This is a genomic window from Arthrobacter sp. BB-1 (assembly GCF_006151685.1).
Lineage (GTDB): Bacteria > Actinomycetota > Actinomycetes > Actinomycetales > Micrococcaceae > Arthrobacter.
On record NZ_VDEV01000044.1, the window covers coordinates 57383 to 103214 of the forward strand.

Below are 45832 nucleotides of genomic sequence, written 5' to 3' on the forward strand. Positions count from 1 at the left end.
ATCTGCTCACCGTCCGGTCCCGCTTCGCGAAGAAGCGGACCGGTGAAGGAGGTATTGGTAATGCCTGGAATAAGGGGATTCAACGGGTGGCTTACGTCGAGTTGCTCTGCCGCAGCCTTCTTAATGCGTTGTCCAAGGTCGTACAGCGTCGCCTCCTGAGTCACGTCGAGTGAAAGGCCAATGGATTCGGCGTCCACGAAGGCGAACGTCATGCCCCCGTAGGCAACATCAACGCCGATATTTCCCAGCCCAGGAACATCGATTTTGGCGTCCTGGTGATAAACGAAGGCGGGCTGGTTGACCAGCCTGACTCGTTGCACTTTTCCGTCGGCGCAGGTTGCTTCAATCTGAATCAGGCCCGCTGGGGACTCCAGCACCAGGTTTGTGGCTGGTTCCGTCATCGGCAGCATCCCCGTTTCGAGGAGTACGGTTGCGACACACATGGTGTTGGACCCCGACATTGCGGGGTACTCAGTGGATTCGAGGATGATGTAGCCGTAGTCGGCCTCGGGGTTGTTGGACGGCAACACGACGTTGGCGTTGTGCCACACGGCGCCGCGGGGCTCGCACAGGAGCAGCTTTCGTAGATCGTCTAGATGCTCTTCAAAGTGCACCATCTTGTCGAACATGGTTTGTCCGGGGACAGGGCCGACACCGCCGATAACGACCTTGCCGGATTCGGCTTCGGCGTGAGCATCAACCACGTTTAGCGTCCTGCTGAAACGCATGAGTGTCCTTTCCGTGCGCGTGTCTGCGCAGGTATTGTCAGGGGTGTCACCGGGTTCCGGTGCTGGCTGGGCGCAAAACTCTGCTTGGGAAAGGCTGAAAACCATCTCAGACATGGCAACTTCGTCTGGAACCCTATTTCAACCCAAGGCCGCAGCTGAGGTTATGGCTTGGGACCCGTGTCCTGTGAATTTTTGCCTTCTGAACTTGCTGCTAAGGCGGCGAGGTCCCTGAGCAGCTGCTGCCGTTCGCGTTCGCGACCATGAGAGCGAACGGGCAGCTCTGCGGACAGTCCTTTTGGTGAAGTCGTCACCCGAGACCGGCGCTGCGGCGAAGTGCGCACCGGCAAATTCCCCTCGCTAAACGGGTCAAAAAATTCAATGGGACCCATACAGGCTCCTATACGTTGTGCACCTCGATGGGATTGATATGCGACGTAGCCATCTGGATTAGGCTGGCTGAAGCTCAAGTCGACCGGATGAAGCAGTCGATGCATCCTCGTTCCGGTTCACCTTGTAATGAAAGCCGGTGCCTTCCTCGGTCGCCCAGGCTTGGTGGAACTCGGCCTTCTCGAAGAGACGCCTGCCTTCCACCGGTGAATGGACCCAAATGATCTGTGCGTCTTCGGTGACGGCGTCTACTATCCCGCTACAAATCACGGTCTGGTTCTGGCGGATTTCGACGTTGGCTCCCAGGAGGGTGCTCCAGTCCTTCACATGACGGTGCTGCATATCCGTTATTGCCTTTCCAGTTCTCTATGATGACAACGCTCTGTTGTAAGGGGCAGAAGGTAGTGGCCTGTTGGCGAACTCAGCGCACATAGTCCGCTCCGGTGATGTCGATGGTGGCCCCGGTCGTGTGCCGGGACCGGCCGGACGCCAGGAACGTGATCACCTCGGCGACGTCCCCGGGCGGGGTGACTTCGCCCAGCGGAAGCCCGGCAAGCATGGAATTTTCCGTGGAGATGTGCGCCGAGATGTCGGTCGCCACCCACCCCGGGGCCACGGCATAGGCGAGGACATTGTCCTTGGCGTAGCCGCGGGCAATGCCTTTGGTGAGGGCGAGCAGCCCGCCCTTTGCGGCGCCGTAGGCGAGGTGTTCGGCGTCGTCCCCGCGGTGCGCGGAGCGGCTGGTGACGTTCACGATGATTCCACCGCCCCGCTTCCGGAATCCTAGGATGGCTTCCCGGCACAGGTCGGCAGGGGCGAGGAGGTTCAGCTCGTAGTTGGCCTGCCAGCCCTGCCGCCACGCGTCGTCGTCGTCAATCTCCGAGGCCAGCCAGGCGCCGGCGTTGTTCACCAGGACGTCGACGCCGCCCCGCCAGCCGGCGGCTTCTGTCCAGACCCGCACGCGTTCAGCGAGGTCGCGCAAGTCGCCCTGCACCAGCAGCACTCGATCGCCGAGCCTATCCGCCGTGGCCTGTGCGGAGTCCTTGTCGTTCCCGTAGTGCAGCACTACGTGGGCGCCTTCACGGTGGAGGACCTCAACGGTCGCACGGCCGATGCCACGCGACGCGCCCGTGACCAGCACTGTCTTCCCGGCCAGCATTCCGGTGCTCATGCGACCGCCTGCGAGCCGGTGATTTCGATGACTGATCCGCAGATGTAGGGTGCTTCGTCGGAGGCGAGGAACGCCACCAGGGCGGCGATTTCCTCCGGTTTGCCGATGCGTCCGAACGGCACCAGCGCGTCAAGGTCGGCCACGGTGCGGCCACTTCGCGCGAGCCCGGCCTCGAGCATGGGCGTGTGGACCTCCCCGGGGGCGACGGCGTTGACCCGGATGTTGTGCGGCGCGTAGTCGCGGGCGAGGTTTTTGGTGAAGGCGACGACGGCGGCCTTGGACACGTTGTAGGCGATGTGGGCCGGTGCCGGGTATAGGCCCCACTGGGAGGCGGTGTTTACGATGGCACCGCCTCCCGTTTCGATCATGTGCGGGAGCACAGCCCGGCAGAGGTGGAACAGCGAATCCACGTTCACCGCGAACGACAGGTCCCAGTCATTTTCCGTCAGGGACAGCAGGTCCCCGCGGCGGTTGATGCCGGCGTTGTTGACCAGGACATCCAGCCGGGCCCGGTGGTCAATGACCTGCTGCACCGCTGCGGCCGAGGCCTCAGGATCCAGGAGGTCGAAGACCAGCGGCTGTGCGGTGAAGCCGTCACCAACCAGGGCGTCAGCGATTTCCTTCGCCGCGGGCTCGTTGGCGTCGGCGACGAAGACGTGTCCGCCCTCGCTGGCCAGCCGCCGGGCAATGGCGGAGCCGATGCCTCCGCCCGCCCCGGTGACCAGCGCCGTTTTGCCGCTAAAGCGCCCGGTGAGGCCGGTCGTTGTCATTCTCCTAGTCCTCCAGGGAGAAGATGGTGCGGTGCCAGCCCTTGGCCTGTTCGCCGGTGAGGTCGAACATGACGTGCTTGACCACGGTGTATTCGTCGAAGGAGTAGGTGGACATGTCCTTGCCGAAGCCGGACTGTTTGAAGCCGCCGTGGGGCATCTCGCTGATGATCGGGATGTGGTCGTTGACCCAGACGGCGCCGGCGCGGATTTCACGGGTGGCGCGCAGTGCCCGGTAGACGTCCTTGGTCCAGGCTGACGCGGCGAGTCCGTAGGGGGTGTCATTGGCCAGTTCGATCCCTTCGTCGTCCGTGTCGAAGGGGGTGACGGCGAGGACCGGGCCGAACACTTCGTCGCGGAAGATTTCGCTGTCCGGTGTGGCGTCAGCGACGAGGGTGGGGCGGTAGTAGGAGCCGGCGGCGAGATCGCCCTCGGGGGTGCCGCCGCCGATGACGCGCGCGTAGCCGCGGGCACGCTCCACCATGCCGGCCACGGTTTCCTGGTGCTTGCGGGAAACGAGCGGGCCGAGGTCCGTGGCGGGGTCAGCGGTGGGGCCGAGCTTGACCTTGGCGTAGAGGTCCGCGACGCCGGTGATGAAGTCCTCATAGAGGGAACGGTGGACGATGGCGCGGGTGGCCGCGGTGCAGTCCTGGCCGGTGTTGATCAGGGACCCGGCGACGGCGCCGTGGATCGCGGCCTGCAGGTCCGCGTCGTCGAAGACCACGAAGGGTGCTTTTCCGCCGAGTTCGAGGTGGACACGTTTTGCGGTGGTAGCGGCGGCGTCCAGGACGGTGCGTCCCACTGCGGTGGAGCCGGTGAAGGAGAGCATGTCCACGTCGGGGTGGCGCAGGAGTTCGGCGCCGACGGTGGAGCCGCGGCCGGTGAGGACGTTGATGACCCCGTCCGGGACGCCGGCTTCGGTGGCCACTTCGGCGAAGAGCAGGCTTGTCAGCGGGGTGATTTCGGCGGGTTTGAGGACGATCGTGTTGCCGGCAGCGATGGCGGGCAGGATCTTCCAGGCGGTCATCTGCAGCGGGTAGTTCCACGGCGATATGGACCCGATGACGCCGATCGCCTCGCGGCGGATGGAAGATGTGTGGTCCGCGGAGTATTCGCCCGTGGCCTTTCCTTCGAGGTTGCGGGCGGCGCCGGCGAAGAACGCGATGTTGTCGATGGTGCCGGGAACGTCGAATTCACGGGTGAGGCGGATGGGCTTGCCCGACTGGCGGGATTCCAGCTGGGCAAACTCCTCGGCGCGTTCTGCCATGAGCGCGGCGAATTTGATCAGGACGGCTGACCGCTCGGCCGGGGTGGCGCGGGACCAGCCCGGGAACGCATCCCGGGCGGCCTGTACGGCCGTTTTGACGTCATCGCTGCCGGCGAGGGTGATGGTGGCGACGGTGGTTCCGTTTGATGGATCGATGACATCCGCGGTTTCGCCGGTGGTGCCTTCGACGAGTTTGCCGTTAATGAACTGGCTCACTGACTCCTGCTTTCAAAGTGGTTTCAAAGATTGTGGTTAGGCGCCGGGCGCCCAGATGTCGCCCACCGTGTAGCCGGAGGGGAAGGGGTCGGTGGGGTCCAGGACCCACTGGCTGCGTCCGGTGACCCAGCCCCGGCCCGTGACGGTGGGAAGGACTGCTTCGCGGCCGCCCGCGGTCGCCGTACCTGTCAGGCGGCCGATGAATTCGCTGCCGATGATGCTGTGGTGGGAGAAGTCCTCGCCGATGGCCAGCTGGCCGCGGGCGTGAAGCGCGGCCATGCGGGCACACGTTCCGGTGCCGCAGGGGGAGCGGTCCAGCGCGCCGGTCCAGGTAGACGGGTCGGACGGGACAAGCTTGCCGTTGGACAGGACCACGGTGTTGCGGTCCTGCCGGCCGGCCACACGATCACCGGTGTGCAGCATGACCAGGTTGACTCCGGAAATGAGCGGGTTGTCCGGGTGGGTCACCTGGATTTGCTCCAGTGCGGCCATCTTGATCAAGGCACCGGCGCGGGCGAGCTCCTTGCCGTTGTCCGGGTGCAGGTCCAGCCCCAGGTCAGCGGCTTTGGCCTGGGCGAAGAACTGGCCGCCGAAGACGATGTCCACGGGCACGGTGCCGTAGTCCGGGACCTGCAGCGGGTGGTCGAGTTCGACGACAAACGCCGGGACGTTCACGACAGTCACCGACAGGACCTTGCCCTCGTGCACCTTCGCGACCGCCTGCACGGTGCCGACTGCGGTGTCGATAGTGACGACGGTTTCCGGGCCACGGACCGGCACAATGCCCTCTTCCAGCACCGCGGTGACAGCGCAGATGGTGTTGGACCCGGACATCGGCGTGAATCCGCCCTGCTCCAGGACCACGATGCCGAAATCCGAACCCTCGTTCACTGCAGGCAGAAGGATCACCGAGCACAGTCCCGGGTAGCCACGCGGCTCATGGAGCATGAGCCGGCGCAGCCAGTCCAGATTGTCCTTGCAGTACTGCAGGCGCTCCGCCATCGTCTCGCCCTGCACGAGGGCGGCAGCGGAGGTAAGGATCCGTCCCGGCTCGCCTTCGGCGTGCACCTCGATGGCGTCGAGGGTGATTGTGGTGGCGGAGCGCTGGATCATGCTGCCACTGCCGGGAGGACGCCAGCGTTCTGCAGGATGCCGGCGAAGCGCTCACGCTCTTCGGCAGGCAGGGGGAGGATGGGCAGGCGGGCCGGGCCCACCGGGTGGCCCAGGAGTTCCAGGCCCGCCTTGATACCGGCCACGTAGTTCACGGACTCGAGGAAGTCACTGATGGCCCAGAGGTGCTTCCACAGCTCGCGGGCGCGGACCAGGTCCTTCTGCTCGGCCAGGGCTTCCCAGAATTCGACGGCGAGTTCCGGGACCACGCCTGCGGTTCCCCAGACGGAGGCCTCGGCGCCGGAAGCGATGCCGAAGAACGTCAAGGTGTCCCAGCCGTTGAAGGCCTTGATGCTGCCGGTGTGGTTGGCAAGCAGCTCGGCCAGGCCCACTGCGTCATCAGAGGTGTTCTTGATGTAATCCACCCCGTCGATTTCGCCCAGTTCGGCCAGTTCGGCTGCCGTCAGCTGGATGCCGGTGGCGCCGGGGACGTTGTAATAGACGATCGGAATGGTGATGGATTCCGCCACAGCGGACAGGAACGCTTTCAGGGTGCGCAGGTCCAGCGGATCGTAGAACGGCGGAACCAGCATGATGGCGTCCGCGCCGACAGTCTCGGCGTGCCGGGCGAGGTCGATGGCGCCCTGGGTGGACAGTGCACCGATGCCGGCCACCACCGGGATGCGGCCGTCGGCGCCCTTGACGTAGAGCTCGATGACGCGGCGGTATTCCTCGGGTGAGAGCGTGGTGAACTCGCCGGTGGTGCCGGTGGGGACGATGCCGTGGATGCCGGCGGCGACCAGGCGCTCCACCTGGGCCTGCAGGGTGGCCTCGTCGATGGCGGTGCCGTCCTCGGTGAACGGGGTGGTGACGGCGGCGAGGATGCCGCGGAGTTCCTTCTTGGTGCGTGCAGACATTCTGGTGTTCCTTTCGGGAAGTGTTCAGGCCACGCAGGTGCGGGGCAGGAATTGGGATTGAGTTAGTGGGCGGGAACCGGGTGTTGGCGCTGGACGCCGCGGAACCGGTCGGCCCTGAAGGGCTGAAGGGTCGGTGCCATGCGGCCGCGCACGATCAGGTCGGTCAGGGCTCCAGCGGTGCCGGGGGCGAGGGTGATGCCCATCATGCCGTGGCCGGTGGACACGTAGGTGTTTTGCAGGTGGCCGAGGTAGCCGATCACGGGCAGGCCGTCCGGCGTCATGGGCCGCATGCCGGCCATCGGGGCCGGCTTTGGGGCGGGCGCCTCCCAGTTGTGGAAGTACTTCGCCGGGGCGCGCAGGATCGCATCAACGCGGACCTGGTTGATCTTCTCGTCCAGCCCGCCGAATTCCATGGTGCCCGCGAGGCGGAGGCGTTCGTTGAAGGGGGTCACGGCGACCTTGGCGTCCCAGAGGTTCACCGCGCTGCGCAGGCCAAGCGCGGGAACTTCAACGCTGTAGCCCTTGCCCGGACGCACGGGAAGTGCCACCCCGAACTGCTTGGAGAGGTTGCCGCTCCAGGCGCCGGCGGCAAGGATGAAGTTGTCAGCGGTGTAACGGTTACCGCCGCTGTGCACCGCGGCGACTTTGTCCCCGTTGCGCTCCACCGAATCGATCGGTGAGTTCTCCACAATCTTGACACCCAGTTCCACCAGCCGCTTGTGCAGCGCGGCAGCCATGGCTCCCGGGTCCACGTGCCGCTCCTCCGGGAAGTAAATCCCGCCGAGCACGCCGTCGGTGAGCAGGGGCTCCTGCTCGTGCACGGCGTCCCGATCCAGCACACGTGGCTGGCGTCCGTACTGTGACGCGAGATCCAGGTTGTCGATGTGGTGGTCGAAGTTGTCCTGCTCCATGAACGCCATGAGCAGCCCGTTCGTGTGCATTTCGAAGTCCATGCCGTCAGCACGGTACTCGTCAAAGATCTGCAGGGTGTCCGCGGCAAGGCGGAGATGTCCCTCAAATCCCGCCCGCTGGTCCCGGGCATTGGACTTGCGCCACATGCCAAACATGAACTTCAGGAACTCCGGCTGGAGTGAAGGCTTGATGTAGAGCGGGCTGTCCGGGCGGAGCATCCACTTCATCGATTTGAGTACGACGCCCGGTCCTGGCACGGGCGCCGATTCTGCCGGGCAGATCCACCCTGCGTTGACCTTTGACGCGCCCAGGCCGGTAGCCCGGGCATCGATGACGGTGACGCTCTCACCCTCGCGGGCGAGGTGGTAGGCCTGTGTCAGGCCGATAACGCCGCCGCCAATTACAACGGTATGCACTGTATTTCCTTTCTTGGTCCCTTCCATGCCCGGCCCGCGTAGCGGGCTTGGCCTAGAAACGGACGGCGTCCACGAACTTTTTGAGGTCTTCGTTGTCGCAGTTGTCGAATGCAGCTTCAGGGGTCGCGTTGACGGCGATTTCTCCATCGTGGAAGAAGACCACCCGGTCCGCTGCCTTTGACGCGAAGGCCATGTCGTGGGTGACCAGGGCCACCGCGATGCCGTCTTCTTCTTTGAGGCGGCGCAGGACGTCGAGAACCTCGGCTGCCACGGGCGGGTCAAGTGCTGAGGTGATCTCATCGCAGAGCAGGAGCTTGGGCTTCATCATCAGGGCCCGGGCGATAGCCACGCGCTGCCGCTCACCGCCGGAGAGCTGGGTGGGCCGGCTCAGGATGTGGTGTGCCATGCCGACTTCTGCCAGCGCCGCCTCTGCCCGTTCCCGGGCTTCGCCGGCGCCTACACCCCGCGTCTTCTTTGGAGCAAGGACGAGGTTGTCCAGCACGTTCATGTGTGGCCACAGTGTGTAGGTCTGGAAGACCATGCCCACCTCGGAGCGGACCCCTTCCCACAGCTTGGTGCGCTTTTTCTCAGCGAAGACCGTCTGGCCATCGACAATGATCTGGCCTTCATCGGGGTCGGTGAGTCCGGCAAGTGCCCGAAGGAGGGTGGATTTGCCGGAGCCGCTCTTGCCGATGATGACGGTGATGTCACCCTTGTTCATGGTGAAGTCCACGTTCCGGAGGATCTTCCGGGGTCCAAAGCTCTTTTGGAGGCCGCGGGCTTCCACCAGCACCTGCCCGTTCCCGGACTCGGCCGGTGTGTGCGCTGGAGCTGCCACCTGAATGCCCTTCTGTTCGCTCACTTCATTGTCCTTCTGCGGAAAGTTGGTGGGAACCTCTGGGGTAAGTGCTGAATGACTCATCGTGCCACCGCCACTCGCGCACCAGGCATCATCCGAGCCCAGATCCCGGAACGGGAGGCCCCGCCGAGTGCCGCGTTGTTTTGCATGCGGCGTTCGATGGAGCTGGTGATCAGGGAAATCGGGAAGGCGATTGCGAAGTAGATGAATGCTGCCAGGGTGAAGATCTCCAGCGCCCGGTAGTTCTGGGCAGAGATGGTGTTCGCAAGGAACATCAGGTCGGCGACGGCGATGGTTGAGACCAATGCCGTGTCCTTGAACAGGGAGATGTTCAGGGACAGGATGACCGGCAACTGCTGGCGCATGGCCTGGGGAACGATGATGTATCGCAGCTGCTGGAAGCGGTTGAGCTGCAGCATCCTGCCGGCCTCTACCTGTTCGACCGGAACCGACTGGAAACCGCTTCGGTAGGTCTCTGCCATGAACGCGGTGAGGTTGGCAGTCAGGGCGATGATTGCCGAGGTGTACCCCGGCAGCGTGACACCGGTGAGGGCGGGCAGTGCGTAGAAGATCCAGAAGAGCTGGACCAGGAGCGGTGTGCAGCGGAAGATCTCGATGTATCCTTGGGCTGTCCAGCGGATGACCTCGATCTTTGACATGCGGGCTACCGCTACGGGTATGGCCAGGATCATGCTGATCACAATGGTGATGACCGTGATTTGAAGCGTAATTCCCAAGCCTTCAAGCATGCGGGGCAGGGCACTTGCGACCACGTTCCAGTCGAAGTTATATCCGTTCATGTCGGACTCCTAACGGAGGCTACTTCTTGCGAAGGTCGCCAAGGTTGTCGATTTCGACGTAGCCGACCTTGGCGTAAGCCTGCGCTAGCTGACCGCTCTTTTGTGCACGCTCGATGGCGATGTTGACGATCTGGAGGGAGCGCGGGTCGATGGTGGCGGGAACGCCGTAGGCAGCGGACGCAGAGTAGATTTCAGGTTCCGGGACGATGATTTTCAGGCTGGGGTCGGCCTGTGCCTGGGATTCTGCGGTGGGCAGGTCGGTGAATTCGGCGATGGCGCGGCCGGACTGTACGGAGGAGATGGCGTTGGAGTAGCTGTCCACGGACATGATGTTCGAGGTGTGGCCCTGAAGTGCCTTTTCCGGTGCGGAACCTTGGGCGGCCGTGATCTGGCCACCGTTAGCCAGCAGATCTTCGACAGTCTTGAACGGGGAGTCTGCCTTGACCACGAACACGCCCTGGTACTGGTACACGGGGTCGGTGAAGCCGATTGCCAGGGACCGCTCCACCGTGTAGTCCAGGTTAGCTGCGAAGTCGTAGCGGTTAGCCTGCAAGCCCGCGACGATGTTCTTCCATTCGGCGGCTACCGGTACCAGTTTCACGCCGAGCTGGTTCGCCAGATCCTGCAGCGGGATCAGGTTCGGACCGCCGAGGGTGCCGTCTGCCTGCTCGACGGTCATGGGGGGTGCGATGGCTACGCCGACGCGGAGTTCGCCGCGCTTCTTGATGTCTTCGATGAAATTGCCTTGGGCTGAGCCGGACGTCGCTGATGCGCTGTTTCCACGGAAGCCCGAGCCGATGTAGCCGCCGGCGATGGCCACCACGATCACGGCCAGGACTGCAAGGACGATCTTGCTTGTTTTGGTCATTGTCTAAAACCCTCTTTACGGGAATGGGGTACCGGCTGGCGGAGAAGGAATGCAGTGGACCGGCCAGCTCGAAGGGGAAATTTTGGTTCTGGCTAGGGCAAGGTGCCTTGCAGTGCCAGGAGATCGAGGGGTTCAGCGAGGTAACGCCGCCCCCGGTGGTTTGGTTGTTTTATTGTCTTACAATCAGCGGTGTGGGTCAACAGTAACCCTGTGACCGGGACCACGTCCAGTACCTTTGTGAAAATTCCCTGCATTCACGAAATAGTCCGGTGACGTTCGTCCCGTGTGTACGCGGGGGAGTAGCTGCTGAAGCGGTGAGATTCCCCTGGGATGTAAATTGCGCGTAACGCTGCAACTCGATGCTTTATGCGGGGACAAAAAAGAGGCTGGTACTCCACGTGTGCGTGGAGGACCAGCCTCTTTTTTACGCGACCAGCAGCTGCTGGCCGATGCACGGCTCTAATCCAGGGCGTATACCTGTCCTGTTTGAATGCCCTCAACCGACTTCACGTACGCCCGCCCCACAGTCTCGGCAGGGACCTGGGAGAAGCCGGGGAAGTAATCGTGGTAGCCGGTGGCTTCGGCCAGCACTGAGGGGCTCACGGCGTTGATGCGGATGCGCCGCGGCAGTTCGACCGCTGCGGCCATGACAAAGGACTCCAGGGCGCCATTGGCGAGGGAGGCAGCCGCCCCGGTCAGGATAGGCTCGCGCGCAAGCACACCCGTTGTCAGAGTGAAGGACCCGCCATCGGTGATGTGGCTGGCGCCGATCTGTACCAGGTTGACCTGCCCGAGGACCTTGTCCTCGAAGCCTGCCCGAAAGTCCTTGTCTGTAAGTTCGGCAAGGGGCTTAAAGGGAACGGAGCCGGTGCAGGAGATGACAGCATCGACGGTGCCGACCTCGTGAAACATGCGCTGGATGGAGTCCGGCTCAGACAGGTCCACGGCCACCTTCCCCGAGCGCGATGCTTCGATGACCTCATGGCGTTCTCGAAGTGCGGAAGCCGCCGCGGAACCAAGCAGGCCGTTGGCGCCCACAATCAGGATCTTCATACGCTTTGTTACTCCTTGGGGGATTCGGTGTTCAGAAGGGGGATGAGTTCCTCGGCGCTTCGGATCGTATGTTCACTGAAGGCCTTCCTGATGATCTCCAGATCCTTGGTCCGGATCGCGTCAACCAGCTTCTCGTGGACACGGTGGGCGCGTGCGGGGTCAGCCCGAGCTGCCTGGTCCTGAGCGAGAATAATGGTCAGATGGGCTTCCGTGACGGGCCAGAGGCGCAGCAGCAGTGCGTTCTCGGACGCGGCCCAGAGTTTGCGGTGGAAGGTGACGTGGCTTTCGTGCCGGATGACCGGGTCCGGGTCCATCTCCACCTGGCTGTATTCGGCCCAGCTTTCTTCAACCATGCGCATGCGCCGGCCTGACTCGTCTTCGACGATGGCGGTCACGGCGAGCATGTCCAGGGCCATCCGCGTATTGGCCAGGTCCATGATGGCGGCCGCATCAAGGGTCGCTACGCGCAGTCCGCGGTAGGGTTCTTGGACCAGGAGGCCTTCCTGCGCCATCTGGTTAAGGGCTTCGCGGACCGTGGGGCGGCTGACGTTCAGCCATTCCGAGAGCTGCACCTCGGTAAGCTTTTCTCCCGGTTTGATGGTGCCGAGGACCACGGCGCGGCGGATCTCATTGATCACGCCGTCCCTGCGGGAGACCGAGGCTACGGGGGACATCCTCAAGGGCAGCGACATCGGCTCTGGTGACAGGTGGGTTTCCGCCATGGGCTTCCCCAATACTAGAAGTCTGGTCTACTGAGTGCAGATTGTCAGACAAGCCTATCGGGTTTGCGCGCGCTCGTAAATGGTGAGTCTAGCGTGCAAGCTCGCTGGACCTCACAACTGTCGGCCCGGCACCGGCCCGCGACAACTCCTGCGGACGCCATAGGACCGGCGCGCCACCGGATGCTGGCATGACGCTTCCTTCGCCGATAAATCTGGGTGGCTCAGCCTGACCGGAGGCAGGGGATGGTTGCCACCATCCACTCTCCGGGCAATGTTCACCGGTCCGCACGGCGGGGCGCTCTACCGAGACGGGAGGGGAAAGGAAAACGCGGCGTCGTTTCATAGAGGCTCCTGATGTGGGGGACGCGGGCTTGTATGACCCACGGTATTAGCGGATCCTCCAATCCCAGACCTGTACATATGTCGTGCACGGCGATCCACAAACGCCATATGTATGGTCCCTCAGCAGCTCTCGGGTCACTAACGTTGCAGCCAAGCCACTCATGGCAACTCCCCAAACTGGAAGCGAGAAGAAGCGTGTCAGTGAACCAAGAACTTCCCGTGCTGTCCCACTGGATCGGCGGAGCCGAAGCGCTCTCCTCCGGAGACCGTACGTCCCCCGTTTTCGACCCCGCCCGCGGCATTGAAACCAAGCGCGTCGCCCTGGCCAACGCCTCAGACATTGAAGCTGCCATCTCCTCGGCGCAGAAGGCATTTCCGGCCTGGCGGGATATGTCCATCACCAGGCGCCAGCAGATCATCTTCCGCTTCCGTGAACTGCTGAACGAGCGCAAGGGTGAACTCGCCCAGATCATCACCTCCGAGCACGGCAAAGTGGTTTCCGACGCACTCGGCGAAATCACCCGCGGCCAGGAAGTCGTCGAACTCGCCACCGGGTTCCCGCACCTGATCAAGGGCGAGCACTCCGAAAACGTCTCCACCGGGGTGGACGTGTACTCCACCAAGTCTCCGCTCGGGGTCGTGGGCATCATCAGCCCGTTCAACTTCCCGGCCATGGTGCCGCTGTGGTTCCTGCCGATCGCCATCGCCGCCGGAAACACCGTCGTGCTTAAGCCCAGTGAAAAGGACCCGACGGCCGCCAACTGGCTCGCCGAACTGTTCTCCGAAGCCGGCCTGCCCGACGGCGTCTTCAACGTCCTGCACGGCGATAAGGAAGCCGTTGACGGCCTCCTTGAGCACAAGGACGTCAAGGCCATTTCGTTTGTCGGTTCCACCCCCATCGCCCAGTACATCTACGAGACCGCCGCCCGGAACGGCAAGCGTGTCCAGGCCCTTGGCGGCGCCAAGAACCACATGCTGGTCCTGCCCGACGCCGACCTCGAACTGACCGCTGACGCCGCCATCAACGCCGGCTTCGGATCCGCCGGTGAACGCTGCATGGCCATCAGCGTGCTCGTCGCCGTCGAACCCGTCGCCGACGCCCTGATCGAGAAGATCACCGCGCGGATGTCAACACTGAAAATCGGCGACGGCCGCCGCAACTGCGACATGGGACCCCTGGTCACCAGGCAGCACCGTGACAAAGTCGCCTCCTACATCGATGTTGCCATCGAGGACGGCGCCAAGGTCGTCGTGGACGGCCGCGGCATCAACGTGGACGGCGACGAAAACGGCTTCTGGCTCGGCCCCACCCTGATCGACGAAGTTCCCGTCACCTCCCGCGTCTACATCGAAGAAATTTTCGGCCCGGTCCTGTCCGTCGTCCGCGTCCGCACCTACGAAGAGGGCCTGGACCTCATCAACTCCGGCGCGTTCGGCAACGGCACCGCCATCTTCACCAACGACGGCGGCGCGGCCCGCCGCTTCCAGAACGAGGTCGAGGTGGGCATGGTGGGCATCAACGTGCCCATTCCCGTGCCCGTGGCGTACTACTCCTTCGGCGGGTTCAAGGACTCCATCTTTGGCAGCTCCAAGGCCTACGGCCTGCAGGGCTTCGAGTTCTACACCCGCGAAAAGGCCATTACCTCCCGCTGGCTCGACCCGAGCCACGGCGGCATCAACCTGGGCTTCCCCCAGAACTAGAGCAATAACAGATCTCAGGAACCTGGCACTGGCTCCTGGCATGAAAGCCTCCGGCGTACGCCGGAGGCTTTCATGCTTTATAACCCCACGTGACCACTGCCATCTTCCAGGAACTGGACAGCTGCGAAGAGCTCCAGCCGGTCCCGCATCCCGTCCAAATTCAACCCAAGGATTTTTCCGGCGGCATCGATCCGGTTACGCAGCGTATGCCTGTGAACCCCCATTCGCCGCGCCGTCTTATCCCAGACGCAGTTGTTGGCAAACCACTCCCGCACGGTGTCCAAAAGCTCCGTTCCTTCAGCTGTATCGTGTGCGATCAGCGGCTGCAGCAGCCCGCGCGCCACAGCGCCGGCCTCGTCCTCCCGCAGCAGGCCCAGCATGCCGCCTTCGGACAGCTCGGAAAATGAGACGACAGGTTTTCCCACTTCTACAGCCCGGTTCAGAGCCCGCGTGGCTTCTTTCAGGCCATTGGCGATCCCCTTCATGTCCGTCTCGGACGAAACACCGGCAACTGAGCCGTGGCGCTGGAGAAGTTCCAGGACCTTCTCCTGATGGGGGGTCCCGGCCAAAACCACCAGGAGCTCACCGTACACGGCATAAAACACCGCCCCGCGGTAGTCGTCCGCCAGCAGTTCCAACGCCTCGAGCAGGTTCGGTGCCTGGTTCTCCTGCCGCGCGGCCGTCACGACAAGAGGTTCGCGGGGGAGCTGGCCCCACACCTGCCGGGCCGTCCGCACCGCGACTTCCGTACTGCCGGCCAGCAACTGCTCGAAAACGCCCGCCCGCAGGAGCCGGCGTGCCGTATCGAGGGTGCGGGCCTGCTCGAGCGCCAGGCTGGCGAGTCCGATGACGCTGTTGACAATATCCGCCCTCGCCGGATCCAAAGGCTCCATCGCGCCCAACACCAGAGCGCCCCGAAGATTCCCCTTCCGGCCCAGGGTCTGCAACGTGACAGGCTGACCGCCGACATCCAGGTGCGAAGCGGACCGCGTGCCCAAATCCAGGGCGCTTCGCACCCTCGCGGTCACCTCAGCGGTGATGTCGGAGGGGACCGGCCGGTTCCTGGGCATGCGAACGTAATTACCGGCAGCATCGTAAAGAGCCACCCAGCTGTGCAACTGCCTCTCAAGCTCACCCAGGATCGACGTCAGGCCGTCCGGCCGCAACGCTGCGCGGGAAATAGCCCGCTGCGCCTGCAGCGACCACTCGGCCCGGGCGTGCTCCTCCCGGGCAATGTAATCGGCAACCATCCGGATAATCGCGATGAACGGGGTCCGGTCCGGCACCTCCAGCAGCGGCAGGCCCTGATTCCGGCACGCCGCCTCCAGCCCCGGCGGCAGCGCTCCGTGGATCACCTGCGTCGCGAAACCCAAACCAACAATGCCGTGATCCACCAGCCGGCGGACATACTCCTCGTATTTAGGGCCGGAGGACACTTCCAAAAGCTCGCGGCTCCCACCGGCTTCCGCCGTCGTCACCCCCGCCGCGCCCAGGGGGAACTGCGTGCCGTCTGTCAGCAGCAACTGTCCGGCGTCCAGGAACGGCGTGGGGTCCTCCAGGTCCGAACTGTGGACCCAGCTGATCGGCCGCTCCAGTTGGGGAGCGCCCAGATCAGGCACAACAAGCCGGAGCTTCAGAGAACGGCTGCGGAGGAGAACATTCAGGCTTGGTGGCACGCGCACCCCTTGTAATGTCAAAACGTCGAGCAGGATTGGATTGATTGTACAAACGTATACAGCAATCCATGCTGCCGGAACCGGATGATTGAAGGAACTTCCCCATTCATCCACCGAGAGGAACCGTCATGGTCGTCAGCCCGGTCGCCCTGGACGCAGCAGCAACAAGCACAGACCTCAGCAACGCCGATGTCGTGGCCCTGGACCGGGAGAATGTCTTCCATTCCTGGTCAGCCCAGAAGTCCCTGAACCCCATGGCAATCGCCGGCGGCTCCGGCAGCGCAGTGTGGGACCACGACGGCAACACCTACCTGGACTTCTCCAGCCAACTGGTCAACACCAACATCGGCCATCAGCACCCCAAGGTCATTGCAGCCATCGCCCGCCAGGCGACAAGCCTGGCAACGGTGGCGCCGGCGGCTGCAAACCATGTCCGGGCAACCGCCGCCGCCAAGATCCTCTCGCACGCACCTGCCAACATGGAAAAGGTCTTCTTTACCAACGGCGGTGCCGACGCCAACGAAAACGCCATCCGGATGGCGCGCCTGCACACCGGCCGCGACAAGGTCCTCTCCCGCTACCGCTCGTACCATGGCAATACCGGCGCGGCGATCGCGGCCACAGGGGACTGGCGCCGCATCCCCAACGAATACTCCCGCGGCCACGTACACGTTTTCGGCCCATACTTGTACCGCTCCGAATTCTGGGCGGAAACCCCCGAACAGGAAACCGAGCGCGCACTGCACCACCTGCGCCGTGTCATCCAGGCCGAAGGCCCGCAGTCCATCGCGGCGATCCTGCTGGAAACAGTCCCCGGCACCGCCGGTATCCTCGTCCCGACCCCCGGTTACCTTGAAGGCGTCCGGGCGCTCTGCGACGAGTACGGCATCGTCATGATCCTCGACGAGGTCATGGCAGGCTTCGGCCGTACCGGGGACTGGTTTGCCTTCGATGCCTTCAACGTCACCCCGGACCTCATCACCTTCGCCAAGGGAGTGAACTCCGGCTACGTCCCGGTTGGCGGGGTCATCATCTCCGGCGAGATCTCAGCAACGTTCGACGAGCGCGTCTTTCCCGGCGGGCTGACCTACTCCGGCCACCCCATAGCCGCAGCGTCCATCGTCGCGTCCATCGAGGCCTTCGAAGAAGAGGACATCATCGGCAACGCCGCACGGATCGGCCGGGATCACCTCGAGCCGGGCCTCACAGCCCTGGCCGCCAAGCACAACGTCATCGGGGAAGTCCGCGGACGCGGCGTCTTTTGGGCGCTCGAACTCGTCCAGGACCGCGCAACCCGCACCCCGGTCACTGCCGACTACATGGGCCGGCTCAAAGCCGAACTCCTGCGCCTCGGACTGTTGCCCTTCCTCGCAGACAACCGCATCCACGTAGTTCCGCCCGCTGTCGTCACCCCGGATGAAGTAAGCCGGGCGCTGCACATCTACGACCAGGCCCTCACAACAGTGAAGATCTAGCCGCAAAATTGGAGTGCCCTCAGTCATCGGACATGACTGAGGGTGCAGCGGCCGCGCTTCAGTAGCGACGGCCAGACCCTGTACGCCAATCGGTGGCCCCCTGCCCTTGTGCAGGGTCGGTAGGGAAAGACAGTGCCTCCGCTGACAGCGGGCCATAGGAAAAGGACGCCTTGGAACTGCTCTGGGAAATCACCGGCTGGGCGGGGGCGACAGCAATACTCAGCGCCTACCTGGCTATCTCCATGAACTGGATACAGGCAGGCAGGGCCTTCCAGACCGCAAATCTCCTCGGCGCCTGCGCCTTCATCGTCAACAGCGCATTCCATGGAGCCTGGCCATCTGTTGCCACAAATATTGTATGGTTCCTCATTTCCGGCGTCGCCCTTCTTCGCCTGCATATGCCGAAGTCCCCGGCCACCCCAAGTAGTCAGGTGCTGGACGTTCAGCCCGCCGGCAGCGCAGATACAGCCGGTCAACTCGGAGTTGGTGACGTTCTGAAAGGGGCTCCGGTCAACGGCGACACAGTCCATCGCGATCCCATCACTGTCCGGTAAAACTCGAGCTCGTCCCAACTCCTTCCCGGGACGGCGACCGCGGTTGGCATGACTCAGGTCACATGCTAAGATCACAAACGATTGCCTGACAATCAGACATCTCAGGCAGCTTTAAAAGCGACATCTTGATCCACAGCCCCGCCACTCAATGGGCTCATGGCTCAAACCCCTCGCATGCATGGCAGGCCTGTTCAATGAAGACGGGCTTCGGTTGTGCAGAAGGAGCATCACGTGCAAGCACTCCTCGACACTATTTATGACCTCATATGGAATCCGCTGGTCTACGTCACGCTCATCAGCGGTCTGGCCTTCACTATTGCCACGCGAGCCGTGCAGGTAAGGCACCTGCCGAACATGGTGAAATGCCTTTTTGGACGGGCCAACTCTGATACAGGGACCTCGTCCTTCCAGGCATTTGCGATGGCTTTGGGAGGACGGGTCGGTGTAGGAAACATCGCCGGCGTTGCCACCGCCATCGCCTTCGGTGGGCCGGGAGCACTGTTCTGGATGATTGCCACTGCCATAATCACAGCCTCAAGCGCGTTCATCGAAGCCACACTCGGGCAAATCTACAAGGTCAAGTCCGAAGGTGAGTACCGAGGCGGCATCCCCTGGTACATCGAAAAGGGTCTCGGCCTGAAGTGGCTCGCCGTTACGGCCGCCGCCGTAGCGGTGCTTTGCTATACACTCCTGATCCCCGGGGTTCAGTCCTCAACCATCGTGACCTCGCTCGCCACTGCCTTCAGCATTCCCACCTGGATTTCAGGCCTGATCCTCGTGGCCCTCACCGCTCTCGTTGTCTTCGGCGGCACCCGACGCATCGCAGCCTTCGCAGAGAAGGCCGTCCCAGCCATGGCAGCGGCCTACGTACTGCTGGCCATTGTTGTCCTGATCGTAAACTTCCAGGCCATCCCCGAAGTCATTCGCCTGGTGCTGTCCTCGGCATTCGGGACAGATGCAATCTTCGGCGGCATGATCGGCGCCGCAATATCATGGGGCGTCCGACGCTCGCTGTACTCCAACGTCGCAGGTGTTGGCGAAGGCGCCTTCGCCGGCGCGGCCGCTTCGGTCTCCCACCCGGTCAAGCAGGGACTGGTCCAATCGTTCTCTGTCTACATCGACACCGTGCTGGTCTGCTCCGCAACAGGGGTGATGATCCTGTCCACCGGCGCGTACAACATTCTGCCCGAGGGCCAAGGCGCACTCGTCGAAAACCTTCCGGGTGTAGAGGCGGGCGCAGGATTTACCCAAGTTGCCGTCGACACCATCATCCCCGGGGTGAACCTTGGCGCCGGGGTTGTAGCCATCGCAATCTTCTTTTTCGCCTTCACCTCCATCCTGTCGTACTTCTACTACGCCGTGACGAACATCGTCTACCTGACCGGCGGTTCACGGGGAGTTCTGGCCCGCATCGTCCAGGCCGGAGTGCTGCTCTCGGTCTACCTCGGCACGGTACGCAGCACAGAAATGGCATGGACACTCGGCGACATCGGATACGGCATCATGGCATGGTTCAACATGGTCGCCATCGCCTTTCTCTGTCCGATAGCTGTCCGCGCCCTGCGCGACTACGAACGCCAGAAGAAGCTCGGGCTCGACCCCGTCTTCAACCCCGCCGCCGCAGGCATCAAGGGGGCCACGTTCTGGGACTCCCCGGATGCACCAGCGCACCTACATGCCACCGCAACGACAGACCCGGTGGTTCAGCACCCTCAGCCGGGGCGATAAACACTACCCGCAGGCTGTAGCCGGCACCCTTTTGTCGCATGCGGCTGGAAAGCACGAGGGCAACAGCAGGAGCTGAAAACTTTGTTCGGTTAGCGGACAGCGCCTCCTATCGGCTTGTAATTGTCGGCGGCAGCGGAACCTCTTCACCTCTCCGACGTCAATGAACGGCGGGTGGTAGCTCTCCACTCCGTCAGGAGATCTCTCCGCCGACTTCAGGGGGCTCGATAGGCTCAGGCCTGAGTCGCTGAGCTCGCGATTACTTCCACCAAGTTTCCGTGCGTCCTGCGGCCCGCACCGTAAGGGCAATTCTGCGGCCGTTCGCGGGCCTCCTAAGTACCGCCGAACAGCAAAGACAGCTGATATGTAGTTCCGGCCTGTCAAGAGCATGGGGAAGCAGTCCCAAGGTTTAAGGCCCTCGGGACTGCTTCCTTTTAGTTGCCGGGTGAGCACGGGTGTTGGGTTAGCATGTCGTTGGCGACGGCGCGGTCAGACTGATATGCGCGGGTTGGTTACCGCAGGACGATGTGTTCGGCTGGAGGTTACCGCTGGTCTAGCAATATCGGGCGTGGTCCTTTAAGGGCTGCCCATAGCTGTATCGCGGGTTTACTCCACGCGCTGCAAGAAACCATTTACCCGTTGCATCCCCGGCTGTTTCCGTTCCTCGGAAGGAACGGAGGTCAGATAGGCGAATGTCGTGTTGCTGGGTTTCCGGTTGCCAGGGACCAGCACCAGCCGGAGAGCTCGCGGGCGATGGCAACGTTGGCGATGACGGGGCGCTTGCGGCGTTCGAGGTATTTGATCCAGCGTTCGTGCAGGCGCCGGTTTCCGGCGTGGCCGCGGATTCGTGCTTCGGAGTTGGCTTCTTCCCAGCGGGAGCGCATGAGCCGGGACGGGGTGTTGTATGGTCGGCGGTGGTGCCAGGCCGCTTCAACGAGAAGCCGGCGGGCGTGGCTGTTGCCAGTTTTCGTGATGGAGCCTTGGGACCGGGACGCTCCTGAGGAATGCTCAGTGGGAACCAGACCCAAATAAGCGCCGATCGTGGAGCCGGTGAAGCGGTCCCAGTCGCCGATCTCGACAGCGAGGCCGAACGCGGTCAGCGTAGAGATACCGCGCAAGCACTGTAACGCTCGGACTACCGGCGTGTATCCGCTTCCATATGCCATGACCGTAATCGCCTGATCGAGGCGGTCACGACGGTCAGAGATCTCATGCATGGCCTCCAGTGAGGATTCATAGGTCAGTTGTCGTGCCGGAGCATCAAAATGTTGGCGGGCCAACCACAGTTCGTGAGCTGCGGTCCATGCCTGCCCACCCGAATATACGATGCCCTGGCGCAACAAGAGCTTGGAGATCCGGTGCCGGGAACGCATCAGGTCCCCGCGGAGATCCTCACGGGAGCGGACAAGATCACGGGCTGCCTCCTGCTCTACCGAGGGGACCTGGACCGCGGTGATCTCACCGAGTTTGAGTAAGCGGGCCAGGTGCAGGGCATCTTTCGCATCGGTCTTGACCCGGTCACCGGAGGGGCGCTGAAGCTTCGACGGCGCCGCGACCACGGTATCGATGCCGGCAGATCCCAGGAACCTGGCTAAACCGAAACCTGTCGGGCCCGCCTCGTAAACGACTTTCACCGGTGGCGGCAGCGAGATGATCCAGGCAAGAATCTCATCCCGGTCAGGAGTCAGACGGTGCCGGAAAACTTCCCCGGTCAGACCGTCCAATGCACAGGCTACGACGCTTCGGGCATGGACATCCAGGCCCACGCTTGTACGCTCGAACATAGCTGGAACCTCCAAAATTTCAAATGTGGCTCTACCTGTCCGCCAAGTGTGGCAGGCAACCCACGTCTTGCTTTGAAAAGGAGGTTCCAGCCCCTCAAGACGGTCCTTCCGGGCCCTTCTGATAGAGGCCATCCACGCCGGCAAACGATCCGGAGCGCCCCCAAAGCAACACCCTGGGATGCCCCCTCCTCGGAACGGGGCGCTCCGGGATCGGCGGCGGCGATAATGGCCTTCAGAAGGACCTGGAACCCACAACGGGCCCAGACTCCTCCTAACTCATATCGTCTAGTGGGCAGGTTCGAGGGCCAGTTTTACCCCGAAACCCACGAGGACAGTTCCGGTGATGCTGTCGATGATGCGGATGCTTCGGGCGCCTTTGAGCCAACGGGCGGCGTAGCCTGTGCCGAAAATCAGCAACGTGAACCAAACCATGGCCAGCAGGCAGTGGACGCCGGCGAGCAGCACGCCCATCAGCAGGGGCGAGGCGCCTGCGGGAATGAACTGGGGAATGGTGGCGATGTAAAAGACACCCACCTTGGGATTTAGCAGGTTGGTTCCGGTACCCGTAAGCCAACCTTTGAACAGTTCATTTTTCCCCGAGATTGGTTCAGCCACCCCACCTGCCTGTGTGGCAGGGAGTTTCTCTTTCCGCACGCTCTTCCACAGGAGAGACGCCCCCAGCCACACCATGTAGGCCGCTCCGGCGAGTGTGAGCACGCGGTAGGCGAACTCAGAGGCTGCCAGCAGCGCTGATACGCCGACAGCTGCAGCTACGCCCCAGACCATCGCACCAGTGCTGATGCCCAGCGCCGTGGCAAAGGCGAAGCTTCGCGACCTGGAAATTGATGACCGAAGAACCAAGGCCGTGTCCAGACCGGGAACCAGTGTCAGAAGCCCGGCAACAAGCGCGAATGAAAGAACAGCTGTCATAAGGGTCACCGTCCAAGAATAGACGGAGGAAGTCAGTAACGTTCAAAACGAACCTGCTGCGCCAATCGCTAAAACCCGGCCTCCCCCTTGTTATTCGAAACGCCCATGATGGATATTCGGTCAAGTAGCCGGAGGACATACCCAAGCCGAAAGAGGGTACGGTACCCGCCGCATCTGGCGAGGTTTCTTGGACGTCGTCTCGCCGAAATTCCGACTGTCAGAATAGCGTGCAATTCCGTTTCATTGACAGTGACTAGACGATGCTTTCAGATCCCATCCTGACAGTCCGAGGGGGCAGGAAACTGAGGGGGCGGTCCGTCCCGAGGATGCGAAAGAGCCGAAATGTGGGGCTTGATGGGGAATCGCTTGGAGGCAGGGGATGGCTAAGTCACCTCGCTCGGCTCGGGACGTTTCTCAGAACCAGACCCGAGCTCCGACGACGGCAGAATCCCCCCTGGTCAGGCGGGCGCGGCGTCAGGCTGGGGTGTAGCTCAACCGGACACCGGACTGGACGCCAACCCCACCGGGTCCAACCGCTGCTTCGTGGGAATCAGGTGTCCGAGACGCAAGCGTCAATGGCCTTCTGCCCGGAGTGCTTCGGCGATGACCTGGACGAGGTGACGGCTGTCGAGGCCAGCAAGGTCGCGGACCTGGGTGCGGCAGGAGAAACCGTCGGCCATGATCTTCCGGTCAGGGGCGGCGTCTGCTTTGGTGAGGATCCCGGCGCGGGCGATGTTTTCGGAGACCTCGTAGTGTCCTTTTTCCATGCCGAAGTTGCCAGCGAGGCCGCAGCATCCTGCGGAGGTTTCGACGTCGCAGCCCATGGCCTCGAGGAGTGTTTGGTCGGCGCCGTACCCCATGACCGAGTACTGGTGGCAGTGCGGCTGGACGAGGAGTTTCTCTGCGGCCCGAGGCGGCGTCCAGACGATGCCGGTGAGGAACTCTGCGACCGTCTTCACTGCGCCGGCCAGCTCAGACGAACGGGGATCGTCGGGGAGCAGTTCGAGCAGGTCCGAGCGCAGGGTTGCGGCACAGCTGGGTTCGAGTCCGACGACGGTCCGGCCTTCCCGGACGTGCGGAATGAGCAGGTCGAGGGTTTTCCGGAGCTTCGCTTTGGCCGCTGTGAGCTGGCCGGTGGAGATGAGGGTGAGGCCGCAGCAGGCGCCGGGGCCGGCGATCGCGACGTCTGCACCCGCCGCCGTGAGCACCTCCAGGGCGGCGCGGGGGATGTCAGGCGCTATGGCGTCGGAGAAGGAGTCCACCCAGAGTAGGACCTTGGGCCCGGCCGCTGTCCGGGCCCGCTTGGCGCTTTTGCTCCAACGGAATGGCACCAAAGGAAGCGGCGGCAGGGACCGGCGGGTGTCGGCGCCCATCATGGCCATCGTCAGCTTCCGCAGCGCGGGAACACGGCTGACCACGTTTATCAGCGCCGCAGCGGGCGCAGCGAGTTTCAGCCACTGGGGGAGCCTGCCGAGTGTGTAGTGGCTGAGCGGGCGGAGGCGTCCCTTGTAGGTCTGGTGCAGCGTTTCGGACTTGAACATGGCCATGTCGATGCCGGTGGGGCAGTCGTTTGCGCAGGCCTTGCAGCTCAGGCACAGGTCCAGAGCGTCGTGGACTTCGGGGGAGCTCCAGCCCAGGGTAACGACCCCGCCGTTAAGCATTTCCTGCAGGGTCCGGGCGCGTCCCCGGGTGGAGTCCTTCTCATCTAGGGTGGCGGTGTAGGACGGGCACATGAAGCCGCCCTGCGGTCGCAGATCGGCGCGGCATTTGCCGACGCCGACGCAGCGGTGCACCGCTTTGGTGATGTCGCCGTCGTCGTGCGCGAACGCGAAGCCGTCGGTTGCCTTCATTGAGAGCGCCTGGGGGCGGCGCAGGTCGGCGTCCAGCGGCGCCGCGCGGACCACGATGCCCGGGTTCATCAGGTCATCCGGGTCCAGCAGCGCCTTGAACTGTTCCATGGCGCGGAGGGCTTCGGCGCTGTACATGGTCTTGAGGAGTTCTGACCGGGCGCGGCCGTCGCCGTGTTCACCGGAGAGGGAGCCGCCGTGCTCGGCGGCGAGGGCTGCGGCGCGCTCGAGGAACCGGCGCATGAGCACGGCGTCCCGCTCGAGCGGGAAGTCGATGCGGATGTGCACGCAGCCGTCGCCGAAGTGTCCGTAGGCCAGGCCGGAGAGACCCTCCCCGGCCAGAAGCGCTTCCATGCCGCGCAGGTAGCCGCCGAGTCTTTCGGGCGGGACGGCGGAGTCTTCCCAGCCGGGCCAGGCCTGCTCCCCGGCGGCCGTGCGCCCCGCGAGCCCGGCGCCGTCGGCTCGGATCTGCCACAGCCGGGTGGCTTCGGGTCCGGCGGGCAGCACGATGGCCTCGATGGCGCTGGCGGCGGCGACGAGTTTGCCGGCGGCCTCGATGGCTTCTTCGGACGTGTCCCCGCCTACTTCTGCCATCAGCCAGCCGCCACCGGCGGGCAGGTTGGGCACGCCCGCTGCGCCATGGGCGCGGCGCACGACGTTCACGAGCTGGGCGTCGAGCCCTTCAAGAGCGAGCGGGCGGAAGGGTAGGAGGTTGGGTACGTCGTCGGCGGCGCTGGCCATATCGCTGTACCCGAGTACCGCCAGTGCGGGCGCGGTGGCGCGGGGAACGAGTTTGACGGTGGCTTCCAGGAGGATACCGCAGCTTCCCTCGGTCCCGACCAGTGCCGCGGCCAGGTTGCGGCCGTTCTCCGGCAGCAGGTGCTCCAGGGAGTAACCGGAAATTTGGCGGCCGAAGCGGCCGAACTCGGTGCGCAGCACCGCGAGGTTGTCCTCAACGAAGGCGGCAAGTCCCGGAACGCCGTTGAGGGCAGCCGTCCCCGAACCAACCGTGAGCACGTCGCCGCGGCCGGTCAGCCAGGTCATTGAAATGATGTTGTCTGCCGTGCGCCCGTAGGAGAGCCCGTGCGGGCCGCAGGCATTGTTGCCGATCATCCCGCCGAGGGTGCAGCGGGCCGCGGTCGACGGATCGGGCCCGAACCTGAGCCCGAACGGCTGGGCTGCGGCCTGCAGGGTGTTGAGCACGACGCCGGGTTCCACGACCGCCGTTGAACTCTCCGGGGTGACCGACAGGACCCGGTTCATGAACCGGGAGAAATCGATGACCACGCCGGGGCCCACCGCGTTGCCGGCACACGACGTGCCGGCCCCGCGGACGGTAACAGGAACGCCGTGCCTGCCCGCCGCCTGCACCGTGGTGATCACGTCCTCCTTTGAGCGCGGGAGGACGACCACCTCCGGCACCACCCGGTAATTGGAGGCATCTGTCGAATACATGCCCCGTGTGAGGGACGAGTCGTCGACGGTGCCTTCCAGCCCCAAATGCCGCAGCTCATCAACAAGCGCCTCTGTTGCCGCGTGACCGGGTTGGTTTGTTGACGGGGACATGCTCATACTCCTGTGCGTCTTGATGGCTGATGCTAGTGCGGCAACGGTTTGCCGCGGAGCAGCATGGCGGCCCGGACACGTTCCTGGGCAAGGGTGCGGGCCGCTTCGTGGCTGGTCACCGAGCGGCTCTCGGCCGCTTCGAGCACCTGGGCGGTGTTAGCGCGGAGCTTTTCCGAGACCGTGCTGAAGATGGACTCGGTCGCGGCGCGGAAGGGGGAGTAGCGGGCGTCCATGGCGAAGGCCGCGCTGACCACGCCACCGGCGTTGGCCACAAAGTCGGGAACCACGGTGACGCCCCGGCGCAGCAGCACCTGCTGGGCTTCGGGGCTGGTGGGCAGGTTGGCCCCTTCGACGACGAGTCGGGCACCCATGCGCTCCGCGGCGGACGCGTCGATCACGTCCTGCAGTGCTGCCGGAACCGCGATTTCGGCGTCTACGAAGAGCTCGTCGCCCGGCTCAATTTTCAGCTCCGGGAAGTCCGCCACCAGGGCGTCGCCTGACTCGGTGCGGCGGCGGAGCAGCTCGGGAATGTCCAGCCCGTTGGCGTCCGCGATGGCCCCTTGGGCGGTTGATATCGCCACCACCTGGTAGCCCAGCTCATGCAGCCGTGAGGCGGCAGCGTGCCCCACGGCGCCAAAGCCCTGCACGGCGACTCGTGAACCCTGCAGCCCTTGCCGGCTGGCGGCCTGGTCAACCACTTCGGCGACGCCGTAGCCCGTGATGCCCAGCTGGTCGTAAGGTACGCCGCCCAGTTCGTAGGGCGTGCCGACGGCGGAACCGCGGTCGCCGAGTTCATCCACGATGATTGCCGCGTCGTTCTCGGTCAGGCCCATGTCCAGGCCGAAGACGTACTCGCGGGGCACCTCGTTGGAGAGTCGGCGCACGAATGAGCGAAGGATTTCCTCCTTGTAGGGGGATCTGGGATCGGCCTGGATGCCAGCCTTCGCACCGCCGTAGAACAGGTCGACGCCGGCCCATTTCCAGGTCATGACGCGGGCGAGGCGGGCGATTTCCTCGACGGTGACGCCTGGCTGCATGCGGGTGCCGCCCTTGCCGATGCCGCGGGAGGTGTTGTCGATGACGAGGACGCCTTTCATCCCCGTCTTGGCGTCGCTGACGGCGACTATCTTCTCGGGACCCCATTCGTCCATGAGGTCGAACATGCTTGCCATCGGCGGCGCTCCTAGATCTGACGTGTGGAAAGGTGCTGTGGCCCGGCCGGTGACTGACCGGGCCCCAGGGGAAGGGGTGTTAGAGGAACTTGACGCCCTGGGCGAGGGGAAGCTCGCCGGAGTAGTTGATGGTGTTGGTGGCCTGGCGCATGTAGACACGCCAGGAGTCGGAGCCGGATTCGCGTCCGCCGCCGGTTTCCTTTTCGCCGCCGAAGGCCCCGCCGATTTCGGCGCCGGAGGTGCCGATGTTGACGTTGGCGATGCCGCAGTCCGAGCCGGCCGCGGAGATGAACTTTTCGGCCTCGGCCTGGTCGTTGGTGAAGATCGCCGAGGACAGGCCCTGCGGCACGCCGTTTTGCAGGGCGATGGCCTCGGTGAAGTCGCTGTAGGTCAGCACGTAGAGGATGGGTGCGAAGGTTTCGTCCTGGACCACTTCGCTTTGCCGGGGCATCCGGACGATGGCGGGTTCGACGTAGTATGCCTCCGGTCGCTCCTCGGCGAGGACCCGGCCGCCGCCGGTAAGGACTGTTCCGCCTTGTGCCTTGGCGTCTGCGATGGCGTTCTGCATGTCGTTGAAGCTTTTCTCATTGATCAGCGGACCCACCAGGGTGGCCGGGTCGGTCGGGTCGCCGATGCGCAGGGTGCCGTAGGCGCTGATGAGCTTCGAGGTGAGTTCGTCGACGATGGACTCGTGCACGATGAGGCGGCGCATGGTGGTGCAGCGCTGGCCGGCGGTGCCGGCGGCGGCGAAGACGATGCCGCGCAGGGCGAGGTCCAGGTCGGCGCTGGGGGCCACGATTGCTGCGTTGTTGCCGCCGAGTTCCAGCAGGGCCCGGCCGAAGCGGGCGGCGATGCGCGGGGCGATCTCCTGTCCCAGGCGTACGGAGCCGGTGGCGGAGACCAGCGCAACGCGCGGGTCCTCAACAATCGCCTTGCCGGCGTGGCGGTCCGCTATAACCAGCTGGTGGATGTCTGCCGGTGCGCCGGTGTCCTTAATTGCACGGGCCAGCAGGGCGTGGGCGCCGAGGGCGCTCAGGACCGTTATGCCGGACGGTTTCCAGACAACCGAGTCACCGCAGACCAAGGCCAGGGCGGTGTTCCAGGAGTACACGGCCACGGGGAAGTTGAAGGCGGAGATGACGCCGACGACGCCGAGGGGGTGCCACGTTTCCTGCAGCCGGTGGCCCGGGCGCTCGGACGGCATGGTTTTGCCGTAGAGCATGCGGGACTGGCCGACGGCGAAGTCGCAGATGTCGATCATTTCCTGGACCTCGCCGAGGGCTTCGGAGGTGATTTTTCCTGCCTCGGCCTGGACGAGGACGGCCAGGTCCTCCTTGTGCTCGGTGAGCAGTTCGCCCCAGCGCTTGATGACGTTGCCGCGGACGGGAGCGGGGACTTCGCGCCACTGCAGGAAGGCTTCGTGGGCCTTCGTGATGGCTTCATTGACGTCTTCAGCGGTGGCGGTGGGGACGGTGAGCAGCACTTCGCCCGTGAGGGGGCTGCATGCCTCGTGGCCGCCGCCGAAGGCGTCGGTAGGTACGCCGCAGGCCTCTAGTGCGCGCCTGACGGATGCTGCGAGGGTGGTTTCCTGGATGGTTTCAGTCATTTTCTGTCTCCTCTGGGGGTTCGTATGTTTTTGCGGGCGGGTCAGACTTCGACAGTCGTGCCTAGGTCTTCTGCCAGTGCGGCAACGGAGGCGTCCTGCTGGCGCTGGTAGAGCTCATTCGGGTCGGCCACGGTGCGGCCGACGATGGTGGACATGACGGTGATGTCGTAGTCGGTGCCGGTCTGGGCATCGTCGCGTGAGCCTTCGTCGGTGAGGTTGGACTGGAAGATGCCGGCCGCGGAGCGGGGGAGGAAGTCCTCGTAGACGATGGGCTCGGGTACTGCGACGCCGCGTTTGATCAGCTCGGTCAACGCAACGGTCTTGCCGCGGAGGGAGTCGCCATAGTGGCTCCGCAGGGCGTCGCTGTCCACAGTGAAGGTGAAGTAGGCGAGTTGTTGCAGGGCCAGTTCCTTCTCTGTGCGGGGGAGATTTTCCTCCCAGACTCCGCGGGCGACGTCGACGCGGACGCCATTGCCTTGGCCGGCTGCCAGGCGGCGGTCGGTTTCGGCGACCATCCTGTCGTACAGGTCGCGGCCGGCCGGTGTGAGGGCTATGCCGCGCTGTTCGACTTCTCCGAAGCGGACGCGCAGGGCGCCGGGGCCGACGCTGCCGTCTTCGAACCGGAAGATCCGGTCCTCCGAGAGAGCCCGGAACGAGGTCTGCCGCAGCAGGATGTCAGGCCCGTCCCAGCGGGGCGGGCCCTGGATCTCGTCGATCATGGTAATTCCCTGTGCTTCCATCCGGCCGTAGAGGTCGTCGATGTCTAGCACCCGGGGGGTGAGGTGGTTGATGTGAGTAGTGCTGACCCCGCCGATGTCGGAGGCGACGGCTGAGACGGACTCGAGCTTCTGGTACCAGGCGTGGTCCACGGGGTGGTCCGACAGTTCAAACGCGGCGGTGGCCAGCTCCAGGAGCCGGTGAGCCTCGTCTTCCTCGAGGCCGCCCTGGTCAGTGGCCTTGTCCGCCAGGTCCAGAAGTTCTTGGGGGAAGAGGGTGCGTGAACCGATGAACTCTCGCAACTGCTCCTGCAGCTCGGCACTGAAGAAGCGGGGATCGTCGGCGGCAAGCATGGAGGTAAACACGCGGAAAGGGTTCCTGGCCAGTTCGTCCGGATCCACGGGCCGGAAGGCGGTGGAGACCACCGGAACGGATGACTTGGAGGCATCCCGCAGGTCGTAGAAGCCCACCGGGTGCATGCCGAACGCTGCGAACACGCGGGCCACCTGGGCCATTTCCCGGGCGGCGCCGACACGGATGGCGCCGTGCCTTTCGGCCGTGACCCGGGAGATGCTGCCCAGGCGTTCGGCTTCTGCGCCCTTGCTGCGAAGGTAGTCTTCGTTGACTGCGGTGGAGACGTCCACGAGGGTGTTGTAGGCCGGGACTTCCTCGCCGTACATCGTGGACAATCTGCGGGCGAACTCCGCCCGGAGCTGCCAGGGTTCTCGGAAAGACATGAATAGTTCCTTTCTGGTCGGGTGACTGATTCGGCGCTGAAGGTCAGATGATGTTGACTTCCCGCAAGGCTGTTTCTGTCCCCTGGAAGCGGGTGGCCGAGAAATGGGAAGGGTCAAGGAATGTCGGCTTGCCAAGGTAAAGGTCGGTGACGAGTTCGCCCACGGCCGGACCTTGGAGGAAGCCGTGGCCGGAGAACCCGGTCGCGTAGAAGAACCCGGGAAGCTCATCCGCCTGCCCGATGAGGGCGTTGTGGTCCGGGGTGTTCTCATAGAGTCCGGCCCAGCCCCACTCGAGGTCCGGGTTCTCAAGCGCCGGTGCGCAGACTGAGGCAGCGGCGTTGAACTCCGGCAGCCAGTCGTAGTTGAACTCGCGGGAAAACCCGCTCTCCTGCTCATGGGAGATGCCCACGAGCAGGCCATTGAGGTAGTTGTGGAAGTACATGGTGGTGGAAAGGTCAAGGGTGAACGGGACACGCGGGAACGGCTGGCTCTGCTGCCGGGTCATGCCGATGAGCCGGCGCACCGGGGTAACGGGCAGGTCGACGCCGGCCATACTGCCGATGCCTGCACTCCACGCCCCGGCGCAGCACACCACGGCGCCCGTGCGGATGGTGCCGCGGTTGGTAACTACCGACTCGATTGAGCGGCCGTTGCGGTGGATGTCCACCACCTGGGTGCGGTTGAGGAATTTCACCCCGAGCTCACGGGCCGCGGCCGCGTAGGCTGCAACGGCCAGCCCGGGTTCGGCAAAGCCGTCACCGGGGGAGAACGACGCAGCTGCCAAGGCGGCGGGGTCCAGCAGCGGATTGATTCCTGCGGCCTCTGCCGGCGACACCATGCGGCTGTTCACGCCCATGGAGTTCTGGATATTGGTGGCCCGCTCCAGATCCGCCACCTCGCCCGAAGAGCGGCAGAGGAACAGGTACCCGACAGTTTGCAGGCCGATGTCCGCGCCGAACTTCTCCGGAAACCTGGCGTATTCAGAGAGGGACCGCTGGCCCAAGAGGATGTTCCCCGGGTCGGAAAAATTCGCACGCACGCCACCGAGGGGTTTGGCGGAGGAACCGCTGCCCAGCTCGGCCTGCTCAATGACGACAATATTTTTTACACCGCGGTCCGCCAGATGCCAAGCCGTGCTGACACCCATGATGCCGCCGCCGATGATGACAACCTCCGCTTCCGTGGGCTGGGGATTGCCATAGCTCAAGTCCAGCGGAACAACCTGATTTGCCACGAATTCTCTCCTGACTAGGCTCCGCGCCTCAGAAGAGCATAGTGAGGCGATCGATAATGGGTTATGGATTACCTACATCGTGACCGCTGTCACGCCGGTCGTCAAGGGTTCAGGCGCAAGATTTCTTTCGCGGCTCCCTGGCCAGGGTGCGCAAAGGCCCATCGAAAAGAAAAGCCCGCCCTGCAGAGCAGGGCGGGCGATTCTTGGGAGTGCTCAGTCCTTACCGGCCTTCGGGCGCGCATAGTCGAGGTGGCGCGACATCCGCTCGGCGGCGAGCTTCTCGTCACCTGCAAGGACGGCCTCCAGGATGCCCCGGTGCTCCTCGGCACTGCTCATGAGCAGCCCGCGTTCCTGCAGGTGGTAGGAGCCGGTGATCCGGGACTGGTCCCGGAGGTTTTCCACTATGGCCGTCCATCGGCGGTTTCCCAGCAGGCCTACGAGGTGTGCGTGGAACTGCTGGTCCGTCTCCAGATACTCGAGCATGTCCTCGCTTTCGGCGGCGTTTATGGTCTTGTCCGCAAGGTCCTTCAGCGCCACGGACTCGGACTCGCCAATGCCTTCCGCGGTCACGCGCCGGACGGCTTCCACTTCGATGAGCAGCCGGAGATCGTAGACCTCCTGCTTGTCCCGGTCCGACATCTCAACAACGCGGAATCCGCGGTTACGGACCACTTCCAAAAGCCCCTTACCTGCCAGCGCCAGCATGGCCTCGCGGGTGGGACTGTTGGACACGCCCAGCTGGGTGGAGAGGCTGTTGGCCGAATAAATCTGCCCGGGCTTCATGGATCCGCTCAGGAGTGCCCGGCGGACGATTTCCTCGGCGGAATCCTTCAGGGTCAGATGCTGGAGGGCTAACGGATCGACGTGGCCGCCCCAGGACGAGATGGGCTGCATGGTTTCCTCCCGAGTGTTGTGTAATCCATTGTCCAATACCGGTCCGGCTGACTCCTAGCCGCACCTTTCGGCGCGGCGCACCTATTGACAGGCGCGACGAAGTGATCTGTTATTAGTAATCGACAACCGATTAGGTGTCACGCATCACATCTCCGTTTCCCAGCAGAGGATCCCCCATGAAGAAGTCTGTTCTGACAGCTACCGCCCTCGGCGCCCTCGTCATCTCCTCGATGACCGCGTGCGGCACTGAGGCCGCAAAGACGGTGGCAGCCGACTGCAAGCCTGCGGCTTCATTCCAAACCCTTACCGCAGGCACCCTGACGGTGGCCGTGCCTGAACTCCCGCCATTCTCCACTTACGCGAACAGCCAGTTGGCCGGCGTCGACGGTGAACTGATCAAGGAATTCGCCAAGCGCAACTGCCTCGAGATCAAAGCCGAGCCAACCTCCTACGCCGGGACCATCCCGGCAGTGCAGTCCAGCCGCGCAGATGTGGCCATCGGCGCCTACTACCGGACCTCCGAACGGGACAAGATCGTCGGCCTGACCAGTCCCGTCTACACGGATGAAATGGCCACCGTCAGCACCGAGGACGTCGACCAGGTTCCCGCACTCGAGAGCCGCAAGGTGGGCACAGTGGATGGCTACCTCTGGGTTCCCGATCTGAAGGCCCTGCTCGGTGACAAGCTGACGATCTATCCCTCCGCTGTCGAAATGCAGGCCGACCTGAAAGCCGGCCGCATCGACACAGGCATCGACAGCTACGGATCCGCCGTAGAAATGTACAAGGGCGATTCCAAGTACAAGGTGACGGCCGTGCAGCCCGATGCTCGAGTCAAGGCATCCAAGGAGCCTGCTCAGATCGCCTTCCCGTACATCAAGTCCAACAGCGGACTCGGTGCTGCACTGGACGCAACCATCACCGCCATGAAGTCAGACGGCACGATCGGTTCCGCACTCAAGGGCGCCGGCCTGCCGGAAACCGGTGCCGACACAGGCGCACCGCGCCTCATCGGATAGCCCGTATGCCCACCAGCGCCGCTCCGCCGCACCCGGATGCCCCCGTCGCGGTGCTTGGCCCGGGCGATGTCAGCGCATTAGCGCCCCTGGCAGCTGCGCAGTCCCTCAGCGAGGCGCTGTCCGCCGGCGTGGATCCCGAACACGACGGCGTCCGGAGCCGTTTGGAAACACCGCACGGCCAGCTGCTACAGATGCCGGCCGCCTCACGGGAGTATGCCGGCACAAAAATCCTCACCCTGACGCCCGGCAACAGCTCGCGGGGCATGCCCGACATCCAGGGCGTCTATGTACTGTTCGCCGGCGACACCCAGCAGCCCGTTGCCATCATCGACGGTGCAGCCCTGACCAGGCTCCGCACCCCGGCCGTCACGGCGCTCGGTCTCCGGCTGCTGGGGCACAGGACGATTCCGCGGGCCCTTGTCTTCGGAGCCGGCGTCCAGGCGTGGGAACACGTCAGGTTCCTGCACGCGGTCTTCGGGCTGCAAAAGGTCGCGGTTGCCGCGCGCAATCCCAAGGCCGCCGCGGACCTGGCGGCGAAGGTCGAAAACGAGCTGCCGCTGGAAGTATCACCACATGGACTGGACGAAGCCGAGGCGCTGGTGAGTGCGGCGGACTTCACGCTCTGCTGCACTGCCTCTCCCGACCCCCTGTTCTCCGGACGTTCCGTGCGGCCCGGCGCCACCGTCGTCGCCACCGGTTCCCACCAGCCCGGCAACAGGGAGCTGGACCGGGAGCTGATGTCCAGGGCGCGAGTCTGCATTGAGTCCGTCACCACCGCGTTGGCCGAGGCCGGTGAAGTCATCGACGCCGTCGACAGCGGCGAACTGGACGCAGGGAACCTCACAACACTGGCAAGTCTCCACCAGGCCGGCCCACCGGTGCCGTCCGCCCGGCCCACTGTCTTCAAGACCACGGGAATGCCCTGGGAGGACCTGGCCATCGCGGCAGCCATCCACCGACTCTGGCTCTCCGGTAACGCTTCGCCCGCGCCTGGGCCAGTTGAGCGAAATTGACCCCCGAAAGGACTTCACCCATGCAACGCATCACCCAGGATCCGCTCATTACAGGGCAAAGCGCGGTCAGGGTAACCAACCTGGCCAAGGCATACGGAGACAACGTGGTCCTCAGGGACGTCTCCCTGGAGGTCGCGCCCGGCACAGTGACCGCCATGATCGGCCCGTCCGGCGCCGGCAAGTCCACACTGCTTCGCTGTATCAACCTGCTCGAGAGGCCGGACAAAGGCCAGATCGAGATTTGCAGCCACCGCATCGACGCATCCAAGCCTCTCTCCGCCAAGAGCCTGGCACCTTTGCGGCGCAGTGCCGGCATGGTTTTCCAGCACTTCAACCTGTTCCCGCACATGACCGTGCTGCGAAACATCAGCCTGCCGCAGCAACGCATCCTCGGACGCGGCCGCGAGGAGGCCGATGCCAAGTCCATGGAGCTGCTGGGGCGCATGGGGCTGGCAGACAAAGCCAAACAGTACCCGTCGCGGTGCTCGGGTGGGCAGCAGCAGCGCATCGCCATCGCGCGCGCCCTTGCCCTGGGGCCACAGGTGATGCTTTTTGACGAACCCACCTCTGCGCTGGATCCTGAGGTGGGCGTGGAAGTCCTGGAAGTCATGAAAGAGCTGGCCTCGGACGGCATGACCATGATCGTTGTCACGCACGAGATGGGCTTCGCGGAAAATGTCTCCGACACCCTGGTTGTCATGGCCGACGGCGGCATCATCGAACAGGGGGACCCGCACCAAATCATGCGGGACCCTCAGCATGAACGCACCCGCCGGTTCCTCCGCGCTGTACTGGAGCGTTGAGCACATGGATATCCTCAAAGCCATCGCCCTCGGTCTGCCCATGACCCTGCTGGTCACCGCGGTGTCACTGGGCATCGGCAGCCTGGTGGCCCTGCCCTTGCTCGCGGGCCTCCGTTCGGGCCGTACCGCCGTCCGGTTCCTGACCCGGGCCGTGATCGACATCCTGCGAGGCATCCCGCCGATCGTCTGGCTGTTCATCCTCTTCTACGGAATCAGCGTCGGAACCTTCAAACTGAATGCTTTCTGGGCCGGCGTCATCGGACTGGGCGTCGTTGCCGGGGCTTACCTCACGGAGATTTTCCGCGGAGCACTTGGCGCGGTCAACGCCGGCCAGTGGGAGGCCAGCGAAGCCCTCGGCCTGGACAGGATCACCCTGTGGACCAAAATAATCGGTCCGCAGGGACTTCGGGTGGCGATTCCCGGCTTCACAACTTACGGCATTGGCCTGCTGAAAGACTCCTCGATCGTGTCGACCATCGGCGTCGCGGAGATTGTGTACCTCACCCAGCAAAACGCCCGGATGTCCGGGCAGGGCATCGTGGTGTACTTCATCGCGGCGGCCATCTACATCATGCTCAGCATGCCGCTGGGCATGATCTCCCGAAGCCTGGACATCAAAATGCGAAAGGCCGTGGCCCGATGAACACCATCCTCCAAGATGTCCTTGACTACGGGCCCACCCTTCTCGGCGGCCTCAAAATCAGCCTCGCCCTAACCGGACTGAGCCTGCTCTTCGGCACCGTCCTTGCCCTGGTTTTCGCTCTGGGCATCACGTCCAGAAACGCCGCCTTCCGCTGGACTTCCACGTTTTTCGTTGAGGTCGGGCGCGGTGCTCCGGCGCTGGTATTACTGCAATTGATGTACTACGGGCTTCCCAACGCCAGCATCACGTTGAGCGCCTTCGCATCGGCCACACTCGCCCTCACATGGACCGCGGCGGCCTACATGGCCGAATACATTCGTGGCGGCCTCGCCTCTGTTCCCGGCGGCGAAATCGAGGGCGCCCAGGCGCTTGGCATGAGTCACCCCGACACGCTGCGCTTCGTCATCATCCCGCAGGGCCTGCGCATTGCACTCCCGTCACTGATGGGGTTCGCCGTCCTGCTGTTTCAGGCAACGTCCCTCGCATACTCCGTAGCCGTTCCCGAACTGATGAGCCAGGCCTACTCGGCGGGCTCATCCTCCTTCAAATACCTGAACCTGTTCATCATCGCCGGCGCCATCTACGCAGCCATCTCCATTCCAGCGACCTGGCTGTCCGTAGGAGTCGAAAAGCACTTGGCCAAACACCTTTAAAGAGTGGAAGCCGATGTGAATACACTCCTTCAAAAAGCCCTGAAAATTGGAGAAGCCCGACCCGATAATGAGGCCCGTAGAGAGCTTGCCGACGACTGCGAGCCGGATTGCGCATACTGCGCCGGCCCCGAGACAGATTAAGACCGGACCGGCCGCCGCGGACTACATTCTCTCCAGCGCACCCGGCCTTGTATAAGGTAGACCCTTCGGTTTCCCCGACAGCCGGGATGAGGGGCTCTTTCGGGCCTCTCCCCCAGCCATTTTCAAACGCCGATAATGAAGATTATGTAAAGTTGTTTGCTTTAAGCTTCAAGTGACACTCATTTCCAGATTACATCTACCCGCTCTTGCTGCCCAATCAGAACGGGCCTAAGGCCTGCACGGACGGTCCAGTCACCCTCGAATGCGACGAGTCGCCAGTTTCGCGTGTTTACTGTTGCATTTACGTTGCTTTAACCTTGCAAGCCTGCGACGATTGAGACATGGAAGCAACGACCCGGCATGACATTCATCTGGGAACCACCCGAATGAATATCCACGACCTCGTGCGCGAACTTAACGAGAATCTGGGTACGACGGTCGTCCAGACCATGGCTGGCGTGAAGGACCGCACGTCGCCGTTCCGCTGGGCCAAGCCTGACGGCCCCGAACCCCGCCCGGAAGTCGAGTCCCGGCTGCGCCTGGGTCATCGCGTCTGGAAGACCCTTGAGCTCGCTGAAGGCAAGCACGTTGCGTTGGCCTGGCTGATGGGCGCCAACCCGCGCCTGGACGAGGAACTTCCTGTCCTTTACATCCAGCAGCTGCGTTCCCGTGAGGTTTTGGGCGCAGCCGAAGCATTCGTGAATGACACCTACGCCGCATGATCACGACCGCCAAGGGGCGCCGGTGCGCCTCGACGGGGCTCACCCTTGTCCAGGCCGCCGGCCAGATTTCGTTCAGGGTGGCGAAGGACCGCTACGGTGCGTTGTCGGTCAGGAAGAATTCCATCGTTGGCCCGATGCCCATCGGAACGGCCGCAACCAGCGATTCCCGGGGACGGTACGACAGCATAGGCTCGACGATCTACCTCGCCGACTCCCGCCAGTGCGCCTACGCCGAGGTGTTGCTCGGTTTCCGGCAGCAGCGCGCGTCCGTGGCCAAGGCCGCGGAATCCATCGGGTGGACGGTCGAGGACTACATCACGAGCGTCCAGGCGCAGGCCCGGGAAAACGGGATCGACGTCCCCTGGGCCATCTCCGTGGACTGGCAAATGGACCGTTCCATCTACGAAATCCGGCTCCCGCGTCAGGGATGGTGGGTCCAAATCGACGACGCCGCCACCCTCCGGGCCCTCGAAGCCCATACACCGACAACGGCAGGACTGACCGAACGCCTCCAGCTCCTCACGGCCGGCTCCCTCACCGGAGACGACCGTGACCTGACAACCCTCCTCGCCCACGTCATCCGCGGCACAGTGCTGGACGACGGCTCAGAACCACTTGGTATCAGCTACCCATCAAAAACACTGACCGGCAGATGCTGGGCCTACTGGGACCGCCGGGCTGACGAAGGCCTCTCCCCCAGCCGCAACGGCCTGCTGCAACTGACCTCTGAAAACGTCGGACCGGACCCCGAATTCCACCGCGCGGCAGACCTGTACGGCCTACCGGTCCTCGGAGCCCGCCCATGAAACTCAAGGATTTTTTCCAGTCCCGCCGGCAGGCGACCGCGGTTGGACCCGTGCTCGGTCCCACGGCCGGTGAGGTGGCGCTCCCGGCAGTCGAGCCTGGGGCGCCGCTGTCCGCCGAGGAACTCGTGGACATGGACATCCAGGGAAGGCCTGGGACGAACTCGCCCAAGCTGCCAGGGAAGCCGGGGTAACGAACTTTCATGCTTGCGGTCGCGGCGGTCAGCATTGGTCCGAGAGTGCCACCTCCATCCGGAGCATCGCGAACCTAATGCGGAACCTTCCCCGTGGCGAGGCGGCGGATGATTAACACCCTTCGACTCACTACCCCAGCCGCTTGAGTTCGGATACCAGCGACCCCGCGGATTTTTCAGGGGCAGTAGCCACCTATCGAACGCGTTCTAGTGCTTCTTCCAGTGCCTGCTTCCACTGTAATAAGTGGCCTGCGTTTTCCTTTGCTCGTTTTTCTAGTCCGGTTGTGAGTCGTATGGTGGCAACCCCGTCGGAAAATCGCTTGTAGAGCACTTCGAGTTCGTGGATATGGTCCACGAGGCCAAAACCGGTTGACTCCCGGATTTCTGCTGCCCGAGCCAGCACGGAGTGCTTCATGAGAGCCTGATAATCCAACTCTGCGGGATCCATCAACCCCATAGGCGTTTCAGGGTCGTCAACCAGTTCGGGCCTGCGCCGCCAGATCTCACTGGCAAGATCCACGGGGAGGTAACGGTGTAGTTTTCGGACGTAATAGCGGGCCGGAGCCCCGCCGGAACTTTTCAGCTCAATGTAGTTGCGGTGTTCGCTGAAGCCCACACCATGGGAGATTCCTTTGAGCCCGACTGCGCGGAGCATGACTGCAAAGTAGCCGCCGTACAGTGCAAATGGACTGGCGCCCTGGGCGGCGAGTTGCGAGACCTCCACCGCGTAATCAGCCAGTCGGTACGGGGTCGACTTTGGCTCCTCCAAGTTATTCACCCAGATGACGACATCTGGGTCATGTTGGTCTTCAAATAAGTCGGAGAGGAGCTTGGGTTCCTTTACCGCCAAGACCCGAACGACCGGCTGAGAGGTTCCAGCTGCTACCGCAGCGGATTTTGTTGCTTCCCATAAGGAATCAGACCAGAACCTGGTCTCTGGCGCCCCGTCGTACATCAAATAGGGAGCCATTATTTGAGCTGGCCCGTTTGCTTGTATCTGAGGAAGTGGCTTCTTGAGTCGTCTGGCGTATTTATCAAATGCCTTCGGAGCTAAGTTCTGGAAGCCAGTGTTAAATCGCACCCATCGTGTAGCGATCGCGGCGGCTAGCTCGTCATCGAGCAGGGCGACCGGCAGGCCGCCATTTCGCTGTACCAAGTCCTCGATTCCAAGGACGCGCGCTAGTGCGAGGTGCGACTTCTTCGGTTCTCGCAGGTCATTCTGGAACAGTGGAAAGCGTGGGTCGACCGCGTACGGAACTGATAAGGAGGCGGAAAGTGCGAGCACGAAGCCTTTGGTTCCCTCGCCACGAAAAGCTGCCACGGTTCCAGGTACAACCAGCCCGTTGTACTCACCTGCCAAGGCATTAAGGGTCTGCTGATCGGTAGAACCGAAAGCGAGATAGTGCGAAAAGTTGGAAAACACTAGCCTCTAGTCCCCCTATGAAATATGGCACGAATCTTTGCACGGATGATTGGGCTTACCTGCTGACGAGCGGCCCATAACAATACGAACATCTTGTCATCCAGCACGATAACGCCAATGCCATTTTCGCGTGCCTGAGCCAGATTTTTTGCAGTAGGGCGATGATTCACCACAATCCAGCTCCTGTCGAAGCTGAGCCGGTTATACATCGCCTGTTCCAGCACGCGCTGAAACGACCCAATCTTCATCTCGTAAGCAGACGCGATGCCGCTCTTCGTCAGGGTGGCTAGGTCCGCTCTTCTTCCATTTAGTGGCATCTCCGAGAGCATCAAGCTGTTTTCGTTGATCCAGCCGCGATTTCGCATCATATGTAAGAGAGGAGTCAACAGCTTTTCTTCCTCCCTGTTACGGAGGATCGGAGCCTCGTCCCAAGGCAAAACAACCATTAGTCCTCAACCCCTGTCAGGCTGTTCAGGTTTACAGTGTCGTCGTCTGCACCTGTAAGCTCCGATGCTTGCACATGAGCAAAATCCAGCCGCCGAACTACCAGCAGTAGCGCGATGTAAACACCGCCTCCGCACACAAATATGAGCGCAGAAATGCCTAGGGCCCACCGCGCTGGATCTATTCCGATAAGGGTTTCTGCAGCGGAGGTTAGTAGGGTCGCTGTAATGGCGACGGAGAATCCCACGAGGATCCAAAACGATACCCTAGCCAGTCTTTGAGCTACGCGGAGCTGGCGGGCCATCTTGGTCTGTAAGACCATGAGTCGGACATATTCGCGGGCGGGCTCGAGGACTTCCTTTGGTTCAACCGCAACCAGGAATAGGTCGTTGCCGTCGTCGTAGTCGCGGAACAGTTCGTCCAGTCGTACCCTAAGACCCTTTAAATGTCGTATGGCTCCGTTAACTAGGTTTGACCGTGCATTGCGTTCTTTAGTTTTCAGCTTCTCGCCAAGGCTTGAAGCCAGCGATCCAGCAGGCCAGAGGGCGATGTAGCTGGCAATAGCAAAGGGTATTGCGTAGACAAGAATTGTGGCCTGATTCATATCCGGCGCGGACCCAGAATGTCGTCTCGGATCAACGACTTAGAGGTATAGCTCTCATACTTTTGGTAGACATACCGGACAAGGTCTCTCAACGGCCACCCGGAGAACTGCTTCCTAAGCTTCTGCGTCTGTTGCAGTAGCTTAGCGGGCAACTCCTGTTGAAGTGCATCGAAGTACTCCTCACCCAAGGGGGTAAGCCGGAAGTTGCGGGTCCGGAACGCGTTGGACTCGTCGTCGCCTCCGATGAGTTTTTCGGACTCCCACATGTCATCGTCTGTTCGGCTCAGCTGGGCTGAGTCCTCGACCAGGCCCGCTTCCACCAGCGTGTCCACGGCCTTGTATACCTTTGATGAAAAAGGACCGAAATTGTAGGCCTCAAACTCCGGGTCCTCCGTAAAGTACTCCTCAGCGGACGTTTCTTTGTCCATGAGGAACACCAACTTTTCCAGTCGGGTTATACCGCGAATTTCACCCCGTCGTTCCTGCTGACCAGGCTCGCTTCCCAAAAGAAGAACGATGGCATCATCCACATCGAATTCTGGTGACTCCACGTTGCCGTCACACCTCTCTGATTCCTCGTAGTTGGATCATACAGTCGCCGCGAATCGGTTCACGCACAGGGCCAGGGCGAGCGGCCTCACGGCGATTAGCGCCTTCCACCGATTCCAGACGATCTGCGGGCTTGTGGACCTAGGGGGCTTAGGCGTGTGCATTGTTGTGGGCGTTGCCGGCAGTGTTGACTCGACGGCAGTGACCGCGCGGAGCCACAACCTCTAGCGCTCGAGCCCCCCACGTTCCAGGATCTTTTCCTTGCCGCTCTGTTTCGTCATCTTTGATGTTTTGGACAGCGACGGCTTTAGGGCGACTGCGGCGGTGGCCGGAGTGCCCTGGTGCTTGTCGGCCAGGAGTCGGGAGTTGACCGCTTCGCGGTCGCCTTTGCCTTCGAGGCTTTCCGCCAGCTGCTGGCGCCGCTCCGGGGAGTCGCAACCCGGTCCGTCCTGGGCCTTTTGAGCTGCCTTGTCCTGCCTGTTGGCGCCAGCTACCGCAGCCACGGCCACGACCTCGTCGGTGCGGGCGTCGGAGGCTTTGGTCCGGCCGTTTTCGGCTTCGGTTTGTGCTTGCTGTGCCCGGCTTAGGGCCGCGAAAACGGACGCTTCGTCCGCTCCTGTGTTGTTAACGTCGATGCCGTACCGGGCCTGTACCTGGTCCCTAATGTGTTCTGACGCCTGAGAGGCCTCGGGGTCGTATGCCTTCCATGCTGTGGCTGTCTGGTGAGCTTGTTGGATCATTTCGGGGGTGGCTTTGTCCCACCAGTCGTCCCTGGCGGTTGGTGCGAGCTGGGCGCGGGCGGCTGCGCGTTGGGCGTCGAAGCGTTCCTGCAGTTGGCGTGCGCGGTGTTCTTCGGCGGCGGCGATGTTGCGCTGTTCTTCTTCCCGCATTCGTGCCAGTTGCTCCCCGATGCGTGCGGCGACCATCAGCCCTGTACGCATGGCCCCGTCTACTGCTTCGTCCATTCCGTCTGCTTCGCTCATGCTTCTCCCCTATCGCTCGATGCCTGGTTTCGGATGGTGGTCTTCGCGTGTTTCCTGTGGGCCGGTAGGCCCGGCCTGCTGCAGTGTTTTTTCTGCCCTGGTGAGTGTCGTCGGGACAGGTGCGCGGCCGCGGGATCGTTCGGCGATGAGCCGTGCCCGGAGGGCTTCTTCGCTGGCTCCCGGGTGCTGTTCCCGCAGTGCTTCCATGGTGATGGGTTGCGCCTTGATGGTCTGTGTTGTGGCGCTGGCTTCGACGGCTTTGCTGGCAGCGGTCACGGCTGCGGCGAGACCGCGGACCCGGCGGAGGTCGTCGGTGGCTTTGTGCATGTCGTGGATAGCCCGCGCGGTCTGGGCGAGCTGCCGGAACATCAGGGCGTAGGCTGCCCGTTCGCTCTTGGAGGTGGCTGCCAGCAGGATCATTGTCGCGCCGCGTGCCGACGGCAGCGCGGCCGCGGGCCGCTTCGGGTAGCGGCGGAGCTGGGCTGATTTGGACAGCTCGCGTGCGGCGTCTGCCAGGGGCCCGGGGGTGGGTTCGATGCGCTTGGACCATGCACCAAATGCGGCTGCTGTTTCGCGGGCGGCCTGCGCCCAGGCTGCGTGATCATTGTGTGGCGTGGTGGCCAGTTTCTCGCGGAGAGTACTGATGTCGTTGGCGTACTTGCTCCACAGTTCCGCAGAGGGCTGCATCGTCTCCCTGCCCACTGCTACGGGTCGGCGGTTGCGGGCTGCGGCGTTCCATTCCGCGACGGCCGCGGTTGCTGATTCGGGGGTGCTCTCCCAGTCACTGCGGAGTTTGGGCAGGGCGAGATCGCGTCCCAGGGAGTTACCGCCGAACCAGATGGCCCGCTCCCCCTTGCGTGGCCGTTCGGCAACAGAATATCCGGTCACCACGTCGGTTCGGCCGGCTGCGTAGCGCGGCCGCAGGAGCAGGCCTTCTTGGCGGGCGCGGCGGACGAATTCTGCTTCGTCCGTTGATGCTGTCGCGCAGGTGCGGATCTTGCGGGCGAGGCTGTGGCGTTCGACCTCGGGCAGTCCGTGGCGGGTGGCTTTGGCGTGTTCCGCGGGGGTGTATCCGCGTTCGGCGCGGACGGCTTCGAGTTCGGTGAGTCCGTACTCTTTCTCCAGTGCCCGGGCGACCTGTTGGGACTTGTACTTGCTCTTCCAGCTGTTCCATTTGGTGCCGTCGTCGCGGACCATGCTGGCCACGATGTGGATGTGGTCGTTGCCGTTCTTGCTCAGTCCGTGGCGGACGGCAACCCATCGGGCCGGGGCCTTTCCGCCGTCCTCGGTGAAGTCCATGTCCTTCATGAAGTCGTTGGCGATGGCGCCCCACTGCTCGTCGGTGAGCTGGCCTTCTTCGGCCGCCAGGCTCAGTGAGCAGTGGAAGACGTGGCCGCCATCGACGTCCGTTTTGTAGAACTGCTTGGCACGGTCCAGTGCATTGGCGATATCCAGGGCAGCGCCGCGGTTCAGTTCGTTGTCGTCGTGCCAGGCCATGAGCGCGGAGTCACCGGCAACGAGGTGCGGTTCCTCGTGTTCGTTGGCACGTCCCGGGCCTGCAAGGTAGATCATCAGGCCCGCCATGCGGTCACCCTGAGTGATGTTTGGAATCATGGCAGGATCACCGGCCGGCCATGTCGGCCAGCTGGCGGTCGATGCGGATGATGACGCTCCTGGCGTGCGCGATCGCGGGCGCCGCATCAGGTGGCACTTCACCCGTTGAGTTGGCGTGCCGGGCGATCTGGTTGATGTTGTTCGCCACGGACCCGATCAGCCGCTGAAGGTTCGAAAGCTGCATGAACTGATCACGCCGCTCCGACGGACGTTCGCTGTCCTCGTTCAACGCTGCTTCGATCAGGAGCCGTGGGATCGTGACGCGGTGCTTCTCCGCCAGGGCCAGCAGCTGGGCCTCTTCTTCGGGGCTGACCTTGACCTCGTGACGGTGCATCCTGCCACCGTCAACGTTCGCGCGGCGGCGGCGGGACTTCCAACCGGCGAAGCCGTTGCCTTGGCTCATCCGTTTCCGCCCCTCCCCTACCCTGCCAGCGCAGCGACCCGGAACACCCGGGACCAGACACCAGTCTGCCGCGACCGGAACGCAGTTTCCGGGAGCGACACGAACTTAGCCCGGCTAAGTTACCAGCTTGCTCCGGCGAAGTCGGCTCCCGCTCTTTTCCTGCCTCTGGTGCCTTGCTGGTCGGGAAGTGGCACGCCGCTGCGCGTCGCTGCCCTACGAACGGCTGCTCCTGTGGTTACGGTGGGGGCATGCCAACCATTGATATTGAACAGACCCGCAATCAGGCCCGCGCCCTTCTGGACTCGCGTATCGAGTCCGTCACGAACCTGGTCAAGACCAGGCAGCGCATCACGGACCTGCGCGAGCAGCTCGCCGACGCCGAACGGGAAGACAAGCGCGCCTACGTGCGCGCCACCAAAGACGGGTGGAGCCCCGAAGAGCTGAAGAAGCTCGGACTCGAATCCGGCGCCGCAGCGCGTCGCCGGAAGCCGGCCACCACACGTACCTCGGACGACAATTCCCCGTCCACAGAAGACGGGGACGCCGCGGCCCAGTAGCTTGCCCCTCGCCCACATGTGCACGGCAAAAGCCCAACCGCTCCGCTGCTTTTCCCGCACACAAGTTGGACGACGGGACCCATCTGACCACATGCACACAACCACCATGTCACCGCCGGTGCGCACGTTCGCCTTGGGTGAACGGTGGCTGTGCACAGCCTCTGTTGCGTGCGGGGTTGGGACCGGACAGTTTTCCCCAGGCCAGGCCTCGCCGCTGCCGTCCCAGCTCCTGAAGGCGGCCGGGTCTTTTGCAACCGGGGGCACACAGTTAAGGCTCCGCACCAGTTGGGTGCGGAGCCTTCGCTGTCTCTGCAGTAACGTGTCTAAATCTTTGCCGGAACGCGGCGGGTTCGTTCTACCTGGTTGTGGCGGCGTAGGTGGTTAAACAAAGACAGGCCGGCTGGAGGGTCGGCCTGTCTTCGCTCCTCGGACAAAGGAGATCTTGCAAACTCAGCGTAGCTGAGCATGTTTCCGTGAACCCAGTTGCGCGGGGAAACCTCGCCGTTTGTGACAGCGCGGCACCAGGTGCCGGCATGGGTAGCCGCGTTGAACGGCGGTCCGCCGCTGGTGAGTGGCTGCTGTGGTTCGCCCAGGGCGGCGGACCGCCCGACTTCTGAAAGGTTCCGTGCCCTGGTGTCGTGAGTTTGGTGCTGGCCTTGCCGGGCGGGTGCGACAGATGACGCCCGGCAAGGCTGTACCAGTTTAGGCGGCGTCAACCTCGGCTGGCTTGCCACTGTCGAGAATGATCTGCTCGACCTCACTCGCGGTGTACCCCCAAAGAACCAACTGGTTCAGGTAGTCCCGGTGGGTCTGGCTCGGGGACCGCCACGAGTCCTTGGCGATCGTCTTTTCATATCCTGTGCACACCAGCGCGATCAGGGAAAACTCCGGACGCGTCGTCGTCTTGGCGACATGGTCACGGAGCGGGTTCCACGCCCAGGCGTTGGACTCTTCGACCTTCGCCCCGACCATCTCAGCGGCGACCTTCCCGTCATAGCCGCTGGCCGTTTCCGCGTGGTGGGTGATGGCGTGCACGGTGAAGTACTGCCAGCCCTTAGGGGCCTGCTTCTTCGACAGCAAGTTCTTGACCCATTCGCGGCGGACCGTAGTC

Annotated in this window: 43 protein-coding genes and 1 pseudogene (1 of these 44 only partly in view); 14 read left to right on the top strand and 30 right to left on the bottom strand. The window is 63.4% G+C overall.

Annotated features, from left to right (window positions below; all coding sequences use genetic code 11):
* The 13 genes from FHJ30_RS20905 to FHJ30_RS20965 all read right to left on the bottom strand — a co-directional run.
* Positions 1 to 842 carry the 5' portion of a proline racemase family protein gene (locus FHJ30_RS20905; protein WP_205677063.1) on the bottom strand. 322 nt of this gene lie to the left of the window's left edge, so 842 of the gene's 1164 nt are visible here — the first part of the coding sequence; the start codon lies at positions 840 to 842; the stop codon falls past the left edge of the window.
* A gap of 333 nt (positions 843 to 1175) precedes the next feature.
* The gene (locus tag FHJ30_RS20910) at positions 1176 to 1457 is read right to left on the bottom strand and encodes a hypothetical protein (RefSeq protein ID WP_139031168.1); all 282 of its coding nucleotides are present in this window, start codon (positions 1455 to 1457) and stop codon (positions 1176 to 1178) included.
* A 79-nt stretch (positions 1458 to 1536) separates the two neighbouring features.
* Positions 1537 to 2286: an SDR family NAD(P)-dependent oxidoreductase gene (locus FHJ30_RS20915; RefSeq protein ID WP_205677064.1), complete on the bottom strand. Its 750-nt coding sequence runs from the start codon at positions 2284 to 2286 to the stop codon at positions 1537 to 1539.
* Positions 2283 to 3056 carry an SDR family NAD(P)-dependent oxidoreductase gene (locus FHJ30_RS20920; protein ID WP_139031169.1) on the bottom strand — a complete coding sequence of 258 codons (774 nt, stop codon included), beginning with the start codon at positions 3054 to 3056 and terminating at the stop codon, positions 2283 to 2285. The genes FHJ30_RS20915 and FHJ30_RS20920 overlap by 4 nt, the downstream gene beginning before the upstream one ends.
* Positions 3057 to 3060: 4 nt before the next feature.
* A complete protein-coding gene (locus FHJ30_RS20925; RefSeq protein WP_139031170.1) occupies positions 3061 to 4536 on the bottom strand; it encodes a gamma-aminobutyraldehyde dehydrogenase in 1476 nt (491 codons plus the stop codon).
* Between the two features lie 36 nt (positions 4537 to 4572).
* Positions 4573 to 5649 (bottom strand): proline racemase family protein, encoded by a 1077-nt coding sequence (locus FHJ30_RS20930; RefSeq protein ID WP_139031171.1) that lies wholly within the window; start codon positions 5647 to 5649, stop codon positions 4573 to 4575.
* A complete protein-coding gene (locus tag FHJ30_RS20935) occupies positions 5646 to 6563 on the bottom strand; it encodes a dihydrodipicolinate synthase family protein (protein ID WP_139031172.1) in 918 nt (305 codons plus the stop codon). The genes FHJ30_RS20930 and FHJ30_RS20935 overlap by 4 nt, the downstream gene beginning before the upstream one ends.
* Positions 6564 to 6625: 62 nt before the next feature.
* Entirely contained in the window at positions 6626 to 7891 is a 1266-nt protein-coding gene (locus FHJ30_RS20940) for an FAD-binding oxidoreductase (RefSeq protein ID WP_139031173.1), read from the bottom strand.
* A 52-nt stretch (positions 7892 to 7943) separates the two neighbouring features.
* Complete coding sequence (locus FHJ30_RS20945; protein ID WP_171059162.1) at positions 7944 to 8753, bottom strand: amino acid ABC transporter ATP-binding protein; 810 nt, start codon at positions 8751 to 8753, stop codon at positions 7944 to 7946.
* 56 nt (positions 8754 to 8809) lie between these two features.
* Entirely contained in the window at positions 8810 to 9550 is a 741-nt protein-coding gene (locus FHJ30_RS20950) for an amino acid ABC transporter permease (protein ID WP_139031175.1), read from the bottom strand.
* A gap of 19 nt (positions 9551 to 9569) precedes the next feature.
* Positions 9570 to 10418 carry an ABC transporter substrate-binding protein gene (locus FHJ30_RS20955; protein ID WP_139031176.1) on the bottom strand — a complete coding sequence of 283 codons (849 nt, stop codon included), beginning with the start codon at positions 10416 to 10418 and terminating at the stop codon, positions 9570 to 9572.
* Between the two features lie 459 nt (positions 10419 to 10877).
* Entirely contained in the window at positions 10878 to 11471 is a 594-nt protein-coding gene (locus tag FHJ30_RS20960) for a short chain dehydrogenase (protein WP_139031177.1), read from the bottom strand.
* 8 nt (positions 11472 to 11479) lie between these two features.
* Positions 11480 to 12193 carry a GntR family transcriptional regulator gene (locus FHJ30_RS20965; protein WP_205677065.1) on the bottom strand — a complete coding sequence of 238 codons (714 nt, stop codon included), beginning with the start codon at positions 12191 to 12193 and terminating at the stop codon, positions 11480 to 11482.
* Between the two features lie 543 nt (positions 12194 to 12736).
* On the opposite strand from FHJ30_RS20965, the gene FHJ30_RS20970 reads away from it, so the two are divergent.
* A complete protein-coding gene (locus tag FHJ30_RS20970) occupies positions 12737 to 14236 on the top strand; it encodes a CoA-acylating methylmalonate-semialdehyde dehydrogenase (protein WP_171059163.1) in 1500 nt (499 codons plus the stop codon).
* 77 nt (positions 14237 to 14313) lie between these two features.
* Here FHJ30_RS20970 and FHJ30_RS20975 read toward each other — a convergent pair whose 3' ends face one another.
* Complete coding sequence (locus FHJ30_RS20975) at positions 14314 to 16026, bottom strand: PucR family transcriptional regulator (protein WP_240793793.1); 1713 nt, start codon at positions 16024 to 16026, stop codon at positions 14314 to 14316.
* A gap of 14 nt (positions 16027 to 16040) precedes the next feature.
* Between FHJ30_RS20975 and FHJ30_RS20980 the strand changes: the two genes are divergently transcribed.
* The 3 genes from FHJ30_RS20980 to FHJ30_RS20990 all read left to right on the top strand — a co-directional run bounded on the left by FHJ30_RS20980 (position 16041) and on the right by FHJ30_RS20990 (position 19669).
* Complete coding sequence (locus FHJ30_RS20980; RefSeq protein ID WP_139031178.1) at positions 16041 to 17387, top strand: aspartate aminotransferase family protein; 1347 nt, start codon at positions 16041 to 16043, stop codon at positions 17385 to 17387.
* 170 nt (positions 17388 to 17557) lie between these two features.
* Positions 17558 to 17941, top strand: a complete 384-nt coding sequence (locus FHJ30_RS20985) for a YgjV family protein (protein ID WP_139031179.1) — start codon at positions 17558 to 17560, stop codon at positions 17939 to 17941.
* A gap of 231 nt (positions 17942 to 18172) precedes the next feature.
* Positions 18173 to 19669: a sodium:alanine symporter family protein gene (locus FHJ30_RS20990; protein ID WP_139031180.1), complete on the top strand. Its 1497-nt coding sequence runs from the start codon at positions 18173 to 18175 to the stop codon at positions 19667 to 19669.
* 677 nt (positions 19670 to 20346) lie between these two features.
* On the opposite strand, the gene FHJ30_RS20995 is transcribed toward FHJ30_RS20990, so the two are convergent.
* From FHJ30_RS20995 to FHJ30_RS21030, 8 genes are all read right to left on the bottom strand, one after another.
* Positions 20347 to 21450, bottom strand: coding sequence for an IS110 family transposase (locus FHJ30_RS20995; protein ID WP_139031166.1), 1104 nt, complete (start codon positions 21448 to 21450; stop codon positions 20347 to 20349).
* A gap of 285 nt (positions 21451 to 21735) precedes the next feature.
* A complete protein-coding gene (locus tag FHJ30_RS21000; RefSeq protein ID WP_306669401.1) occupies positions 21736 to 22380 on the bottom strand; it encodes a LysE family translocator in 645 nt (214 codons plus the stop codon).
* A gap of 572 nt (positions 22381 to 22952) precedes the next feature.
* Positions 22953 to 25793, bottom strand: a complete 2841-nt coding sequence (locus FHJ30_RS21005) for an FAD-binding and (Fe-S)-binding domain-containing protein (RefSeq protein WP_139031182.1) — start codon at positions 25791 to 25793, stop codon at positions 22953 to 22955.
* A 32-nt stretch (positions 25794 to 25825) separates the two neighbouring features.
* Entirely contained in the window at positions 25826 to 26965 is a 1140-nt protein-coding gene (locus tag FHJ30_RS21010) for a Glu/Leu/Phe/Val dehydrogenase (RefSeq protein ID WP_240793794.1), read from the bottom strand.
* Between the two features lie 79 nt (positions 26966 to 27044).
* Entirely contained in the window at positions 27045 to 28571 is a 1527-nt protein-coding gene (locus FHJ30_RS21015; protein ID WP_139031183.1) for an aldehyde dehydrogenase family protein, read from the bottom strand.
* Positions 28572 to 28612: 41 nt separating this feature from the next.
* Positions 28613 to 30025: a 2-oxoadipate dioxygenase/decarboxylase family protein gene (locus tag FHJ30_RS21020; RefSeq protein ID WP_139031184.1), complete on the bottom strand. Its 1413-nt coding sequence runs from the start codon at positions 30023 to 30025 to the stop codon at positions 28613 to 28615.
* A gap of 43 nt (positions 30026 to 30068) precedes the next feature.
* Positions 30069 to 31259, bottom strand: a complete 1191-nt coding sequence (locus tag FHJ30_RS21025) for an FAD-binding oxidoreductase (protein ID WP_139031185.1) — start codon at positions 31257 to 31259, stop codon at positions 30069 to 30071.
* A 213-nt stretch (positions 31260 to 31472) separates the two neighbouring features.
* The gene (locus FHJ30_RS21030; protein WP_139031186.1) at positions 31473 to 32153 is read right to left on the bottom strand and encodes a GntR family transcriptional regulator; all 681 of its coding nucleotides are present in this window, start codon (positions 32151 to 32153) and stop codon (positions 31473 to 31475) included.
* A gap of 176 nt (positions 32154 to 32329) precedes the next feature.
* On the opposite strand from FHJ30_RS21030, the gene FHJ30_RS21035 reads away from it, so the two are divergent.
* From FHJ30_RS21035 to FHJ30_RS21070, 8 genes are all read left to right on the top strand, one after another.
* On the top strand, positions 32330 to 33172 hold the full coding sequence (locus tag FHJ30_RS21035; protein ID WP_139031187.1) for an ABC transporter substrate-binding protein: 843 nt from the start codon (positions 32330 to 32332) through the stop codon (positions 33170 to 33172).
* Positions 33173 to 33177: 5 nt separating this feature from the next.
* A complete protein-coding gene (locus FHJ30_RS21040) occupies positions 33178 to 34185 on the top strand; it encodes an ornithine cyclodeaminase family protein (RefSeq protein ID WP_139031188.1) in 1008 nt (335 codons plus the stop codon).
* 20 nt (positions 34186 to 34205) lie between these two features.
* Entirely contained in the window at positions 34206 to 34988 is a 783-nt protein-coding gene (locus tag FHJ30_RS21045; RefSeq protein ID WP_139031189.1) for an amino acid ABC transporter ATP-binding protein, read from the top strand.
* Positions 34945 to 35631 carry an amino acid ABC transporter permease gene (locus tag FHJ30_RS21050; protein WP_139031190.1) on the top strand — a complete coding sequence of 229 codons (687 nt, stop codon included), beginning with the start codon at positions 34945 to 34947 and terminating at the stop codon, positions 35629 to 35631. Before FHJ30_RS21045 ends, FHJ30_RS21050 begins: the two co-directional genes overlap by 44 nt.
* Entirely contained in the window at positions 35628 to 36284 is a 657-nt protein-coding gene (locus tag FHJ30_RS21055; RefSeq protein ID WP_139031191.1) for an amino acid ABC transporter permease, read from the top strand. The genes FHJ30_RS21050 and FHJ30_RS21055 overlap by 4 nt, the downstream gene beginning before the upstream one ends.
* A gap of 482 nt (positions 36285 to 36766) precedes the next feature.
* Entirely contained in the window at positions 36767 to 37147 is a 381-nt protein-coding gene (locus FHJ30_RS21060) for a hypothetical protein (protein WP_012311538.1), read from the top strand.
* Complete coding sequence (locus FHJ30_RS21065; protein WP_139031192.1) at positions 37144 to 37953, top strand: hypothetical protein; 810 nt, start codon at positions 37144 to 37146, stop codon at positions 37951 to 37953. The genes FHJ30_RS21060 and FHJ30_RS21065 overlap by 4 nt, the downstream gene beginning before the upstream one ends.
* Positions 37950 to 38144, top strand: coding sequence for a hypothetical protein (locus tag FHJ30_RS21070; RefSeq protein ID WP_139031193.1), 195 nt, complete (start codon positions 37950 to 37952; stop codon positions 38142 to 38144). Before FHJ30_RS21065 ends, FHJ30_RS21070 begins: the two co-directional genes overlap by 4 nt.
* 193 nt (positions 38145 to 38337) lie before the next feature.
* Here the strand turns inward: FHJ30_RS21070 and FHJ30_RS21075 are convergent, their stop codons facing one another.
* The 7 genes from FHJ30_RS21075 to mobC all read right to left on the bottom strand — a co-directional run bounded on the left by FHJ30_RS21075 (position 38338) and on the right by mobC (position 44164).
* Positions 38338 to 39567 carry a hypothetical protein gene (locus FHJ30_RS21075; RefSeq protein ID WP_139031194.1) on the bottom strand — a complete coding sequence of 410 codons (1230 nt, stop codon included), beginning with the start codon at positions 39565 to 39567 and terminating at the stop codon, positions 38338 to 38340.
* Positions 39567 to 40013, bottom strand: a complete 447-nt coding sequence (locus FHJ30_RS21080) for a hypothetical protein (RefSeq protein WP_012311542.1) — start codon at positions 40011 to 40013, stop codon at positions 39567 to 39569. The genes FHJ30_RS21075 and FHJ30_RS21080 overlap by 1 nt, the downstream gene beginning before the upstream one ends.
* Positions 40013 to 40615: a hypothetical protein gene (locus tag FHJ30_RS21085; protein ID WP_012311543.1), complete on the bottom strand. Its 603-nt coding sequence runs from the start codon at positions 40613 to 40615 to the stop codon at positions 40013 to 40015. The genes FHJ30_RS21080 and FHJ30_RS21085 overlap by 1 nt, the downstream gene beginning before the upstream one ends.
* Positions 40612 to 41166 (bottom strand): hypothetical protein, encoded by a 555-nt coding sequence (locus tag FHJ30_RS21090; RefSeq protein ID WP_139031195.1) that lies wholly within the window; start codon positions 41164 to 41166, stop codon positions 40612 to 40614. Before FHJ30_RS21090 ends, FHJ30_RS21085 begins: the two co-directional genes overlap by 4 nt.
* 222 nt (positions 41167 to 41388) lie before the next feature.
* Entirely contained in the window at positions 41389 to 42147 is a 759-nt protein-coding gene (locus tag FHJ30_RS21095; protein ID WP_139031196.1) for a hypothetical protein, read from the bottom strand.
* A 9-nt stretch (positions 42148 to 42156) separates the two neighbouring features.
* The gene (locus FHJ30_RS21100; protein WP_139031197.1) at positions 42157 to 43761 is read right to left on the bottom strand and encodes a relaxase/mobilization nuclease domain-containing protein; all 1605 of its coding nucleotides are present in this window, start codon (positions 43759 to 43761) and stop codon (positions 42157 to 42159) included.
* A 7-nt stretch (positions 43762 to 43768) separates the two neighbouring features.
* Complete coding sequence (mobC, locus tag FHJ30_RS21105; protein ID WP_139031198.1) at positions 43769 to 44164, bottom strand: plasmid mobilization relaxosome protein MobC; 396 nt, start codon at positions 44162 to 44164, stop codon at positions 43769 to 43771.
* A 248-nt stretch (positions 44165 to 44412) separates the two neighbouring features.
* On the opposite strand from mobC, the gene FHJ30_RS21110 reads away from it, so the two are divergent.
* Entirely contained in the window at positions 44413 to 44721 is a 309-nt protein-coding gene (locus FHJ30_RS21110) for a hypothetical protein (protein WP_139031199.1), read from the top strand.
* A gap of 473 nt (positions 44722 to 45194) precedes the next feature.
* Positions 45195 to 45338, top strand: a complete 144-nt coding sequence (locus tag FHJ30_RS21490) for a hypothetical protein (protein WP_171059164.1) — start codon at positions 45195 to 45197, stop codon at positions 45336 to 45338.
* Positions 45339 to 45423: 85 nt separating this feature from the next.
* Here the strand turns inward: FHJ30_RS21490 and FHJ30_RS21115 are convergent.
* A pseudogene (locus tag FHJ30_RS21115) lies at positions 45424 to 45832 on the bottom strand (chromosome partitioning protein ParB); the annotation flags it as partial.

What these genes read in the sequence shown, in the direction of transcription:
- FHJ30_RS20910 (WP_139031168.1), bottom strand. Translation starts at nt 1,457, where the DNA reads ATGCAGCACCGTCATGTGAAGGACTGGAGCACCCTCCTGGGAGCCAAC.
- FHJ30_RS20915 (WP_205677064.1), bottom strand. Translation starts at nt 2,286, where the DNA reads ATGAGCACCGGAATGCTGGCCGGGAAGACAGTGCTGGTCACGGGCGCG.
- FHJ30_RS20920 (WP_139031169.1), bottom strand. Translation starts at nt 3,056, where the DNA reads ATGACAACGACCGGCCTCACCGGGCGCTTTAGCGGCAAAACGGCGCTG.
- FHJ30_RS20930 (WP_139031171.1), bottom strand. Translation starts at nt 5,649, where the DNA reads ATGATCCAGCGCTCCGCCACCACAATCACCCTCGACGCCATCGAGGTG.
- FHJ30_RS20935 (WP_139031172.1), bottom strand. Translation starts at nt 6,563, where the DNA reads ATGTCTGCACGCACCAAGAAGGAACTCCGCGGCATCCTCGCCGCCGTC.
- FHJ30_RS20950 (WP_139031175.1), bottom strand. Translation starts at nt 9,550, where the DNA reads ATGAACGGATATAACTTCGACTGGAACGTGGTCGCAAGTGCCCTGCCC.
- FHJ30_RS20955 (WP_139031176.1), bottom strand. Translation starts at nt 10,418, where the DNA reads ATGACCAAAACAAGCAAGATCGTCCTTGCAGTCCTGGCCGTGATCGTG.
- FHJ30_RS20960 (WP_139031177.1), bottom strand. Translation starts at nt 11,471, where the DNA reads ATGAAGATCCTGATTGTGGGCGCCAACGGCCTGCTTGGTTCCGCGGCG.
- FHJ30_RS20965 (WP_205677065.1), bottom strand. Translation starts at nt 12,193, where the DNA reads ATGGCGGAAACCCACCTGTCACCAGAGCCGATGTCGCTGCCCTTGAGG.
- FHJ30_RS20980 (WP_139031178.1), top strand. Translation starts at nt 16,041, where the DNA reads ATGGTCGTCAGCCCGGTCGCCCTGGACGCAGCAGCAACAAGCACAGAC.
- FHJ30_RS20995 (WP_139031166.1), bottom strand. Translation starts at nt 21,450, where the DNA reads ATGTTCGAGCGTACAAGCGTGGGCCTGGATGTCCATGCCCGAAGCGTC.
- FHJ30_RS21000 (WP_306669401.1), bottom strand. Translation starts at nt 22,380, where the DNA reads ATGACAGCTGTTCTTTCATTCGCGCTTGTTGCCGGGCTTCTGACACTG.
- FHJ30_RS21005 (WP_139031182.1), bottom strand. Translation starts at nt 25,793, where the DNA reads ATGTCCCCGTCAACAAACCAACCCGGTCACGCGGCAACAGAGGCGCTT.
- FHJ30_RS21010 (WP_240793794.1), bottom strand. Translation starts at nt 26,965, where the DNA reads ATGGCAAGCATGTTCGACCTCATGGACGAATGGGGTCCCGAGAAGATA.
- FHJ30_RS21015 (WP_139031183.1), bottom strand. Translation starts at nt 28,571, where the DNA reads ATGACTGAAACCATCCAGGAAACCACCCTCGCAGCATCCGTCAGGCGC.
- FHJ30_RS21020 (WP_139031184.1), bottom strand. Translation starts at nt 30,025, where the DNA reads ATGTCTTTCCGAGAACCCTGGCAGCTCCGGGCGGAGTTCGCCCGCAGA.
- FHJ30_RS21030 (WP_139031186.1), bottom strand. Translation starts at nt 32,153, where the DNA reads ATGCAGCCCATCTCGTCCTGGGGCGGCCACGTCGATCCGTTAGCCCTC.
- FHJ30_RS21035 (WP_139031187.1), top strand. Translation starts at nt 32,330, where the DNA reads ATGAAGAAGTCTGTTCTGACAGCTACCGCCCTCGGCGCCCTCGTCATC.
- FHJ30_RS21040 (WP_139031188.1), top strand. Translation starts at nt 33,178, where the DNA reads ATGCCCACCAGCGCCGCTCCGCCGCACCCGGATGCCCCCGTCGCGGTG.
- FHJ30_RS21045 (WP_139031189.1), top strand. Translation starts at nt 34,206, where the DNA reads ATGCAACGCATCACCCAGGATCCGCTCATTACAGGGCAAAGCGCGGTC.
- FHJ30_RS21050 (WP_139031190.1), top strand. Translation starts at nt 34,945, where the DNA reads ATGAACGCACCCGCCGGTTCCTCCGCGCTGTACTGGAGCGTTGAGCAC.
- FHJ30_RS21055 (WP_139031191.1), top strand. Translation starts at nt 35,628, where the DNA reads ATGAACACCATCCTCCAAGATGTCCTTGACTACGGGCCCACCCTTCTC.
- FHJ30_RS21060 (WP_012311538.1), top strand. Translation starts at nt 36,767, where the DNA reads ATGGAAGCAACGACCCGGCATGACATTCATCTGGGAACCACCCGAATG.
- FHJ30_RS21065 (WP_139031192.1), top strand. Translation starts at nt 37,144, where the DNA reads ATGATCACGACCGCCAAGGGGCGCCGGTGCGCCTCGACGGGGCTCACC.
- FHJ30_RS21070 (WP_139031193.1), top strand. Translation starts at nt 37,950, where the DNA reads ATGAAACTCAAGGATTTTTTCCAGTCCCGCCGGCAGGCGACCGCGGTT.
- FHJ30_RS21080 (WP_012311542.1), bottom strand. Translation starts at nt 40,013, where the DNA reads ATGGTTGTTTTGCCTTGGGACGAGGCTCCGATCCTCCGTAACAGGGAG.
- FHJ30_RS21085 (WP_012311543.1), bottom strand. Translation starts at nt 40,615, where the DNA reads ATGAATCAGGCCACAATTCTTGTCTACGCAATACCCTTTGCTATTGCC.
- FHJ30_RS21095 (WP_139031196.1), bottom strand. Translation starts at nt 42,147, where the DNA reads ATGAGCGAAGCAGACGGAATGGACGAAGCAGTAGACGGGGCCATGCGT.
- FHJ30_RS21100 (WP_139031197.1), bottom strand. Translation starts at nt 43,761, where the DNA reads ATGATTCCAAACATCACTCAGGGTGACCGCATGGCGGGCCTGATGATC.
- mobC (WP_139031198.1), bottom strand. Translation starts at nt 44,164, where the DNA reads ATGAGCCAAGGCAACGGCTTCGCCGGTTGGAAGTCCCGCCGCCGCCGC.
- FHJ30_RS21110 (WP_139031199.1), top strand. Translation starts at nt 44,413, where the DNA reads ATGCCAACCATTGATATTGAACAGACCCGCAATCAGGCCCGCGCCCTT.